Source organism: Vibrio sp. 10N.239.312.D08 (assembly GCF_041466145.1).
Classification (GTDB): domain Bacteria; phylum Pseudomonadota; class Gammaproteobacteria; order Enterobacterales; family Vibrionaceae; genus Vibrio; species Vibrio crassostreae_C.
The window spans coordinates 1-57,177 of sequence record NZ_JBFSSD010000027.1 but is presented as its reverse complement, the minus strand read 5'-3'; the positions used below and the strand labels follow the sequence as shown (position 1 = coordinate 57,177).

The window sequence follows — 57,177 nt, the reverse complement described above, 5'->3', positions numbered from 1 at the left end:
GTCTTGTGACAGAGCAAGGCTATGTTAACTGGAACACTCAGCGTGAAGATGCGATCGCTTATCTTAAGCAACCACAAAATGGTCCAACGTTAGCGTCACTTTCTTCGTTAGCGAATGGTGAAGTATCTAACGTGGTTGTCGATCCTTCTCGCGGGTTTATGCTAGAGCAATTAGCACTTACGCCAAGTTTAACTGACCGTCTACAAGCGGGTGGTGTGGTTGGTAAAGTGATTCTTGGCCTACTAGCTATTGGTCTAATCATCGCATTAGTTCGTGGTGTCTCTCTTGCTATCGCACGCCAGAAAATTCGCGCGCAACTTAAGAACCCTGAGCAAGCGGGTGATAACCCACTAGGTCGTGTTCTTGCGATGTACAACAAGGAACAAAACCAAACGGTTGAAGCGTTAGAGTTGCGACTTTTAGAAGCGGTAGTTGATGAGCAGACTCACCTAGAGAAAGGTCTATCGATGCTTAAGCTATTGGCGGCACTAGCACCAATGTTGGGCCTTTTAGGTACAGTAACCGGCATGATCGAAACATTCCAAGTGATCACTCAGTTTGGTAATGGCGACCCTAAAGTTATGGCGGGTGGTATCTCGATGGCGCTTGTAACTACGGTACTTGGTCTGGTTGCGGCAATGCCTCTTCTACTGGCACACAACATTCTTAGCACTCAAGCAGAAAACATTCGCAATATTCTTGAGAAGCAAGGTATTGGTCTTGTTGCTGAGCAGGCTGAAAAGACCGTTGAATCAAACGCTGTTGTTTCACCAGTTGGGACTGCTGCGTAATGGATATTTTGTCGGGTTCTCTATTACCAGCGAGTTGGTTAACGAGTGACTGGCTGCTGTCTTTATCAAGCTTTATGGAGCAGGGCGGTTTCGTCCTGTGGTGGCTAGCGGCTGTCGTCCTAGTGTATTGGGTGCTTGTGGTAGAACGTGTGCTTTATCTTGCGTTCTACTTTCCTAAGCAACGCCAAGCTTGGATAGCGAAATGGCATGAAAGAGAAGATCACTCTTCTTGGCATGCCAAAGCCATTCGTGAAGGTTGGTTAGGGCAAGCGAGTATCTTGCTTAACCAAAACTTGAATTTTATTAAGCTGTTAGTCGCTATTTGCCCGATGTTGGGCTTGCTAGGCACTGTAACCGGTATGATCTCTGTTTTTGATGTTATGGCGACACAAGGCAGCAGTGACCCTAAATTGATGGCTTCAGGTATCTCGTTAGCAACACTGCCAACCATGGCAGGCATGGTTGCAGCGTTAGCGGGCATGTTCGTTCACGCTCGCTTAGCGAAAGTATGTAACCGCTTAGAATTGAAATTAGAAAAATCTTTAAGGAGTCAACGATGAGACTCGGTCGACGTCATTCTAAAAACGAAGAGGCTCAAATAGACCTTACTTCGATGCTTGATATTGTCTTTATCATGCTTATTTTCTTTATTGTGACCAGTTCATTTGTTCGTGAGTCAGGGGTGGAAGTCAATCGCCCACAAGCTTCTAACGTAGTAAGCCAAAAGGATGCAGGCATCTTTGTTGCGATTACTTCTGCAAACGACATTTTCATCGACAAGCGTGTCGTAGATGTTGAACGTGTCCAAGCGACGTTAGAGCACTTGTTGCTAGAACAACCTGATGCTTCTTTGGTTATTCAAGCGGATGAACACGCTTACAACGGTACTGTTGTTAAAGTGATGGATGCCGCGAAAGGTGCAGGTGTTAAAAACATTGCGCTTGCTGCTGATAAGCGATGATCTTGGAGGATCTTCATAAATGATTCGCCTATTTCTTGCTTTACCGCTAGCGGGTGCATTGGGCTTAGCTCTGTTTTCTTTTATGGCTTGGATGGTCGATAATGGTCACCAACGTTCACCAGACAACAGTGAAACGTTAAGTTTCAACATGGTAATGGTGGAACAAGAACAAGAAATCCAAAGAAGACAACGTGCAGTTCCTGAAAAACCAGAAATGCCAGAGCCGCCACCGGAAGCGCAAACGTCTCAGTCACAAGCTGAAGTTACGCCTCTGAATTCGATGTCTTCATTACCTTCTTTGGATTTGAATACATCCATTGACGGCCTAGCGATTAACGCGCCGACATTTTCTGATTTTGGGTCAAACCAACAAGCAATGCCTCTGTATCGAGTAGAACCTCGTTACCCACCTAAAGCGCTGAAGCGTGGAGCTGAAGGCCATGTGATAATGTCTTTTACCATCGACGAAACGGGACGCCCAATTGACATTCAAGTCACTGACGCAAACCCACGTCGTATGTTTGAACGTGAAGCGATGAGAGCACTTAAAAAATGGAAATATCAACCGAAAGTCGTCGATGGAAAAGCGATAGCTCAGGTTGGTCAAACCGTGAAACTAGAGTTTAAGTTGGCAAAATGATGAAACATATATGGATATTAGTGGGCTTGTTGTTAATGCCCCTTACAACACAGGCACAAGAGCTAACCCAATATACTGCTATTCGTGTTCAAAAGGCGCATAAGCTTGCTCAAGATGAACAGGTTAAACAGGCCATTGACGTACTAGCAGGTTTAGAGCTTTCTAAGGGCTACGACAAAGCGTACGTAGCTCGTATGCTAGGTGTTTTTTACTGGCAAGATGGCAAAACCGATAAGGCGATTAAGCAGCTTACATACGCCGTCGATACCAATTTGCTGGTGGATGAACAAGCTTGGATAACGAAGCGTATGCTTGCGGATCTGTTATTAAACGATCAACAGTTCAAAAACGCGCTTCCACATTACTACGAGTTAGTAAAAACAGCGCCAGAGGCAGAAAAGAAAGACGTGCTTTGGATGCGAATTGCACAAGCGGAATACCAAATCGAAAACTGGTCGAAAGTCCTAGTGGCCATCGGTAATCACGACAAGTTCAATTCAAAACCAGAGTTATCACCTCTATCGCTAAAACTGGGCGCACAGCTTCAGTTAAAGCAGTGGAAACAGTCGATTCCTACACTGGAAAGCTTGATTGAACTTCAACCCGAGAAAGATAACTGGTGGCGTCAACTGGTTGGTATTCAACTTAGGTTAGATCGTAATCGTGATGCATTGAACACGTTAGCACTGGCTGATCTACAAGGTGTTGAGCTGAAGAACTCAGATCGCCGCTTGTTAGCGCAGCTTTACGCGAAACGTGGCATTCCAGAGCGCGCAGCACAAGAAATTAGTAAGTTAGATGATGCGAACAGCGATGTTCAACTTCTGGCTGAGCAAGCAACCTACTGGCAGTTAGCGAAAGAGTGGGACAGTGCTATTGAAGTGTGGACGTTAGCGTCTAGAAAAGACACGCAATATCATTGGAATGTGGCTCAGTTACTGGTTCAACAAGGTTACTACGATCGTGCTCTGGTTGTTTTGGATAAAGTGAAAGACAAGAACAAGCAAGCTGATGTTGCTTTAGCGAAAGTACGTTCATGGTACAAGCTAAAGAATCTTGATAATGCTCTTGCTCAAGCGAAACGTGCGAACAACATTGAGCCTTCTTCTGAGGCAAAAGGTTGGATTAAATATCTGACTCAGCTAAGAACAGTGAGTGATAACGGCAACGTCTAACTGCGAATAGCACAATAGAAGACAAGAGAAAGTAATATAGAGAAAAGGGTGTCATTTGATGGTTCAAATGACACCCTTTTTAATTTTGGCGGTTAAAGCTTTTTGAACTTTATCGTTCCAATGCGGCAGTTAAGGCTCGCACATCGTGCCGCTGGACGTAGCACTTTGAATCACGCCGCTGGTATCAGCAACCCAATTAATGGTGCAGTCACGATAAGGGTTTTTGAATGCGTGTACTGTATAACCATTGTCTAACGGTTTCTTGGTTTCAATCCAAGCATAGTTTCGAGACGCCCAAAAACTGATAGGGCGTGACCGTTCGGTGAGATAACGTTCTTGTACATCGGTTATGTCTGAACCGATGTATTCTTGAATATGTTCTTCCGTGCTGATTATTTGGCTGGTGCACGCCGTCACTAGCGCAGCAAAAGCCAAAACAAAAATACGCATTTCAAATCCTTTTAAGCTTCATTAGCTATCATCAAACCAGTGATCAAATAGTCCCAACTTTCTATCCTTAAAGCTACGACTGTTACCTTAAACCCATCTCAATCAAGCATGTTGAGATTGAGCTTTTTTGAGCTTTGACCCTGTTATCAATAACCTCTAATAAAACGAATCAAATCCCTTTAGTACACGTTAGCAAGAATATGCATACAGTTCGATTACTTCCCATGTAATGTTATGTAAATTTCCTTACGCCACTCGGCAAACGTAAACAATGTAAATTGAATGCCAATACGAATGATTATCAACTAAATTGTCGTCATAAAATTTATAGGTATTGGTTTGTATGTCGTTAAAAAGTAGGGCGGTTCAGTCATGGGCTCGTCGACTTCATGTTTATATTTCTATGGCGCTTCTGTTCGTGGTTCTTTTTTTCTCAGTAACCGGTATCACCCTGAACCGACCTGAGTTATTTGAATCAAGCCAACCCAATATCCAACGCTCTACGCTAACGCTTCCTACAAGTTTATTTACGGTTCAAGACGGACGTTTAAAAGCTGACGAGACAGCCTTTGAAACGTTTCTGTTCGAAGAAGCCAACCTCTCCGGCGTTCCTTCTGGTTTGGACATCTATGCAGAGATTGAAGATGGTGAGTTGCTCATCGGTGAGGTATCTATGGACTTCAAAGGACCCGGCTACAACGCTTCCGTTTTTGTTGACGTTACGTCTGAGTTTGTAGAAGTCGAAACCACTAATTACGGCGTTATCGCATTGTTGAACGATCTGCATAAAGGTCGTAACAGCGGTGAAGTATGGAAATGGTTTATCGATATCACTGCGCTATTGATGATCTTCTTTGTGCTTACTGGCGTGTGCTTACTGTTACCTAAGAAAAAGACGCTTAATACTTCCATCAAATGGACGGTGTTTGGGTCTGCAATCTCATTGGTTATCTATTTTGTCGCCGTGCCTTAACGCTTGATTCGATTGATGAATCGGATTGAAGAGCGAACTTAAGGTTAAACGGATTTAAAAGGTTGTTAAAAATGAAAAAAATGAACTGGAGCAAGGCGCTTCTTGCTTTATCTCTTTTGCCAAGCCTAGGTATGGCACAAGCGATTCCTGATACGGCAAAACTGGATGTCAGCTTTGAGCTTCCAAAGATTGATACCTCTATGTATGCACGTCCTTATGTGGCGGTGTGGGTAGAGAATAGCGAACGAAAGTCAGTGAAAACCATCGAGCTTTGGGTCGGTAAAGACGAATGGCTTAAGGATCTGCGCAGCTGGTGGAGAAAGGTTGGCCGTTACGATCGTGAACTGGTTGATGCTGTGACGTCTGCAACACGTCCTGCTGGCCAGTACCGTTTCGTGTGGGATGGTAAGAGCGACAGCGGTGAAACGTTAGAACAAGGCGAGTACACGGTTCATATCGAAGTGGTTCGTGAACACGGTGGCCGTAATTACCTTCGCCAAAAAGTATCACTCGCAGATTCAAACATATCTTACGAATTAAAAGCAACGGAAGAGACGGGTGAAATCACCCTGAACTACATCGCTAAATAGTAAGTGCGAACAGTAACTAGTAAGTGCGAACAGTAACTAGTAAGTACGAACTAAAACCAAGCTGAACAGAATAGACAGTGGTCATCGTAGGCTCAGATAGAGCGACACGGCTAACAATTATAAATAATGGAATTGAACATGATGAAACAGACAAAAATCAAAGCACTTGCTCTAGCGGGTGTGATGGCATTCGGCCTAGCAGCAACGACAACGGCACAAGCTCACCCACGTTGGATTTTGCCATCTCACTTTACTGTATCTAAAGAAGGTGGTGATTGGCTAACGTTCGATGTTACTGCGTCTCACGGTACGTTTGTTTTTGATAAGCCTGCTGGCAGCGAAAATGCTCATGTCATCATGCCAGATGGCCGCAGCGAGCGTCCTAACTTCGTTATTCGTGGCAAGCGTCGTTCAATCTTCGACTTCTATTTTGAAGAAGAAGGTACACACAAAGTGGCGATCAACAACCAGCCGTCTTACTACACGCAATACAAAGCGGGTCGCCGTGACACGGTGAAGTGGATTAAAGCAAACAAAGCTGAGCGTGACTCAGTTCTGCCTGAAAAATCACGTGACGTGGTAACGCAGATCAGCTTCACTCGTGCAGAAAGCTACATCACGGTAGGTAAGCCAACGGATTCAGTGTTCAAAATTGAAGGCAAGCTTCTAGAAATGAAGCCTGTGACACACCCTTCAGATATCGTTGAAGGCGAACCTGTGACATTCCAGTTCTTCTACAACGGTGAAATCCAGAAAGACGTGAAAGCGGAGATTACTCGTGAAGGTACGCTTTACCGCAACCACCAAGAGCAGATTGATGTGGTGAGTGATGAGAACGGTGAAATCACGTTTACTCCAGACGTAGCAGGTCGTTACGTAATGAAAGCGAACTACAAAGGTGAGTTGATTGACAACCCACTGGCAGACAAAGCAAGCGCGAACGTTCACCTAACGTTCGAAGCGCTGCTTCAATAGTCTGTGATATCGGGGCTAGATCCCTGATTAAGAATCAAAAAAACTTAAGGGCTCATTTGAGCCCTTTATCGCTCAGTTTACTTCTGAGAATTTGCACTGTGGCTAGGGTACGAACCATGACAATAAAAACAAAACTTAACGCTTTAATGACTCCTTGCTTAGCATTGGGACTTGGTTTCGCTGCATTACCTGCGCAAGCACACTTTCCACTGATGAGCTGCTGGTTTGAAGGTAAGACTGTTGCTTGTGAAGCGGGTTATTCGGATGGCAGCAAAGCGATTGATTACGCAGTTGAGATGTACGATTACGAAGACAACTTGATTGCAAAAGAGATGACAGATAAACGTTCTATCGTTGAATTCCCACATCCTGACACTGAGTTCTACCTTGTGTTCGATTCAGGTCATGAGTTTCCAGTTGAAGTTGATGTTGTAGAGATCAGTGAAGAATGATGATTCAAAGCGTACGTGCTGATACGGGCGGCAGAGAGGGCAAATGGGTAGGACTGATCATTGTGTTCATCCTTTGCTTTGCAACTGTCGCTATCCCATTTCATCAGGCTGAATCCCACGTTAAAGCAGTGCTTGATCATCAAATTCTAGTGACTGATGTTGAACAAGAAAACTTGGCGATGCTATCAGAGCTGCGTTTAGCGCATGAAGAAATCCGTGACCTGCGCATGGACTCAGATGGTGAATGGCCGAGTGTTGCATCACTTAAAGATGAATGGGTTGCCCCGTTTGTAGAAGATCAGAGTTGGAAGCGCAAAGGTTCTCATGCTTGGGTACTGGACGAGCGTGGTTACTATTTCTCTGCTCTAAGTGAATCTGCGACACCAAGTGAACAAGCTACGCCTACCGATCATGGTTTTGCGGATTCCTTTATTTTAAATGCGAACAGCGTTTCTCCTGAAATCTGGATCTTCTTGGGCGGTGTAGCGAAACAGCCCGCTACTTTTGACCAACACACGCTAGAGTCTACGGGTTGGAAAATGGTCGTGAACGAATCAGAAATTGAAAAGCATCATGAAAGCGATGCTCACTAATAATAAGAGAATTACTATGCGAATTATGACTCTGTTCATGTCGTTATTAGCGGTGTTCATGGCACCCAATGCATTGGCAAAAGAATATAAGATCGACAGCAACAAGCTGACGATTGGTATCACGCTTCAACCTTACTACAGCTACGTAAAAGCAGTAGTAGGCGACAAAGTGAACATCCTTCCTTTGGTTGATGCCGGCTTTAATCCGCATAACTACTTGCCACAACCGAACGACTTGAAGAGATTGAGCCAGATGGACGCCATCGTGGTAAACGGTATTGGTCACGATGACTTCGCGCTTAAAGTGATTTCAGCCGCGCAACGTGATGACCTAGTCGTGATCGAAGCAAACAAAGAAGTGCCTCTACTTCCTGCTCTTGGTCAGTCTGTTGGTCAAGGTGCCGTTAACCCACATACCTTTGTTGGGCTTTCGACAACAATTCAAAAGGTTTACACCATCGCGAGTGAGGTCTCTAAGCTCGACCCTGACAACGCGGCTTTTTATCGTAAGAATGCACGTAAATACGCAAAGCAATTTCGCTTTATGAAGCGCGATGCGATGTTGTCATTAGGTGAGTTAGATACTTCAGGTATGAAGGTCGCGACTACACATAATGCTTATGGCTACATCCTTCAAGAGTTTGGTGTGGATGTTGCGGCAGTAATCGAGCCTGCACACGGTGTTGAACCAAGTGCTAGTCAACTGCAAGAGACGATCGAGAAGATCCGCGCATCAGGCATTGATGTTCTGTTTTACGAGTTAAACATGCCAAACCGTTTTGTTGACACAATTGAAGCGGAAACAGGCGTTCAGCTTTATCGTTTTTCTCACATGACGCACGGTGAATATGAAGACGATAAAGTCGAAGTTGAGATGAAGAAGAACCTAGAGACGTTAATCGAAGCCATGAAATTTGCGGCGGCGAACCAAGCTAAAAGCGGGAACGCATAATGTTAGGTCCATCAATCTCAATTAATAAACTCGGTCTGCAATACGATAACAACGTAATTCTTGATGATATCTCGCTCGAACTTAAAGCGGGCGAGTGTCATGTGATCATGGGGCCAAACGGTGGCGGTAAAACTTCATTACTGCGCTCTGTGCTTGGCCTTACGCCTTTCTCTGGCCAAATCAATATCCACTGGCCAGAAAAGCAGAGTATTGGTTACGTACCTCAAAAAGCGACCTTCGAGTCTAGCTTGCCTTTGACTGTAATGGACTTCGTACTGCTTAACCAAACACGAATCCCATTGTTTTGGCGTCGTAAATCTAAGCAATTGGATCTTGCACTCGCACAATTAGATCGCGTTGGTATGGTTACTCGTAGCGACCGCCGCATGGGACAGTTATCGGGTGGTGAGCAGCAACGCGTGCTGTTTGCCCAAGCGCTATTAGATAACCCAAGTCTACTGGTGTTGGATGAACCAACCACGGGTATGGACGAGCAGGGCGTTCGTTATCTTGAATCGTTAATTCGTGAATGTGTTAGTGAAGGTCGTACGATCCTTGCGGTACACCACGATGTCACGGCAGTGCGTCGACTCGAAGCGAACGTACATGTTGTGAATCGATTCTTGGTTGATAGTGGCCCACACGAACAAGTCTTACACCCAAGTAAAATCGAGAGCCTGTTCCAGCACTACAGCAGTGGCTCTGCGATGACCAAATCGAAGGAGGTTGCGTAATGGATTGGTTACGACAACTAGCCATTAGTGGCGTGGAAGCGGGCTGGTTATCAGACAGTTTCATGTATGCCTTCATGGTCAATGCTTTGGTTGCAGCGTTACTACTTGGTCCTCTGTTAGGTGGTCTGGGTACTTTGGTGATTGCTAAGCGTTTGGCTTTCTTCTCTGAAGCGGTAGGCCACGCGGCATTAACCGGTATCGCTATAGGTGTGTTGCTTGGCGAGCCACCAGAAAACCCAATTATTGGTCTGTTTAGCTTCTGTATGATCTTCGCGCTGCTTCTTCACTTTGTAAGAAACAGAACCAATGTGCCATACGATACTTTAGTTGGCGTTTTCCTTGCTTTAGCACTGGCAGTGGGTGCGGCATTGCTGATGTACGTGGCGCGTAAGATCAACATCCACATGCTTGAGAACGTACTATTTGGTTCGATTTTGACGGTAACAGACCAAGACTTAGCGATTCTCGCAGGCAGCTGCGCGATCATTATTTTGCTCTTGATACCGACGTTCAACCGTATTCTTCTAACCTGTATCAGCCCTGATATTGCCAAGGTTCGTGGTTATAACACCAGTTTCTACGACTACTTGTTTGTCATGATGATCACCTTAGTGACGATTGCAGCGGTGAAGATCGTAGGTGCTGTTCTGGTTGGTGCATTATTGCTGATCCCAGGTGCGACAGCTCGCTTGTTAACTAAACGCATGGGCAGCTTTGTATTGCTGTCGGCATTACTGGCAACAGTCGCGTGTTTAGTTGGAACCGTCTTACCTATGGAATTGAAACTACCAGTACCTTCGGGCGCTTCGATCATCATCGTTTCAGCGACATTTTTCCTAGCGGCAACGCTATACCGGATTATAAGAAAGGCATAATCATGACCTCTTTAATTAATCGTATCTCAAGAACAGTGAAGGCTATTACTAAAGTTGGTGCCGTTAGCAGCCTATGGTTGGCCGGCTCAATGGTGTCTATCAGTGCTAATGCCGAGGATATCCTTACCAGTACGCCTGTGACTTATGCTTTGGCGACAGAGCTAACCAAAGGCACAGACATTACCACCGAATATCTGCCACCAAAGCGCTACGGCATTGATCGTCTGCCAAACTGGTTTGGTACTAAAGGCGCAAGCAAAGTCCTTCAATCCGGCGAAAAGGCGACCGTAGCATTAACGCTGTCATCTATTTGGCAAGCTGATCCTACATTTGTATACGCAAGACAGGGCAATATCCGTTTGGTTGAAGTGGATGCGGCTCAAGCGATTACACCGCGCGCGCAAGGTGTAGCTGCGCTGACGTTATCAAATGGTGAAGTGTCTAAATACGCGTGGTTAAACCCAACCAATCTAACGCGTATGGCGGCAATTGTGGCTGATGACTTTAAGTTGTTGTGGCCTGCGCAAGCTGAAACGATTGATAGCAACTTACAACGTGTGATGTTGGATGTTCGTGAACTGATCAACAAGCAGCAAGCAGTGTTATTGGATAACGACGTAGATTCAGTATTGTTGCTTTCAGAAAGTTTGGAAGATTTCGCTTCAGGTAGTCAACTGTTTGTTGAAGAGCGTATATTCAAAGCTGAACTGGAATGGACAGTTCAAGACAAAGCCAAACTCAAAGCGATGTTTTCGGAAGATGATGCTCTATGGTTAGTTACAGCGAAAAAGCCAAGCAACTTGATTAAATCATTGGTACCGAATGAGCGTATCTTGGTAGTGGATTCTGTTGATCGTTGGGGCAGAGCGGGAATCAACGCAAAAGCACCGTTTGCCCGTTGGGAAGTGCAGCCATTCAAAGGCTAACCAGCGCGATTAAAAATGGTAGGATCAAAAAAGCAGCCCAATTTGAGGCTGCTTTTTTGTTCTTGTCTGTTGGCTCTGAAAAGAGTGTCAGACAAGAGGACTGCGAGTATAAACTTACTCTGCAGCTTTTGTCTCTTCAGCTTCAACAGTTGCTTCTACTGAACCTTCAGCTTGCTCTTGAGCTGCTTTCGCTTGTTCTTCAGCTTCCATTTTTGCACGGTCAGCTTTAGAGATGTAGCGAGGCTTGTTGCTACTATGCAGTTTAGAATTCGCCTGTTTCTGCTTCTTTTTTAGAATTTGATTGATTTTTTTCTTACGGTTCATTGCTGCATAGCCTTGTATTTAGTTTAGGCGGTGGAGGATAATCATTTTAGCTCTAGAACTCAATATTTACATGGTATTCAGCAAGGAAAATATCACTATGCAGTCAGTCGAGACCGAACGTTTAAGATTAAGAATGATCACACCTCAAGATGCGGCGTTTATTCAACGACTATACAGCTCAGAAGATTTCCTGCGTTACATTGGTGATAAGGAAATCAACGACACTGAAAAGGCTGTCGAGTACATTGAAAACAACATTCTTAAGATGCATGAAGAGAAGGGTGTCTGTTTGTTGATGGTTGAAATCAAAGAAACTTCAACGCCAATTGGTATCTGCGGATTAATAAAAAGAGACACCTTAGCGTCGCATGATATTGGCTACGGGTTTGCTCCTGAGTTTTATGGTCAAGGCTTTGCCCAAGAAGCCGCGGAGGCGATAATTGAACAAGCTAAGCAGAATGCTGATATCGATCATTTAGTTGCCATCACTACCTCTGATAACATTCGAAGTATCACACTACTGACTAAGTTAGGCTTTGTGTTCGAGCGAGTTGAAGATGTGATAAGCGAAAGCGTTAATCTCAACCTGTACGGTTTCTCATTAGGTAATTAAAACATGTTCCAACATAACAATATTCTACAAGGTGAGCTCGCAACGGAGTACAAAACCGTTATTGCGATGGTGCACATCTATTGCAAAGATCACCACGGTGAAGTTCGTCAGAATAACGCGTTATGTGAGGAGTGTGAGCAACTGTTGCGTTACGCCGAAACACGATTGGATAGATGCCCTTATGGTGAAGCCAAACCGACCTGCAATAAGTGTCCGATCCATTGCTATAAGCCCGATCCGAAAGAGCAGATGCGTTTAGTCATGCGCTATGCTGGGCCAAGAATGTTACTCAAGCATCCGATTTTAGCGATCAGACATTTGATACATGAAAAGCGAAAAGTGTCTGAGAAGCCACTGTCGAATGTGTCGAACCGCCATATCCGAATGAATAAGAAGTAACTGGCGTTTAAAAGTGGTTGCTGAAGAAACGAAAAAGGTCTGATTGCGCAGACCTTTTTGATGTAGATACACTTCCATCTCAGCTTGAATCTAGCCAAGTAGCCTATGCCGCTTGAGGCTCGTCATAGGTCACTGTGAGGTTGTTGATCCAGCGTCGGCTTAGGTAACGATGAGAACAAATTGCCAGTTTCACCACTTCTTCCACCAACATCAAACCATAGATGTATTTGAAATCCCATCCAGCGACAAACGCGCCGTAAACACATACTGGAATGCCCACCATCCACATCGCGATGAAATCCATGCGAAGGCAGAACGCATTATCACCACCAGCGCGAATGATACCGTTGATGATCACCATGTTCAGCATACGAATCACCACAGCAAAACACATAATGGTCATTGCAGGTGAAGCGAGCGGGTAGAGAGCATCTGTAGAAAGGTTCAGCCATGTTAGAACATGCTCTTTGCCCATAAACAGTAGCAATCCAACAACCGCGCCAAATCCAACCACGGCTTTAATGAAGGTCAGTCCCATACTCATTGCGTCGTCAAACTCATCACGGCCTAATGAATGACCAAGTAACACTGAACACGCTACCGAAATACCAAAGAAAATCGAGTAACACAGCGACTCAAAAGGCGCGAGCATAGAGAACACAGCAAGTTCCGTTGTGCCCATGTGACCGAAGATCATTTGGTATGCCATAGTACCCATTGCCCATAACACGGCATTCATCGTTAGTGGCAAAGCAATACGACGGTAAGACAACCATAATGACGGACGATGTGGTGAGCTAGGCGTGGTTAACAACCAGTGTTTACGCATGCGCATATAGCCATACATCAAACCCACTTGAATCAAGCGCGCTAAAGTGGTTGCCAATGCCGCACCTGCAACGCCCATCGCTGGAATACCGAAGGCACCTTTAATGAGTACGAAGTTAAGTGCGATGTTGAGGGCAATCGTGACCGCACCAAGCAATAGTGGTGTTACGGTGTCACCTGATGAGCGCATGCTTGCTTCTACCACGACCACAATGTGAGTCAGCAGAAGGACAGGGAATCCATACCACAGGTAAGTCGCGCCAAGTTCAATCACGGTTTGATCGCTGGTCTGCAACATCATTAAAAACTGAGAACCAAGAGTGATGATTGCAGTAACAGGCAGCAGAACTTTTAAGCCAAACACCATTGCGATAGATGATACCGTTCGCGCGCTTTTTCGGTCGTTCTTTCCCCAGTATTGAGCAACTAATGTTCCGTTTGCTGAGGCCAACCCTGCCATAATCATAATAGCAACGAAGTGCCATTTTGATGCAATTCCCACAGCCGCAGCTGCTTCCATACCATAATCACTGACCATTAATACGTCAGCAAGGGCAAGAATAGCGACAAGCGCACTTTGTAAAGCAACAGGTAAACCCAGTTTAACGATACGAGGTAAGATGCTCTCTGGCTTGTTATTCATAGATGAGTTAGGGTTGATGTTAGTTGTCATAAGCTCTCCGATTTATGGCAGAACTATAGTGATTTGAGCGAAGTAACAACATGTTTAAAAAACAACAAAACCTGTGCGAATCCGTCATTGATTCAATGAGACCAAAATCAACTTGGCATGATGATGTTTTTCTCGCTGAACAGTGCAAAGAACGTTTTTTGACCGTTGAAGATATTCCAGAGATGAAAAGCTTTGGTGTCTATATGGGCGGCATGGCGAAGCTATATGATGGCTACTGGGTTGAGCGCGAATCCGTTAATGTTCATACGTTGATTTTCACTATGGAAGGTGGCGGGATTCTAACAACCGCAGCATCGGTCAAAGCGATTACGCCTTATACACTCGTGGTGCTTCCTGCTGAAACCCCATTTCGTTTTGAACTCGATCCTCAATATAATTATTGGAAAATGGCGTGGATGCTGACGCCTGACACCAAGCAATGGCAGCACATAGCAAGTTTAGGACAGGGGATTGTGCCTTTTGGAGAGTGTGAGCAGATCTGGTCATTAATGAACTTGGTTTACTTTGAGATAGGCGGTAGAGCCAGTTACCGTAAGTTACTCTTGAGTGAAATTATCCGAACATTGACGGGGTTTGAGCCTAAGTCGACCAGCACCACTGCACGTGTTCAAGCGCTCTATAACGAAATTGAAAGTAGTCTGCATCAGCCATGGACAGTGGCAGGGATGGCTGAAAGAGTGTTCATCAGTGAAGAGCAACTCAATAGAGTCACCAAGACGCTATTCAACCTCTCACCACGCAGTAAATTGATTCAATTACGCATGGACAAAGCCACCAGTCTACTGAAATATCAAGATTGGTCAGTTTCTATGATTGCTAATCGCTTAGGCTACAAAGATCCTTATAACTTTTCGCATCGTTTCAAAAAGCATTTCGGTTTGTCACCCAGTCAATATCGAAAGAGCCATCGACTTCTTGGTTAGCCTTGCACGATGAAATGAGAAGTGTGGGAGAAGAAGGTTACATATAGGCATGAGTTGAAAAGGGCCCTTCGCTTAGACATAAAGTCTGAACTCGGAGCCCTAATGACACGCATCTAGTGTCTGTCTATTTAAGCTTACTCGCCTGCAATCTGTAGGTGAGAGCGCTTTAGGCTAGCAATCAACATGTAGATCGTTGTAGCAAGTAGAGACGCGAATAGGTAAGTGAACAATCCTGCTTGTGAATCCATAAAGCTGTCTGCAACGATTGGTCCCGCAACAGAACCGATGCTGTAGCAAAGTAGCATGATTTGAGTCACTGACACCAAGTAGCTTGGGTCAAGGTTACGGCAACCTAAGTTAATCGCGATTGGGTATAGCGCAAATGTGGCCATGCCTAATACGAACAAGCTCATGCCTAGTACGTAGAAATCGTGATTGATAGTCAGCACACCAATGCTTGCAACCCCTAGCAGGCAGAACAAAGCCATTAATAACACTTGTCCTACGTGGTGAGATAACCAAGTCACCATCGGCTGTACAGCCATACCACCCATGATAACCAAAGCCATCAAACCACCAATGTCTTCGTGTGCAATGTTACGTTGAGCAAGTTCAACTGGCATCAAGCCGTAAATCGCACCTAGCGTTAATCCGGAAACAATGCAGCCAATTAGCGCGCTGTGGCTTAATTTGCTGATCTGCTTTAAAGACAAAGATTGCGCATCGTGGATCTGTGGTGGAGTTGCTTGTCCGTACATCAGCACAATGATCGCACCAAACAGAAGGGTGAACATTGCGATGAAAGGTACGCCACCAGTAATACCTAGGTAACCGATACCAAGCTGACCAACTGCAGAACCGCCGTACAGTGAACACATGTAGATAGCGAGACGTTTTGCGCGTTGTGACTCGTCGCCGCTCATTAGCCAAGACTCTACAATCACGAAGATACCTGCAACCACCACACCAGCCACAAAGCGAGCTAGTAGCCATACTGCTTGGTGTGGGATCAATGGCAATACAAGGATCGTTGCGATGAACACACTCAATGCGATGACGAACGCATCTTTGTGGCCAACACGCGCAATGGCACGTTCAATCAATAATGTACCAGCCAGTAGACCTGCATAGAATGCACTCGCCAACCAACTCGATAGATCTTTGTCTAAGCCATACTCAGACAGCATTAATGGTAATGAACTCATTAAGTAGCCTGAAGCGATCGCGTAAAAAGACAATGCAATAACAGGAACAGTTATGCGAGTTGTTGGTTGGATGTTGTCCAATGCAGGAGCCTCTGATAGTAAAAGAAACGATGAATTTTCCGCGACTATGGGGGAGAAACTGAATTGGGTAAAACAAATAAAAATGGTCGTTAAGATAAAAGAAATTTATCGACCAACTAAACTAAAATACGGTTGCGATATTTGGTGGTTTGGCGAGATTTTATGCGGGCAAAAAGTCGTTAAGCCGTTGTTCATTGGTGGTTTAATTTAGAAAAAGATTGCAGCGTGATTGTCTTTTTATGATTTGGATTGAGTGGGATTTTAAGTGTTAGACCGTTTCTTTACGGTATTGACGTGGCGAGCTTCCACTCCACTTACGAAAGGCATGTCGAAAGTTAGCGCTGTCTGAAAACCCAACGCGCTCAGATATCTCTTCAATGCTCATTTGAGTTGAAGAAAGGTAGTGTCGAGAAAGGTGAAAACGAACGTGGTCCAGTATCTTCTGGTAGCTGGTATCGGCTGCTTTCAGGTGACGACGCAGAGTTCGAGAAGACATGCCCAGTTCTGAAGAAATGGATTCTATAGAAGGGTAACATCCTGGCCTTTCAATCAGCATCTGAGAGACTTTCTCTTTGAGGCTACTGGGTGCACTGACTTTTGCCAACATGTCATCACACGATTTTAAGCACATCTGTAAAGTGATGGGGTTGGCGGTAGGAAGAGATGAATACAAGGTGGTTGCGTCGAACTCCCATTCAAGCCGGTCACTATTGAATTCAACCGGGCAGCGGAAAATCTCTGTGTATAGATCGCCGTATTCAGGTTTTGGATAGGGGAAGCGGATCACTTGAGAAGGAAAGGGCTGCTGTAAGACCTCTTCGCACAAACTGTGTATCGCCGAGAACCAGTATTCACAACAAAAGGGCAGTAAAGAATCGAGTTCGATAAGTTGCTCTGCGCGAAAGTAACCAATGTTGTCTTCTACAGACATGGTTTTCCTGAGGACAGGGCCAGCAAGTTGCAGATACTTAAACCCGATTAAAAAGGCATCGAGTAGTGTTTCGCTGCTAAACACCGCATAACCGAGCACGCCGAAATCGCTGAACCTCGCTTGTTGGCCAACTTTAAGCCCCAATCCGTCTTCGTTGGAATTCGCTAACGCATTACTGAACACAGCAAGCTTTTGCGCCAAAGTGATGTGTGTATCGGGTGTGTTGAGTTGGAGAGCATCGATGTTACTTCCTTCGAGCAACTCTTCGATACTGAGAACAGGCGACAGGTAACGATGCAGCAACTGAAGATCCAGAATGCCGAATGCTTGCATGTCGGGTTCGTAAACTGCGGTGTATTCCATAAGCTGCCTCTTGCTGAATATCGATATCTTAACCGAACTTTTAACATTTACGCCTGTTGCTTGTTCTCACTTTCGCAAGCTTGTTCCAAATTTTGGTTTATGTGTGCAAGGTTTTATTGGGCTAGCGCAGGCTGTGTCCGAATATCACCGGTTTTTGTCTTTTTGAAACCTGTTCGAAATGTTATCGAAATGTTGTAATTTATTGGGCTGCACATTGGAGCGTCTCAAACATTTTGCTCAATAACGACTCTTATCTACATGACACACCAATGTGCAGGCTCGTGATGACAAGAAAGAGACTTATTACAACGATTAGAACGTCTACGGTGACCGTCACAAACAGGTCTAAGCCGCACAAGGAGATCATGGATGCACAATCTTGCTGTTAATTTGGAGCGTAGCGCTTCGCTTTTTCCAACTAAAGCCGCTCTGCGTATGGGATCGGATGAAATCAGTTTTTCTCAGTTAGAACAACTTTCTGGAAACGTGGCTGCTAACTTGAAAAGACTTGGGTTGCAGAACGGAGATAAGGTAGCGTTGTCATGCCCGAACGTGACTTACTTTCCGATAGCCTATTACGGGATTCTAAAAGCGGGTTGTGTAGTCGTGCCTTTGAACGTGCTATTCAAGGCCAGAGAGATCGCTTATCACCTTAATGACTCTAACGCGAAGGCCTATTTATGTTTTGACGGCAGTGAAGAGCTTCCCATTGGTCGCTATGGTTTACAAGGTTTTGAGCAGGCAAACCACTGTGAACACTTTGTCGAGATGCCTATCCCAACAAACACAGACACTACTTTAGAAAGTAATGAGGAGCATGAATCAATCGCTGATTGGTTGGCACAACCTTTTACTCCTTTTGAGTCTGTGGCTTGTCATGGCGATGATACCGCTGTGATCCTTTATACCTCTGGCACGACGGGTCAACCAAAAGGGGCTGAGCTTTCCCACACCAACATGCAAACCAACGCGATGTCGTCACAGTATCTAATGCGATTGGAATACAGCGACACCACAATGGCCACACTGCCTTTATTCCATAGCTTCGGTCAGACGGTCATGATGAACGCGAGTGTGCTAACAGGGTCCACCATGGTGTTGATTCCTCGTTTTGAACCGTCATTGGTTATTGAACAGATCATTAGCCATAAAGTCAGCGTGTTTGCGGGTGTTCCTACTATGTATATCGCGCTATTAAAGGCGGGAGAAGAGTCTTCTGATAGTTTAGAAAACACAAGCAAACGCTCTGAACAGGTTAAACACAGCTTGAGGTTAGGTGTTTCTGGCGGTGCTTCTATGCCGCTTGAGGTTATACGACAGTTTGAATCTCGTTTTGAATTACCAGTCTTAGAAGGTTATGGGCTCTCGGAAACGGCGCCGGTTGCGACCTTTAATCATATTGATGGCGATCGTTTATCGGGTAGTGTCGGTCAGCCTTTATGTGGCCACCTCATCAAGATTACTGATATACAAGGCAACTCTGTCGCTATGGGTGAACTCGGCGAAGTCTGCATTAAAAGCCCAAGTGTGATGAAAGGCTATTATCAAAGGCCAGAGGCGACAGCTGAATCTATTCGTGATGGTTGGTTCTTAACGGGAGATATCGGTCGCGTCGATGAGCATGGCAATTTGTTCATTGTTGACCGTGTTAAAGACATGATTATTCGTGGTGGGTACAACGTTTATCCACGTGAAGTCGAAGAAGTGTTGATGTGTCACCCCGATGTCGAAATGGTCGCGGTGGTAGGCGAGCATCATGAACATTTAGGCGAGGAGATCCACGCGCATGTGGTTCTTCACGAACATACGCAATGTGATAGTGCCGCCTTGATAGCATGGTGTCGTGAGCAACTCGCCGACTACAAATACCCGCGTAAGGTATTCATTCGTAAAGCCTTACCCATGACAGCAACCGGAAAAATCTTGAAGCGTGAGTTACACCCACTAGAAATAGCGGAGGTGGCAAATGGATAGTTATGATTTTATTATTGTTGGCGGTGGTTCAGCTGGGTGTGTGATGGCTTCTCGGCTGTCGGAAGATCCTGATGTGACGGTTTGCTTGTTAGAAGCGGGTGGTAAAGACACCAGCCCATTCATTCACACACCCGTTGGCGTGGTGGCGATGATGCCAACCAAACTCAATAATTGGGCATTCGAAACGGTTGAACAGCCGGGTTTGAACGGTCGTAAAGGCTATCAGCCTAGAGGTAAGACACTTGGCGGTTCTAGCTCTATCAATGCCATGATGTACGCTCGTGGACATCGCTATGACTACGATAGATGGGAAAGCTTGGGCAATGCTGGCTGGAACTATGAATCCTGTTTGCCTTACTTTAAGAAAGCAGAAAACAACGAAGTCCACCAAGATGAGCTCCATGGCCAAGGTGGTCCTCTTAATGTGGCCAATCTTAGATCGCCAAGCCCTATGTTGGAACGTTATTTAACGGCGTGTGAATCGATAGGTGTACCTCGCAATGAGGATATTAACGGCGCTGCTCAGTTTGGGGCGATGCCGACGCAGGTAACACAGCTGAATGGTGAACGATGCAGTGCTGCCAAGGCTTACTTAACGCCAAACCTTTCACGATCGAATCTCACGGTCGTGACTAAAGCCACCACACATAAGGTTTTGTTTGAAGGCAAGAAGGCGATTGGTGTTGAATATGGTTCTAGCGGAAAGCGTTATCAGATACGATGCAACAAAGAAGTGATTCTTTCCGCTGGCGCGTTTGGTTCTCCCCAATTGCTGTTACTGTCTGGTGTCGGTGCTCAAACTGAACTAGAGACACATGGAATCGAACAGGTTCATGAATTACCTGGAGTGGGCAAGAACCTTCAAGATCATATCGACTTAGTACATTCGTATAAATGCAGTGAAAAGCGTGAAACTTTTGGTATCTCGCTGCAAATGGCCTCTGAAATGACCAAAGCCTTACCACTATGGCACAAAGAACGCCGCGGTAAAATGAGCAGTAATTTTGCAGAGGGAATAGGCTTTCTCTGTTCCGAAGATCATATCGCTGTACCGGATTTAGAGTTTGTATTTGTGGTCGCTGTTGTAGATGACCATGCTAGAAAAATTCATACCAGTCATGGCTTTACCTCTCATGTCACCTTATTGCGACCGAAGAGCTACGGCACCGTAATGCTCAATAGTAATGATCCCTATGATCCGCCTAAGATCGATCCTGCGTTTTTCAGTCATCCTGAAGACATGGAGATCATGATTAAGGGCTGGAAGAAGCAGTATCAAATGTTAGAGAGTTCCGCGTTTGATGATATCCGAGGCAATGCTTTCTACCCTGTGGACGCCAGTGATGACAAGGCTATCGAGCAAGATATTCGCAATCGTGCAGACACTCAGTATCACCCGATCGGGACCTGTAAAATGGGACCTAGTAGCGATTCTTTAGCTGTGGTAGATAAAGATCTCAAAGTTTATGGATTGGATAATTTGAGAGTCATTGATGCTTCTGTGATGCCGACACTGATTGGGGCAAACACCAATGCACCAACCATTATGATTGCTGAGAAAGTCGCAGATCAAATCAAACAGCAATACGGGTTTGGCAAGCAAGAATCTAATATTCAAGCGAAAGGCGAAGCTGTAGTTTTATTCAAGAAGTTAAGTGATAACCATAAATAAAACAGTAGGTTAGATAGTCTTGATTTGGTAAGACTCTCTAACCTATTTTTGTGTGCTTACTTAGAATTAAGTAATGCTAAATCAATAGCTTAACCAATAGTATTACTTAGTTAGTGCTTGATTAAGCCACTGATCAAATTGACCTTTTGGCAGTGCACCGTTAATCGTATCAACACGTTGACCGTTCTTGAACACCATCACCGTTGGGATGCTTCTGATTTGATACATAGCCGCCAGTTGCTGTTGAGCTTCGGTATCAATTTTAACAAATCGAACATCGCCAGCGCGCTCTTTAGCGACATCGCTGAACACAGGTGCGAAACCTACACATGGGTTGCACCATGTCGCCCAAAAATCGACAACGACAGGCTGTGAACTGTTCAAAATTGATTGGAAATTCAGTGACGTACCTTCGATTGGTGCACCGTCTAGAAGTGCGTTTTTGCACTTACCACAAGTAGGGCTTTCTGAAATTCTTTCTGAAGGAACTCGGTTTACGCCACCGCAAGAAGGGCAACGTGTGTTGAATGTAGACATAACTTTCTCTTTTTATTGCGTCTCCGTGCCTAACGCGATTTACGAATCATGTACGGAACGCTTATACTGTTTAAAACAAGAATAAGATACTCAAATAAAAACAAACAATAAACAGGTAAATGATGACAAAATTTTACGCTGAAATTACGGGCTGGGGAAAGTGTCTGCCACCAGCCGTGCTATCCAATGATGATTTAAGCACTTTCATTGATACGTCTGACGAGTGGATTCGTACTCGAACTGGTATCGAAAATCGTCGTATCAGTCATGTAAATACCTCTGAGCTAGCGACCGTTGCTGCTCAACATGCAATGGCGTGTGCTGGTTTAACAGCCGAAGATATCGATCTTGTGATCGTAGCGACGTGCAGTCCAGACTCTCTTATTCCAAATACCGCGTCTAAAGTTCAACAGAACTTAGGCATCAAGAGCGCAGCAGCTTTTGACCTTAATGCAGCGTGTACAGGCTTTATCTACGGTGTTGAAACAGCAACTCGATTGATTCAAGCGGGCAACTACCGCAATGCGATCGTTGTGGGTGCAGAGCGTCTTTCATTCTTCATCGACTGGACCAAGCGTGATACTGCGGTTCTATTCGGTGATGGCGCTGGCGCTGTGGTTTTATCGCGTACTGAAGAACAAGTGGGTTTACAAGAAGCTCAAATCGGTTGTGACGCAGAGGGCCGTGACATTCTAGCAGTACCAAAATTCGGTACGTCTATGGACCGCTTTGCTGCTGATAACGGTTACTGGGATTTTGATTTCGTTGGTAAAGAGATCTTCAAGCGTGCAGTGAAAGGAATGGGCGCTGCAGCACATACAGTATTGAGTCGCACTGGCATCTCAACTGAAAACATCGATGTTGTGATTCCGCACCAAGCGAACATCCGAATTATTCAAACTCTGTGTGATATGGCGGGCATTGAACGTGAGAAAGCGTTTGTGAACATTCAAAACTATGGCAACACGTCGGCTGCGACTGTGCCAATTGCATTGTGTGAATCGTTAGAGCAAGGCTTTGTTAAACCGAACTCAAACATCCTTGTGGCGGCATTCGGTGCCGGTTTAACTTGGGGGGCAGGCCATATTAAGTGGGGTAGCCGTGTTGATCCGTTAGGTCAATCGGACGCTAAGCTTCCAGAAGCAGATAGCTCGGCATTAGAACTTCTAGAGAGAGCCATTTTACAGTGTAAAACGCGTCCTAATTCTGAGAATGAGTAGCAGCATGGCGCAAGTTCGTTTTATGACAGAAGCCGACCTCGATGGAGCGGCTTTAGTTCACCAAGCTACTTTTGTTCGACAGCAAAACTCAAAAAATTGGTTACAATGTAACTTAAATGCTGCGCCACGCTTTCTTAACTTTGTTGCTGAAAGCGATGGCGAGATTGTCGGCTACATTATTTGGGTTCAAAAGAGTGGGTTTAGGCCTGAAGCTGTTTTGGAGCTAGAACAACTTGCTGTGTTACCGAGTGCTCAGGGGCAAGGATTGGGCAAAAAGCTGATTCTAGACTCTTTGCCTCAAGTGAAGCAGAAGCTATCAGAGCAGGGCTCGACACTAAAACATGTATTAGTGACCACCAGAGCAGATAACTTTGCACAAAAGCTCTATCAGTCGACATTGGGCGCTCAAGTCGAAACCACGATTTCAAACTTTTACTCAGCCGATGAAGTGCTTATGATAGCTCGCAATGTAGGTGAACGAATCTGATCGCTGAGTTCTTAGAACCATTATTATCAGCGGCATAACTCGATTAACGTTTTATTAGGGGCTTCTGTGGCCCTTTTGTTATTTCTTAGGAAGTATTTTGAAGAAAGTTTTAGCAATTGGCTACGTTTGGCCAGAACCGAATTCATCGGCGGCTGGCAGCCATATGATGTCTCTTTTACGTCTATTTAAGAGACAAGGTTGGTCAGTTGAATTTGCAACACCCGCTCAAGAAACCGAGCACATGATTGATCTCTCTGAAGAGGGCATCACAAGCCAATCTATACAGTTAAATTGCGATAGCTTTGACGATTACATTGAAGAGCTGCAGCCCGATGTTGTGATGTTTGACCGTTTTATGATGGAAGAGCAATTCGGCTGGCGCGTCGAGAAGGTATGTCCCAATGCCTTTAAGCTACTGGATACTGAAGATTTACAATTCCTACGCAATGCTCGACATGAAGCTGTTAAGAAAGAGACAGAGTTAACGAAAGAGCACCTGTACAGTGACTTGGCTAAACGTGAAATTGCCGCGATTTTGCGCTGTGATCTTTCGTTGATCATTTCAAGTTACGAGATGGAACTGCTTCAATCTGAGTTCAATATCGATCCCAAACTGCTTCATCATCTGCCGTTCATGGTTGATCTTAATACGCTTCCTGAAAGCACGAAAAGCTTTGAAGAACGTAAGCATTTCATGACGATAGGCAACTTTAGACACGCACCGAACTGGGATGCCGTACTTCAGCTACAGAAGATTTGGCCGAAGATTCGTAAACAGTTACCTGACACTGAACTTCATATTTATGGATCGTATCCGCCGCCAAAAGCAACCGCTTTGCATAACCCTAAAACTGGCTTCCATATCAAAGGTTGGGCGAAAGACGCTCAAGAAGTGATGGAAGATGCACGTGTTTGTGTTGCGCCATTACGTTTTGGCGCTGGCATTAAAGGCAAGTTACTTGATGCGATGAAGCTGCAAACTCCGAATGTAACCAGCGAGATCGGCAGTGAAGGCATGCTACCGCAAGGTGAACTGCAATGGCCGGGCGCAGTGTCAGATGATATTGATGAGTTTGTTGAACAAGCTGTCGCTCTTTATAAAGATGAAAAGAAATGGCTTAAAGCTCAAAGCCAATGTCATTCAATTCTTGAAGCGCACTATGAACAGAATCAACTGGGCGACAAATTGATCGAGCGACTGACTGCGCTAGGTTCTGAGCTTGATGCGCATCGACTGAATAATTTCTTTGGTTCAATGCTTAAGCACCATAGTATGGCGAGCACTAAGTACATGTCGCAATGGATTGCTGAGAAGAACAAGGTCAAATAGCTGTTCTTTACCAAAGACAGAATAAATCTTAAGCCCTTAGGTTAACACCTAGGGGCTTTTTTCATGCAGGGCGCTTGTTAATTCCAGACTTACAAAACGACACATACTCGCAGTACATTAGCATTGACTAATTTATATTTATTAGTAAAATCTAATTTATAGGTTGTTATGAGTTTATGATGTTTGTGGATAGGAGAGGTTTGTGCTTAGTTTGATTCCTTGGGATGCTTTTTTCGGCGGCATGTTGTTAGGCGTGTCGGCCATTGTTTTAATGTTGGGGATTGGTCGAGTTGCTGGCGTTAGTGGCATTGTCAGCCGATTATTGCCAACTGGCACCAGCAACAAAGAACGTAAAGATGCGGATACAGCAAACACCGAAAAACACTGGCGTATCGCCTTTGTTGTGGGAATGGTCGCAAGTGGTTGGCTATTAATTCCGACGGGCTACCAACTTCCGCAGTTAGAAGAGATGAATCTCGCTTTAGTGATTATTGCTGGCCTTCTGGTGGGCTTTGGTACTAAAACAGCGAACGGTTGTACTAGCGGGCATGGCATTGTCGGAATGGCGCGTTTATCTAAACGTTCTATTGTTGCGACCTGTGTATTTATGGGTGTGGCAATCGTAACCGTGTTTATCAAGAATCTGACTGGCTTGGGGGCATAATGAAAAACGCTTCATTTACTATCGTTATCGGTTTGGTCGCAGGTATTCTTTTTGGCTCTGGCATGATCATCTCAGGGATGGTTGATCCTGAGAAGGTACTCGGCTTCTTAGACATTACCGGTAACTGGGACATTAGTTTGGCATTCGTCATGGGTGGCGCGCTATTGGTCTTTGCACCGTTTTATCATCTGGTCATTAAAAAGCGCGCTAAAGCCATCAATGGCGAGCCGTTAGATAGCCGTAACAATCCGTTGATAGACAGAAAGCTGATTCTTGGATCTACAGCGTTTGGCTTAGGCTGGGGGATTGCAGGCTTTTGCCCAGGCCCTGCGGTAACCAGCCTAAGTGGCGGCAACCCGACGGTGTGGGTGTTTATGATAAGCATGCTGGTGGGAATGTGGCTGGCGGATCGTATGAACAAAACGTGTTAGTAGCAAGCTTATAGCTGATTACATTGGCTTTGACGTTATCCGTTCTGAGCTGACCAAGCATAGAGGTTGACTCGCTTTCAGCACGAAAGTCAGTCAGCCTCTTTCTATATTTATTGTTTCTATTATTTTCAGTTATCTACAATCTGCTGTTATCTAAAATCTACTATTTAATAGTCGTTGAAACTGGACAGTGGTCGCTGAGTTTGTAGTCCAGAACATCTTGTGTTTCAAATACCTTCTGCTTTGCAGGAGAAGCATTTAGCGACTCACTCACCACAATATGATCAATAACAGAGCGGAACTGATGTGTGCGATAATTGTTGCGGTTAGAGCGTACCTTACAATCTGCACGGGTCTTTCGTGTCGCTAACTGCGCATCAGTATATTGTGATAACTCTTTCCACATCCAATCTCGTGAGTAAGCGAGGTTATGGTTAAAGTCGCCAAGAATGGCGTAGTCTTCGTTATTGCGCTCTCTTTGCTTTATCCACTTGTTCAGTTGCTGAGCTTGCTCTTTTAAACGAGAGCAATCGCGGTTGGACTTATACGCTCCGCTACAACCTGCCTTTAAATGCACAGACAACATGTGAATGGGTTTAAAGTTTGTTTCTACAACGATATAGCTGGCAAACCTAAGTTTACTGTTGGATGTGGTTTCAAGCGGAAAGTCAGCGTAGTCGGTGAGGGCTACTCCTTTACGAACTGCAAATCCCGTGTATTGGTTCACTTCTTTAAATTGGCGGTTGCTGTTCTTAGATAGCGCCCGGTCAGACATCAATATCTTGTATTGATCACCAGCCACACGCTGAATGGCATTTACGTTATCGACTTCTTGAAACGCAACCACGTCTGCGTCTAAGGATTGAAAATAAGTTGCGAGTTTGTCGAAATCAGCTTGATCACGTTTGTCAGAAAACTTATTCACAGCCTCGTTGGTTGATAACCATTCGATATTCCAACTGGATATGGTCAAAGGTTCAGCAAATGTCTGGCTACTGAGTAAGCAGCCTAACATTATCCAGTTTTGAAGTCGTTTCATGCCAAATATCCCTAATTTTGTCTGCCAATATTGATGAGCCGTTATCCTACAACACTTACCAAAAATTCAACTCTTTTTAGGAGTTTTTTTATTGTTACATTGTTTCTTTTCGTCTTGAGAACTAGCGTAATAATATTGAATTGATCTTAGTCAGCGTTCTCTTTTTATTGATCCAAATCAATACTCAAAGTTGGTGGTTCTCGTTAAATACGCCACAATATCTAGTGTTAGTTAAACGATAAATCGCTCTATATAGTGTGTTTGTGGATAAGTCTGTGAATACCTCAAGAGTAAGGAGAAGTGGTGAAATCAATCGTAATCAAGCGTGATGGCTCAAGAGCTCCATTCAGTAGAGATCGCATCCAAGCTGCAGTGGAAGCAGCATCAGACAAAGCCGATAAGGAAATTGCTATTTATGCACTGAATGTGGCATTAGCAGTTGAGTTGAAGCTCGAAGACTACGATGAAGTTCATATCTCTGAAATTCAAACCATGGTCGAGAACGAGCTAATGCAGGGACCATACAAGTCTCTGGCTCGTGCCTACATTGAATATCGTCATGACCGCGACATCGCCCGTGAGAAGCAAAGCGCTTTAACTCGTGAGATCGAAGGTTTGATCGAAGAAAGCAACGTTGATCTAATCAATGAAAACGCGAACAAAGATGGCAAAGTAATCCCAACTCAGCGTGACCTGCTGGCGGGTATCGTGGCTAAACACTATGCGAAAACTCACATTTTGCCACGTGATATCGTACATGCTCACGAATGTGGTGATATTCACTACCACGATCTAGACTACGCACCGTTCTTCCCAATGTTTAACTGCATGCTTATCGATCTGAAAGGCATGTTAACGCATGGCTTCAAGATGGGTAACGCGGAAATCGACACACCTAAGTCTATTTCTACGGCGACAGCGGTAACCGCGCAGATCATCGCGCAAGTGGCGAGTCACATCTACGGCGGCACAACGATTAACCGCATCGATGAGGTTCTTGAACCTTACGTTATGGCGAGCTACGAGAAGCACTTATCGCTAGCGAAAGAGTGGGACATTCATAGCCCAGAAGCTTTTGCTATCTCTCGCACAGAGAAAGAGTGTTACGACGCGTTCCAATCTCTGGAGTACGAAGTAAACACGCTGCACACCGCTAATGGTCAAACACCATTCGTGACGTTTGGTTTTGGTTTAGGTGAAAGCTGGGGCTCGAAATTGATTCAGCAATCAATCTTGAAAAATCGCATTGCAGGTTTGGGTAAGAACCGTAAAACAGCCGTGTTCCCTAAACTGGTATTTGCGATCAAAGATGGTTTGAACCACCAGAAGCAAGATCCAAACTACGACATCAAGCAATTAGCGCTAGAGTGTGCGTCTAAGCGTATGTACCCAGACATTCTTAACTACGACAAAGTAGTAGAAGTGACAGGGTCATTTAAAACTCCTATGGGTTGTCGTAGCTTCTTGAATACTTACGAAGAAAATGGTGAGTTGATTCACGAAGGCCGTAACAACTTAGGTGTTGTTAGCTTGAACTTGCCACGTATTGCGATTAACGCAAAACAAGATATGGCTAAGTTCTACGAACTGCTTGATGATAAACTCAAGCTGGCTCGTCGTGCATTAGAAACTCGTATTTCTCGTCTAGAAAACGTGAAAGCGCGTGTTGCTCCAATCCTATACATGGAAGGTGCGTGTGGCGTTCGCTTGAAAGCAGACGACTCTATTGCAGACATCTTCAAGAACGGCCGTGCGTCTGTTTCTCTTGGTTACATCGGTATCCACGAAGCAATGACTGCGCTTTACGGCACAGACGTTCACTTGTACGACGACGGCGAAATGCGTGCTAAAGCGCTTGAGCTAGTGGAGTACATGAAGCGTGAAGTAGAATCTTGGACGAAAGAGACAGGTTATGCATTCAGCCTATACGGCACACCAAGTGAAAACCTATGTAGTCGTTTCTGCAGCATCGACACCAAAGAGTTTGGTGTGATTGATGGCGTAACAGACCGTGGTTATTACACCAACAGCTTTCACTTAGACGTGCAGAAGAAAGTGAACCCATACGACAAGATCGATTTTGAGATGCCTTATCCTGAAATCTCTAGTGGTGGTTTCATCTGTTACGGTGAGTTCCCGAACATGCAGAAGAACATCGAAGCACTAGAAAACGTATGGGACTACAGCTACACACGTGTTCCTTACTACGGTACAAATACGCCGATTGATGAGTGCTACGAATGTGGTTACAACGGTGAATTTGACTGTACTAGTAAGGGCTTTACGTGTCCTAAGTGTGGCAACCACGACTCAACCAAAGTATCGGTAACACGCCGTGTTTGTGGTTACCTTGGTAGCCCAGATGCACGACCATTTAACTTCGGTAAGCAAGAAGAAGTTAAACGCCGAGTGAAGCATCTTTAGTAAGCTCTAAGATTATTAGCTAGCTTATTTAGAAGAGCTACGTTTCAAGAAATATGATTGGTATCGGCGTTATGTCGATACCAATTCTTTCGTTTCAGCTTTTACAACACATCTTCTCAAACTATTACGTAATCACGAGTTTTCAATACTGCCTTATGAATTATCACCAATATCACCCAATCGACGTTGTAAATGGCCCTGGAACACGCTGCACTTTGTTTGTGTCGGGTTGTGTACACCAGTGTCGCGGGTGTTATAACCAATCGACGCAAAGGTTGGACTCTGGGCATTTGTTTACTCAAGAACTGCAAGACCACATTATCGCTGATCTCAATGATCCGCGAATTAAGCGTCGTGGCTTGTCGCTTTCTGGTGGTGATCCTTTGCATCCTGCAAACGTGTCTGAAGTGCTTAAGCTTGTTCAGCGTGTAAAAGCAGAATGTGAAGGCAAAGACATCTGGATGTGGACGGGCTACGAGCTCGACGAACTCGACGAAAAGCAGAGGCAAGTACTTGAATATGTTGATACTTTGATTGATGGTCGTTTTGAGCAAGATAAAGCGGATCCAATGTTGGATTGGCGTGGTAGTACAAACCAAATCATCCATCGATTTACTGATATATAACTGCTGTCGTGACTTTGCACACTCGTAAACGAAAAAGGGCTTCATCGTTAGCGCAATGCTACAAATCAGCCCTTGGGTGTGAGTTCTTTGAATCTATCGCCTGTTTATATAGGAATGTGCTCAGGCTCGTCGATTAGATTGTTGATCCATTTCTTAGAGTGAATTCGCTGGCTAGTTAAAGCGATCTTCGCTAACTCCTCCAGTAACACAATCATCAAAACCCATTCTAGCGGCCAACCCAACACCAGCGCAGTAAAGTAAGCAAGGGGAATGCCGATTGCCCATTGGCCAAACAGGTCGATGAAGATACTGTAGTTGATGTCTCCACCACTTTTCAGCACGCCACCAATACCAACCATATTGAAGACTCTTAGTATCATGCCGAGTGCCATGACTAAGGTGACGTTAACGGCTGTCTCTTTGAGCTCTAAGTGAGTAAGGCCGATCATGTATACGATCGCGGGTTTAGCAAACCAACACACCAAGGCTAATATAGCCGCAAGCCCACAGCTGACCAATACATAACCCCATGCGGTGTTCTCAACACGTTGATAGTTCTTCGCGCCGATCTCGTTGCCTAGAATGATCGAAGCGGCGACCGCAAACCCCATGAACGCCGAGATCAAGATACTTTCTACTGGCGATAACAGCGAAATGATCGCAAGCTCTCCAACACCCATTTGCCCAACTATCACGTTATAAATAAGAATCCCGCCCGCCCATGCTGTGTCATGAACCAACATAGGTATTGCTATCGTGAAGTACTTCTTTCTATGCTTCGGTAATATCGCTTCTCGCCAATTACTTAATGTCGGGAATAGATGCGCGTAGTGTTTCTTCGCCATGATAAGCAGCGCTATCGTCTGAAAGAATCGAGACACCGTGGTGCCAATAGCCGCACCAACTACGCCCAGTTCTGGAAATTCAAACAAACCAAAGATCAACAATGCATTGAGAATCGCATTAACGATGATTGCCCAAATACTGATCTTGGTGGGTAGCTTGGCTTCGCCGACCGATCGCAGTGCGCTTTCTAAGGGCACTACGATCGCGGTACCAAAAAGGCTGGCTCCTGTTATCCAAAGGTAATCCGTTGCCAAGCGGACGTAATCAGGGTCTGAGGCCACCACAGACACGACTGATTCAGGAGCCAATGTATAAATCAACACAAAGGGGATGATGGTAAAGACAGACAATGCCCATGACTGTGCTAATGTGCGTCTAATTCCGTTGAAATCTCCCGCACCGAAATATTGCGAAGCTAGCACACTGACAGCGCCGCTAATCCCGGATACCATGATCAAGTTGAAGAAAAATATGCGGTTACCCACACCAACCGCCGCAGTTGCAGAGTCACCCAGTTGGTTAACCATAAAAATATCGACCACGCCGAGTAATGAAAACAACATGGTTTGTAGCGATACAGGCAAACCGATGTGTAAAAGCTTTTGCCAAAAATCTTTGTCTAGATGAAGATATGTCGAGCGCATCGCATTTCCCCTGTGGTTAATATGCGAGAAGTTTATCGGCATTTGTTTAGGCTGTATTGTTCAGGTTCATCACAAACTTTTGCCAAACTATCTATTTTCAAAAGCTGTCTATTTGTCAAAACGATCTGTTTTCAAAATCATCTATTCCAAAACTATCGAATGACTAAAGTGGCGATTTAATTGCAGGCAAACCTAATGAGCGACCAGTGAAATGAGTGAGAAACACGAACGGTACGAGATCTCTGATCAGACACACCAAGAGTTTGTCGATCAAAGCCATGTATTGGCATTCGAAGAATTGGGTATCGTTCAGTGTGGGACGGCGTCGTGCCGAGATTTCTTTTCTGTCCATCGGAAGAATCCACAGAAACACATGCTGCTTTACACGGTTAGGGGCAAAGGGTGGTTAGAAAGTGGGGCGTGTCGCTATATTCTAGAGCCGGGGTCGTGCATTACTGTGCCTGCAGGCGTTGAGAATGGCTTTGGGATTGAAGAAGAAACATGGCAGATAGCGTGGATCTTTCTATCGCCTGATAAGCATTGGGATAATGTCGTCAATGATGAAGTGAGTTATACGCTCTCTCCTGCAGCCGAAGTCGTCTCGTCTTGTATTCATACCTTGCTGAGAAGTATTGCCTTGCCCATTGATTTAGGCGGAGCGATTGCCATTCACAGCGTAGCCCAAATAGAGTTCATGATTAATGCACCAGTCCCGCAGCAACAGTCTCGAAATTTGATTCGCTTGAGACGTGTGTTCGACAGTGTTCAAAAGCAGCTTCATAAAGAGTGGAATGTGCATGAGCTAGCAAACCTATTTCCTTGTTCAGAGCCGCACTTCCATCGTTTGTGCCAACGTTATTACTCTCATAGCCCGATGACTCATATTATGCGTATGAGAATGGAATACGCTGCTCGTTTGTTGAAATCGAGTGATTGGTCGATTCAACATATTGGCGAGATCGTGGGGTACCCGAATGCAGCGAACTTTAGTACTCGATTTAAAGCTTGGTCGGGCATGACACCAAGGCAATTCAAACAAGGCATTTAGCTGAGAATCAACAAGGTACTTCTTAAACAAGCTACTGCTCTTTTGATAAAGCACTAAAAGTGTTCGAAATTTACGCTGTTTTGTGACGTAAAATGACCAATCTCTGTTTACTTATTCTAACTAAGCGCTTCTATTAAAAAATGTTTCTGATTTGTCTACGATAATGTTAACGTGAAACTCATTACTTGAATTTCAAAGGGTTGTGACTTTCATGTTTTCACATCTACCAAAACCAACTTTAGATCCAATTCTATCTCTTTCTGTTGCTTACCGCGGCGATACTCGTACTGATAAAGTCGACTTAGGCATTGGCGTTTACAAAAACGATCAAGGCGAAACTCCGATCATGAAAGCCGTTTCTATGGCTCAAGATATCGTTGTTGAAACGCAGAAAACCAAAGCTTACGTTGGCCTAGCAGGCTGTGAAGAGTTCAACCAGAGCATGGTTGATCTGCTGCTTAAAGGGACTTCTGCAATGGATCGCGTTGCTGCGATTCAAACACCGGGTGCAAGTGGTGCACTTCGCATGTTGGGTGACTTAATGAAAGTTTCTCAACCAGACACCACGGTTTGGATTTCAAACCCAAGCTACGTTAACCACAAACCGGTGATGGAAGCGGCAGGCTTAAAAGTTCGATATTACAATTACTTCAGTCCTGAAACGAAGCAAGTTGATACTGCAAGAATGTTGGATGACCTTTCAAAAGCGGGTCCATCAGATGTGGTACTACTGCACGGTTGCTGTCATAACCCAACGGGTGCGGATATCGACTTTGAGGCGTGGCAGGAAATTACCAAACTATCGCAGAAAAATGGCTTCTTGCCGTTCGTTGATATTGCTTACCAAGGCTTTGGTGATGGCTTAGAAGAAGACGCAAAAGGTCTTCAACACATGGCTAACAACGTCGAAGAGATGTTGATTACGACATCTTGCTCGAAGAACTTCGGTTTATACCGTGAAAGAACGGGTGCCGCTATCGTGATTGGCAAAAACAGCGAACACGTTGGCAATGCTAAAGGTAAGCTTCTAACGCTTGCTCGTTCAACTTACACAATGCCGCCAGATCATGGTGCAGCTTTGGTTAAAACAATTCTTCAGAATCAAGAGCTAACCTCGATTTGGAAGCAAGAATTGAGTGAAATGCAGCAACGTTTGTTAAATCTGCGCCAAAGTTTATGTGATGAATTGCGAAATACTTATAACACGTCACAATTTGACTTCATTGAAAGCCATAAAGGCATGTTTAGTGTACTAGGCTTTAAAGAAACTCAAATGAATCAATTACGTGAAGAATATGGAGTCTATGGTGTTGGTGATGGACGCATCAATATCGCAGGCCTTTCCGAATCTCATATTCCTTATGTAGCAAAAGCGATAGCAAACGTTTCAAAATAGAAGGTGACTGAATGTATAATTGGAAAGCGATTGTAGTTTTAATGCTAAGTGGTGGCCTGTTTGCTTGTTCGGCTACAACTCAAGCTCCTGTTGAGCCAGAGCAAAAGCCTCAAATCGAACAACCTGTTGTGGATGACTCTTCAAAAACTGACGCAACAGAAGGCGAGAAAGTAACGGAACCTACTGAGAAGCCTGAAGAAGTAAAACCAACTGAGCCGGAAGTAAAACCTGCACCTGTTGAAAAACCAGTAGAGAAGGTTAGAAAAACAAGTGACGGCAAACTGATTCTTGGTGAAGAAGAGTGGGTGTTTGTTCCTGGTTTAAAAGAAGCGTTTAAAGCACGTGTCGATACCGGTGCAACAACCTCTTCAATCAGTGCAGTTGATATTGTTGATTTTGAACGTGACGGCAAAGACTGGGTTAAGTTCAAGATTGAACACGACGGAATTACAACTGAAGAGATCAGCTTACCAGTAGAACGCTGGGTTAAGATCAAGCAATCAAGCGCAGAAGGCACACAACGACGCGCTGTGGTTGTAGCTTCGATTCAAATTGGCGATCTAAAAGACAAAACTGAATTTACGCTAGCCGACCGAACGCATCTTTCTTTCCCACTTCTGTTGGGTAGAAGCTTCTTTAGAGATGTTGCGGTTGTCGACGTGAGCAAAAAATACGTTCAGAAGAAAATTACTAAATAACAAGTTCTGCTCGTCATCAAAGCTTTTCGTTTGAAGAGCTATAGTTTCAAAGGTGACGAGCTTAAAAGACTTTTAGTGTTGATAAATGAAATCCCTACCAGTTCTGCTGGTGGGGATTTTTTTATTTACACCCCATAACGTATGAAAAGCATCTAAATGGTCTATGTTTACTATTCGTTTACTGTTTAGCCTCGACAACGTGATCGAGATCTCTATATAATCCGCGCTTCGATTTTTGTTTAATCCATACTTTCGTACTTCTTATTTAGGTTCTTGAAATAGCCTAATAATTATCTGTCAGTACACGCTTAGGAATTAGTTCTTTGATATCTACCGCGAACATCACAATGCAATTTGGCGCAGAGCCGCTGTTTGAAAACATCTCTGCTAAATTTGGTAACGGCAACCGTTATGGTTTGATCGGCGCTAATGGTTGCGGCAAATCAACGTTCATGAAAATCCTAAGTGGCGCATTAACGCCAAGCTCGGGCAACGTTTCTATCACTCCAGGAGAAAAACTGGGTGTGCTAAGCCAAGATCAGTTCGCTTTCGAACAGTACAGCGTTATCGACGTTGTGATCATGGGCGACAGAAAACTTTGGGAAGTAAAACAAGAACGTGACCGCATTTACTCTTTGCCAGAAATGAGCGAAGACGACGGCATGAAAGTCGCAGAACTTGAAAGTGAATTCGCGGAAATGGATGGCTACACAGCAGAAAGCCGTGCTGGCGACATCCTAATTCAAGCGGGTATTGAAGAAGAGTTCCATTTCGGCTTGATGCAGCAAGTAGCTCCAGGTTGGAAACTGCGTGTGCTATTGGCACAAGCTCTGTTTGCAAACCCAGATATCCTGCTTCTTGATGAACCAACCAACAACTTGGACATTCACACGATCAACTGGCTTGCTGAAGAGCTAAACCAGCGTAAATGTACAATGATCATCATTTCGCACGATAGACACTTCCTGAACTCTGTGTGTACACACATGGCAGACATCGACTACGGTGAGCTACGTGTCTACCCTGGTAACTACGAGTACTTCCTAGAAGCATCTGGCTTGATTCGTGAACAGCTTTTAGCAAGCAACGCTAAGAAAGCGGCTGAAATCAGCGAGCTTCAAGATTTCGTAAACCGTTTTGGTGCTAACGCATCTAAAGCAAAACAAGCAAGCTCTCGTGCCAAGAAAATGGATAAGATCACGCTTGATGAAGTGAAATCATCGAGCCGTATGAGCCCATCTATTGATTTTGGCGAAGGTAAGAAACTACACCGTCAAGCGCTTGAACTTCAAGACCTTGGTCACGGCTTCGATGGCGAAACATTGTTTGCCGGTGGTAACTTGCTGCTTGAAGCGGGTACTCGTCTTGCGGTTATCGGTGAGAACGGTGTAGGTAAAACCACGCTGCTACGTTGCCTAGTTCAAGAGCTAGAGCAAAACGAAGGTATCGTAAAATGGTCTGAAAACGCATCTGTAGGCTACTGCCCACAAGATAGTACGTCTGACTTTGATAACGACCTGAGCATCTTCGATTGGATCTCACAATGGCGCACAGTGAAGCACGATGACCTTATGGTACGTGGCATTCTAGGTCGCCTATTGTTTACTGCTGACGATGCGAACAAAAAAGCGCGTAACTGTTCTGGTGGTGAGAAGAACCGTCTGTTATTCGGCAAGCTAATGATGCAAGACATCAACGTGCTTGTAATGGACGAACCAACCAACCACATGGACATGGAAGCAATCCAAGCCCTGAACGACGCGTTGAAGGTTTACACTGGCACGCTTATCTTCGTAAGCCATGACCGAGAGTTCGTTTCTTCATTAGCAACACACATCATCGATGTAAAAGATCAACAGCTAGTGAGCTTCCAAGGTACTTATGAAGAGTACTTAGATCACCAGAAAAAGATGCTGATGGTTAGCTTATAAAGCAAGTCGCTGGCTCAGGTCGTGAACGACTAAAAGCCAGCGAAACTAACAAACAAAAAAGCCCCGAACATTAATATGTTCGGGGCTTTTCTATGTAATACGTTTAGCTATTTATTACTCAGTAATTGAAATCTAGATTAGAATCCGAATCGAGCCGACATTAAGATTTGGTGGCCATATGTGCCGTTATTGCGCATATCAAGACCAACAGACAGTTGATCAGTTGAATGGAAACGAGCACCGATACCCAAAATTGAACGAGTGTCATCGTTGTCGATCAGTTGACCAAGGCGTGCGTTAACTTCAACGTTTGCCATTAACCAAGCTCTCAAGCCAAGGTTAATTTCTGTTTTGATGTGGTTATCGTCATTCCGTTCAATGTTGTGCAGTAACATTTGGCCAGTAACGTCAGCAAATTGACTGATTGGGCCGTTGAATCCCATACCTACCGCTGCATCCCAATCACTTTCAAATTCTGAATCGATACGAGCAACAAAATGAGAGTTCTGAGTGAACATTGTTGTGACTTCACCACCGAAAGTACTTGGGCTAGTACCCATGCGCAGCTCGAATGTGTTGTAGTTAAAGTTGTTTGCAGACGCAGAGAATGAACACAGTGCAGCGAGTCCTAAAAGGACAGTCTTATTCGTGCAACCTAGCATGGTGACTCCATATAAATTGTATTTTGCGGCAGTATAATACAAAAAAGCCTGCAATATGCAGGCCAATTATTTGAAGTCGGTATTTTTATATTAATCGCTTATAGAACCTGGATGTGGTCCACTTCGATTTCAGGTGTCTTACCACCTTCATATTCACCGAAGATACGAACTTTTGTATCAGCGGTCAGTGGTTGTGCTAGGCGGATATCATCATCAAGTTCGATTTGAATTTCACTCTGGCCATCAGAGAAGACAAACGTGTCATTCTTAAGTTGACGAACGATCTTGCCATCCACAATTGCTTCTTGCTCTGCGAACATGCTTGTGTCGGCAAGTAGTGTCGCAACAGAAACGGTTTCAATTGGGCCAGTATAAGCAATAGCGCTTTCGTGCTTGCTGTTGACATTATTATTGCTGTTGTGGTCACTAGCCATTGCGAAAGTAGGAGCAAGGATAATAGTAGATGCGATAGCTAATACAGTTTTTTTCATGGTGAATCCCTTAATGTTGTTTTTAGTAGAAACGTTTTTCTGAATTTGAAACGTTTCTTTTCGTTAGTACGTTTTTTGTTGAAGCGCCTGTTATCGTTCACAAGCTTCGTTTCGATGGAGCTATTAAACAACACTGGGGTTGAATCCAGAGTGAGTAACACATTCATTTTCCATTCATTTTATTGAGCATCTACTCGGCAATGACGTTAAGATGGTCGCAGAGAAATATTGCCCACAGCTATAAATTGAAAATTAAGAAATTAAGAAATTAAGGATTTAAGTACAAATGCGAGCACCATTAAGTGCCCTTATGGTTCAAGGGACAACGTCAGATGCCGGAAAAAGTGTTTTGGTGGCAGGTTTATGCCGTGTTTTGGCAAGGAAAGGAATCAAAGTGGCACCTTTTAAGCCACAAAACATGGCGTTGAACAGTGCTGTGACAAAAGATGGTGGCGAAATTGGCCGTGCTCAAGCGGTTCAGGCGCAAGCTTGTAATATAGAGCCAACCGTTCACATGAACCCTGTATTGCTAAAGCCCAACTCAGATACCGGCGCGCAAGTGATTTTGCAAGGCCGAGCGCTGAGCAACATGGAAGCGACGGGTTATCATGATTACAAGAAAGTGGCGATGGATACAGTTATCGATTCGTTTGACCGACTTTCTGAAGAATATGAGAGCGTGATGATTGAAGGTGCGGGGAGCCCAGCCGAAATCAATCTTCGTGAAAATGATATCGCTAACATGGGATTTGCTGAGAAAGCGGACATCCCTGTGATCATCGTTGCTGATATTGACCGTGGTGGCGTTTTTGCGCATCTCTACGGGACATTAGCTCTATTGTCTGAATCTGAACAAGCTCGTGTAAAAGGCTTTGTGATAAATCGTTTTAGAGGCGATATCGCACTGCTTCAATCTGGCCTAGATTGGCTAGAGGAAAAAACCGGCAAGCCAGTCATTGGTGTTTTGCCATATCTGCATGGTTTTAACTTAGAAGCGGAAGATGCCATTACCTCTGCTCAAGAGTCTGACGGAGAAGCTAAGCTTAAGGTGGCGGTGCCAGTGCTAACCCGAATCAGCAACCATACAGACTTTGACGCGTTAAGATTGAATCCTTCGATTGATTTACGTTATGTCGGTAAAGGCGAACGTGTAAACAATGCTGATTTAATTATCTTGCCGGGTACAAAGTCGGTAAGAGCAGATTTGGATTACCTAAAAGAACAAGGCTGGGATAAAGATATTCAACGCCACCTGCGCTTAGGCGGCAAAGTGATGGGTATCTGCGGTGGCTACCAAATGTTAGGTAACATCATCCACGATCCTGATGGCGTTGAAGGGGAACCCGGCAGCAGCGAAGGGTTAGGGTATCTCGATACTGAAACGACCCTTACACAGCAGAAAACCTTAACCAACGTACGCGGCACCATGACGCTGGATGGCAAAACAGCACAAGTAAAAGGGTATGAAATCCACGTAGGTAGGACTGATGTCAAAGAAACAGCCTTACCGGTTCAGTTAGAATCTGGCAGCCTAGATGGCGCTGTGAATCAAGATAACTCGATTTTTGGTACTTACTTGCATGGCGTATTCGACAACAGTGATGCGTTGTCGCTTATTTGCGAATGGGCAGGAGCCAACGATGTGACCGCGATTGACCACGAACAGCTTAAAGAGCTGGGTATTAATCGAATCGCTGATGCCATCGAAGAGTACTTAAATCTTGATCTGCTTTGGCCAGAGTTAACAGCTTAAGCCGCCATTTAGAAGTTAGCTAAAGAACTTAAACGAACAATAGATAAGTGATAACAATGAAAAAGCGAGTCTTCCTTTTAACCATGGCTTTAACTTCGGCATTGAGTTCTAGTCATCTTTTTGCTGCGGAAAAGCTACGAGTTTACGCTGCATCGTCGATGACCAATGCGGTTAATCTGTTGGTTGAAGAGTTTGAGAAAGACCATTCTGTCGATGTGATTCCTGTGTACGCGAGTACGTCGTCTTTGGTGCGACAAATCGAAAGAGGAGCACCAGCAGACATTTTTATCTCGGCAAATGAGAAATGGATGACGCATTTAGTCGATCGTAAATTGGTTTATAGTGACAATGTCACAAACCTATGTGAAAACGAACTGGTGCTGATTGCTCCTAAAGAGACATCGGTAACGTTAGACCTATCAAAAGGTGAACAATGGGCTAAACTGCTTACTAATGAAAGGCTTGCAGTGGGTAACACCATGTCGGTTCCTGCTGGTATCTATGCAAAAGAAGCGTTAGAAACGTTAGGTGTATGGGACGATGTGAAAACTCGATTGGCACCAAGTAACAATGTTCGTATGGCCTTAGCCTTAGTCGAGCGCAGTGAAGCTAAGCTTGGCATTGTCTACAAAACGGATGCGTTGCTTTCTAAAGAAGTAAACCTAGTGTCGACCTTCCCATCAGATCTGCACACACCAATACGTTACCCTGTAGCGAAGTTGAGTGATAAAGTTGTGGCAGAAGAGTTCTATACTTTCCTAAAGAGCGAAAAAGCGAAAGACACCTTGAACAGTTTTGGATTTGAAGTGCGTTAAATGATGTATTTATCGGAATACGAATACCAAGCCTTAATGCTGAGCTTAAAAGTCGCTGGGTTTGCAATCTTATGGCTTATCCCTATCGGTATTGGCTTAGCATGGCTACTTGCTAAGAAACAATTTGTAGGTAAGAGCATTGTTGAGAGTATTGTCCATTTACCTTTGGTACTTCCACCTGTGGTTATTGGCTATTTACTGCTAGTGATGATGGGCAGGCAAGGTATCATAGGTTCGTGGCTCAATGACGTGTTTGGTATTGTATTCAGCTTTAGCTGGAAGGGCGCGGCACTCGCTTGTGTGGTTGTGGCGTTGCCGCTGATGGTTCGCTCTATTAGATTGAGCCTAGAAACCGTAGACAGTAAGCTTGAAGAGGCGGCTGCTACATTAGGCGCTTCACCTCTTCGTGTGTTTTTCACGATCACTTTACCCTTGATGATCCCAGGGGTCATTACCGGCACCATGCTTTCATTCGCAAGAAGCCTAGGGGAGTTTGGCGCGACCATCAGCTTCGTTTCAAATATTCCCGGTGAAACTCAAACCATTCCTTTGGCTATGTATACCTTTATTGAAACCCCTGGCGCTGAAATGGAAGCCGCGCGTTTGTGTGTCATTTCTATTGTGATAGCGCTGGGTTCATTGATGCTATCTGAGTGGCTCAACAAAAAGTCAGCACAACGCTTGGGAGGCAATGCATGAGTGCTTTGATCCTCCAATATCAACAACAACTTGGTGAAACGTTCTTTGATATCGACTTGGAATTACCAAGTAGCGGCATTACGGCAATTTTTGGTCGTTCTGGCGCGGGTAAAACCTCACTTATCAATGCAATCAGTGGCCTTAAACAGCCCGATAAAGGTCTGATCAGCGTATCTGGAACCACACTGTTCGATAGTGAAAATGGCATTAATTTGCCGACTCACAAACGCAACGTCGGTTATGTGTTCCAAGAGTCGCGATTGTTTCCACATATGAAGGTGGCAGCGAACCTTAAATACGGTATGAAAAGCGTCGATCAAGCGCACTTTGAGCAAATAGTCTCGCTGTTGTCTTTGGGTTCATTGCTTGACCGATACCCAGCTCGTTTGTCTGGCGGTGAGAAGCAACGTGTGGCGATTGGCCGCGCTTTGTTATCAAAGCCGAGCATTTTGTTGATGGATGAGCCTTTAGCGTCTCTCGACTTGCCTCGTAAGCGCGAAGTGATGCCATTTCTGGAAAACTTATCCGAAACCGTCCAAATACCGATCATCTATGTCACTCATAGCCTCAATGAAATTTTACGCTTGGCAAATCACCTTGTGATTATTGACCAAGGCAAAGTGATTTCGTCGGGTGTGACGGAAGAGGTTTGGGCATCGAGAGCCATGCAACCTTGGCAATCTTTCTCAGAGCAAAGCTCGTTGTTTGAAGCGACATTAGCGGAACACAATGATGATTATGCGCTGTCTCGCCTGATGCTAGGAAAGTCGACGTCGTTATGGGTTCAGAAAGTATCGAGTGAGCTTGGTACGACAGTGAGGCTGCAAGTTAGGGCAAATGATGTCTCTATCACGCTAGAACGGCCGAAAGGGACTTCTATACGTAACATCCTTCCAGTGACCATTAAAAGTGTAGAGACGCACCAGCAAGGCACAAATAAGCAGAGTGTCGCTGTCGAGCTAGAGTTAGAGTCTGGGTGCTATCTATGGGCAACCATTACTTTGTGGGCGCTGGATGAGTTGAATCTAGAAATCGGGCAGCGTGTTTACGCTCAAATTAAAGGTGTGAGTGTCGCTCAAAGAGATATCGCGGTAACGCATTAAACCTGAGAAGGTTTGCTTTTCGATATTGTCGCGATACTGCCTGTTATAGGTTCTGAAAATTCGATCTTGATTCCATGAATGGATACATGCGTCATTTTTATACGGTATAACTGCCAGTTTTGCGCCACACTATATGAGTGTTAAAGCATATGATTTGTCGAATCATATGAACATTAGCAACAAGAACATACAGACGTAACGATCGACGAACAGAAAATAGCGGATATAAAAAAGCCGCGTGTTTAAAGAAACATGCAGCTTAATTCTAAGTAGTACTGTTAGCGCTTAGCCTAGTTTAGGCGACTAGCGACTTACTTAGTAAAAACTTCTTTGAAATCACGCTTCAAGATTGCATCACGACGAGCTTTCTTGATTTGTTTAACCATGTCTTTTACACAGTTGTGTAGAACTTGGTCTAGCAGTTGAGCACGGTACTCTTCTTTTTCTTCGTCAGACATGTCTTCTGGAAGTTTAAGAGTAGGGAACTCTTCCATCACGTTAACACCAGCGAAAGCTTGGCTAACTGAGATTAGAGCGTGGAACTGCTCGAAGTTGTCTAAAACATTTTGTGCGCTTGCTGGAAGACTATCCCAAGCTTCGCGTACTGCTTCTTCAGACACTTCGTGAATAGAAGTAACCATAAAGTGCATCTCTTTTGGTACGCCATCAAATTCGATAACTTGACGAAGTTCTGGTGAGATGGTGGTTAAATCGATTTCTTGTTGTTCGTTGTTTGTAGCGTCTGACATAGTATTTCTCTTTAAAAAGAAACAATGCTAAAAAGATCTGTAAAAAAGTCAATATAATATAGAGATTAGGGCATGATTTAAGCCCAAATTTGAGCTACTTTGAATATTCAACACTAGATAAAGGTGATGTGATGATAGAAAAGGGATCTTCAATGCGCATATTGCTGGTTGATGACGTTCAACTAGACAGGATGCAACTTGCTATCCGACTCAAGCAACTGGGTCATATTGTAGAAGCTGTCGGTAGCGGAAAAGAAGCCCTGAGTGTTTATTCTGATTTTGATCCTGAACTCGTGTTACTTGATATCAGCATGCCTGATATGGATGGTTTTGAAGTGGCGAATGAGGTTCGAAGCCGATTCCCAGAATGGGTTCCCATCATCTTTCTTAGTGGTCACGAAGAACCTGAGATGATCGCAAAAGCGATTGACGCTGGTGGCGATGATTACCTGATCAAGCCAGTAAACAAGGTTGTTTTGAATTCTAAGCTGATTGCGATGCAACGTATCGCGCACATGAGACGAGAGCTAAAACAAAGCACAGCCAAACTCGAAGAACTGAACATCCTTCTGCAGCAACAAGCCAACGAAGATGGCCTGACCAAATTGTATAACCGTCGATATATGGATACTAAGCTTGAAGAGAGCATAGCGTGGCACGGAAGACGTAATATATCCATGACAGTCATACTTCTAGATGTAGACTTCTTTAAGCCTTACAACGATAATTATGGTCATATTCAAGGGGATAAGTGCTTACAAGGGCTTGCTAATACCTTGAAACAGCTGTTTGTTCGTGCGGGAGAATTTGTAGGTCGTTATGGCGGTGAAGAGTTTGTTCTGATTCTTAGCGATACAGACAGTGAAGGCGCTAAGGTACACGCGACTCGAGTTAAAGAGGCATTGCATGAGATGAACTACGCTCATGAACACTCAACGGTATCGGATAGAGTGACAGCGTCACAAGGTGTGTTGTCATTTGTGCCAGAAGGTGGCGAATCTATTGCGTCTATTTACGAAAAGGTCGATCAAGCGCTTTATCAAGCGAAGCAAAGTGGTAGAAATACCTTTGTACAACGTAACATTTTGGAGCTTGCGCGTTAGTTGGCGAGCTCTTTTAGATATTTGAATTTATACTTCTAATAGCGTTTGAGCTAGGAAGTGCTTTAAGTGATAAAAGAAATGCCACATTCGAAGTCATTTTCTATGACTAACACATCTTGGACGCTTGCGGTTCCTCTATTTTTTACCGCTTTGGCGACCACTGTTAATGCCAATACGCTATCTGATCTTTTTCGAAAGGATCTAGAGCAGAGCTTTGCCACCAGTGTATTGCTCAACGACACCGATGTTTTCACTTTTGGTATCAATAACTTTGACCCCAATAAAGTGTTTAGTTTGGACAATGAAGACATCGGTTCGAATGATTCGGTAAGTCGTCGCCAAAACATCACCTCCCTGAGTTTGCCTTACACATTTGAATTACCAAGTTACATCGAAGACAACCATCAAGAGGTGACGCTACGCTTGTCTGCATTGCGAATCGAGAACGATGTCGAGTACGCGGCAGCAAACAGAAACGATTTTCAAAAAGAGTCGGTAGTGTCTGGCTACGTCGAATTCGCGAATGTGTCCCAGCTAGACGAATATTGGAGCTTCAGCTCTGCAATCGGTAACCACATCTCTTACTACCGCAATGATTTTGAATATCGCGCTTCGTTGCTAAAGCCTATTCAAGACCAACTGGATGGCGTATATCTCAATACTGATGCTTGGGCTTACATCATCGAGCCTAAAATCAAGCTGATGTACGAAGATAAGAATGACTGGGGAAAGTATAAATTGAGCACCAGTTGGCATTACTTTAATGGCATCGGCTGGGGCGAGGCGAATAATGGCAATGTCGGTCATCCTGAAGGGTGGTATATAGCCAATGAAGCCAAGGTTTTCTATGATCTCGTGCGTTGGGATAAGAACATCACTTCGATGTACTCGAGTATAAGACGAATTGATATTGGTGGTGACACCGTGGCATCTATGGGCACCACATCTTACTACGAGGGCAGTGTTGGTTGGTTGCTTAACCCAAACCTGTTTAATGAGTGGGTCGATAACGTGGGAATAGGTTTTACGATTAACTACGGAAGTAGCTTAAAAGGTGGCAGCTTGGTTATATTCTTCAACCAAGATTAAGCTCTTTTTTCCAGTTAAGCCCATACGGCCTCAAATCAATGAGGCTCGTTGAACTTGGAAGTGATAGTTATTGAAGCAGATCGCTATTAATGGCTTAAGCTATTTAGATCTCTAGCACTCAATATCTTTCGCTATCAACTATTGTTAACGGTCAATACACAGTTTGTTTCGACCGGTTTCTTTCGCTTTATACAGCGCTTGGTCAGCAAGCTTCAACACCTCTTCAGGATGTCTGGTGGTTGTACTATCAGACAATCCAATACTCACCGTCACATTCACCACTTCCGATGGTTTGCCTTTCTTGCCACGCTTTTTCATACCCACTTCATGATCGTCGGGGCGTTCATGACTATTACGAATCGTCATGTCGTAGTTTTGAACCTCGGAAATCAGAGCTTGAAGGTGCTCTTTAACTTGTTCCGAATGTTTTCCTTTGAAGATAATCGTGAACTCTTCTCCACCATAGCGATAAGCTTTAGCGCCGCCTGTGGTTTCCCTCAGAATGCGTGCCACCAGTTTTAACACATCGTCGCCAATGTCATGTCCGTAGGTATCGTTGAATTGTTTAAAGTGATCAATATCGACCATCGCCATCGAATACTTACGCCCCAAGTGCTTCATATCGACTTCTAAGGCGTGTCGACCGGGAATGTTAGTCAGTTGGTCGTTAAAGGCCATATCATGACTAGCAGACATCACATAGACGATGATCAGTGTGCCTGACAGCGAGAACATGGTGCTCGAGATGTACTGAATATCGAAGAAGATGAACGTACAAGAAGAAAGCAGGATAGCGCTATAAACCACAACATCGATAGAGCGGTTATACACCAACACGAGAATGGCAGTAAGGCCAAGCAAGCAAAGGCTATACAGCACTAAAACAAAAGGCAGTTTGGAGAAGTCTCTGACAATAAATAGAAGACCATCACTCCATGATTCAAAACCGCCGGCATGGAAGTGAGAGACGATCAATTGTGCCCACACCATAAACAGAACAAGAACGATGGCGTAGAGCAGCATCGACTTTGAGTTTACGCCGTTATCAGGGAAGGCATAAACAAGTAAGCAAGTGACAGGTACTAAGGCCGCAAGTAACGAGAGCTCTAATAGCGTTGTGCCAGTATTGAGAGGCGTTTGTAAGCGAACTTGGATGATCAGATAAGCGACAAGCATGGTCACCGATACCATCGCCATTCGACCTTGTCTGAACGTATGGCATAGCAGAACCGCAACGCTCAATAAAATGTAAGGGAGGTTGCTAGCAAACCCTAAATTTGAGTCCGTCACGAGAATGACGTTGTCCATACCAACGAGCAAAATTGTTAACAGGACTAAAGGGAAGCAAAATCGAAACATGCTCGACGTTACAAAAGATGATGCCATTTATGTGGTGAGCCTAACTATATTGATGATCTTATTATTTAATACTATGCGTAGGATACGGTTAAACAAGCGATTGCCAAGCTTTTTGCCTAAATTAGAGCAAAAACATAGTCATAGGTCGCTATTGGTGCAATCATTTTTATATGTATTTTGAGTTGCTATTAACCTTAGAACGAACTACACAGTATATATGAGAAATTAATTAGTCGTTATAGATACTTAACAAAATCTGCTCTGCTGCTCTTACGTTGGCGCTGTCACTTAAAGGGCTTGATGATCAGTTATCATTGAGTGACCTTTTCATTAAGCGACGAAGATCTGTAATGAAGTCAGAGTAAGATTAAATAATGCCTAAGTTTCAACTATGGACAGTAAAACCTATAACTGAGTTATAGAAAGCTATTAGGAATTGCATGGTTTCAAGTGACTATTGCATGGTTTCAAGTGACTTTAGAAACGACTGCGACTAGAAAAACCGCTACAAATGGAGGTGTGGTATGCAAATTAGTGTTGATGTACATAACTATATGGAAACTCTGGTCGGTCATGTATTGGCTACCGAGGAATATGTGTCTAGTTATACCAACGAACAGTTGGCCGATCTCGCGTGCTTGGCTTTGGGCCAGCTAAAACCTATCTATATTCGTTTTGATATCGATTTTCTGTCAGCATTGCCAGAAGACAAATTGGTGCTCTATAAACGCAATAGTGAGATCGCGGTCAAAAATGCAGAAAGTATGATTATTGACGATCGAAGACGTGAACGTGATGACAATGTGCCTGTTATATTTAGTCAACACAATTTTGACGATGACGTAGAATTGCAATGGTATGAAAAGCCGTTGTTGAACCGTAAACAGTCATGATAGTTTAGGGTGAATACGGTCATTTAAGGAGTAAAAACGTGGGATTCTTTTCTAGATTATTTGGTGGCAAAGAAAAAACCGAACAAAAAGTAGAGATTGAGCCAGTCGAATATAAGGGTTTCAATATCTATCAAGATGCCATTGCAGAATCTGGTCAATACCGTGTTGCTGGGCGAATCGAGAAAGAATTCGATGGTGAAATCAAAACTCACCGTTTTATTCGTTCAGATGTTGTTTCAAACAAACAAGATGCCGACGAATTGATGCTCAAAAAATCGCAGATGTTCATCGACCAAATGGGCGACAATATATTTAGCTAGCCAATTAGGGTTAGAATTGATGTTGGTCATAATTTAGAGAGCTTTCAGTGTATATGCTGAAAGCTCTTTTTAGTTTTAGGGACAAAGAACAGCTAGTAGGTTGTTATTAAAAGGATTATTTGCAAGTGGTTTGACCTCTTCGTTCGAGACGGTCGTCATTTATCCAAATGAAGCGCTCAAACTCCATCCAAATCGTTATAAGTAATAACTTTTCCTGTTCTTTGAACAAAACGCTTGAAGTATTAGTTGTCGTTAGATACAAACGAATAAGTCATTCGTGCCAATAGTCAAGGAATAGCTATGCAAATTGGTGTACCAAGAGAAACGCTCGCTGGTGAAACGCGAGTCGCTGCTTCGCCGAAATCGGTAGAACAGCTTCTAAAATTAGGATTTGAAGTTTGTGTTGAATCACAAGCAGGTGCGTTAGCAAGTTTTGAAGATGCAGCTTATGAACAAGCTGGAGCAAAAGTTGTCACCGCAGATGAAGCTTGGAAATCCGATATTATCTTTAAAGTTAACTCTCCGATCGTTGACGAGTCTAAAAATGAAATCGATCTTCTTAAAGATGGCGCAACATTGGTCAGCTTTATTTGGCCTGCCCAAAATCCAGAATTAATGGAACAATTGTCCAGTCGTAACATCAACGTGATGGCGATGGATTCTGTACCACGAATTTCAAGAGCTCAGGCGTTAGATGCATTGAGTTCTATGGCAAACATCGCGGGTTATCGTGCTGTTGTTGAAGCGGCGCATGAATTTGGTCGATTCTTCACGGGTCAGATTACGGCTGCGGGTAAAGTTCCACCAGCAAAAGTACTGGTTGCAGGTGCTGGTGTTGCTGGCCTAGCGGCAATTGGCGCTGCGGGTAGCTTGGGTGCGATCGTTCGTTCATTCGATGTTCGTCCTGAAGTTAAAGAACAAGTTGAGTCGATGGGTGCTGAATTCTTGGAAGTGGATTTCAAGGAAGATACCAGTGCTGGTGACGGCTACGCAAAAGAGATGTCTGAAGCATTCAATAAGAAAGCCGAAGAACTTTATGCAGCTCAAGCGAAAGACGTTGATATCATCATTACAACAGCGCTGATTCCAGGTCGCCCGGCTCCGAAGCTGATTACCAAAGAGATGGTAGACAGCATGAGTGCAGGTAGTGTGATTGTAGACCTTGCGGCAGCCAATGGCGGTAACTGTGAATACACGGTTGCGGATCAAGTCATTACAACCGCTAACGGCGTTAAGGTGGTTGGTTACACTGATATGGTTGGTCGACTGCCGACTCAATCATCTCAGCTGTATGCAACGAACCTAGTTAACCTTTTGAAACTGCTTTGCAAAGAGAAAGATGGCAACATCAATATCGACTTTGAAGATGTTGTTCTGCGTGGTGTTACTGTCGTTAAAGAGGGCGAGGTCACTTGGCCAGCTCCACCAATTCAAGTTTCAGCTCAACCACAACAAGTTAAGCCAAAAGCGGCCAAACCAGAGCCTAAAGTTGAAGAACCTGTTTCTCCAATTAAGAAAGTGGCGGGTATGGCGGTAGCTGTTGGTGCATTCGCTTGGGTAGCTTCGGTTGCTCCAGCTGCGTTCTTATCTCACTTTACCGTTTTTGTTCTCGCTTGTGTGGTGGGTTATTACGTAGTTTGGAATGTAAGCCATTCTCTGCATACGCCTTTGATGTCCGTGACTAACGCGATTTCAGGCATCATTGTAGTAGGTGCACTGTTACAGATCGGACAAGGAAGTGGCGTCGTCACGTTCTTATCATTTATTGCCGTATTAATTGCAAGTATCAATATCTTTGGTGGCTTTACCGTGACCAAACGTATGCTTGAAATGTTCCGTAAAGACTAAGGAGTAACAGATGTCTGAAGGATTAGTACAAGCAGCTTATATTGTTGCTGCTGTATTTTTTATTATGAGCTTGGCTGGGTTATCGAAACAGGAATCTGCGCGTGCAGGTAACTATTACGGTATCACGGGTATGGCAATTGCGTTGATCGCGACGATCTTTGGCCCTCACTCTGCTGGTATTGTGTGGATCATCATTGCTATGGTGATCGGTGGTGGTATTGGTATCCACTACGCAAGAAAAGTAGAAATGACTGAAATGCCAGAGCTGGTTGCAATTCTGCACAGCTTCGTAGGTATGGCTGCAGTACTTGTAGGTTACAACAGCTACATCGATCCACCTGCTGCTGTTTCTATCAACCCTGCAGATATTCATGCAGAGCACGTTATCCATCTAGTGGAAGTGTTCCTTGGCGTGTTTATCGGTGCGGTGACGTTCACGGGTTCTATTGTTGCGTTTGGTAAGCTTCGTGGCGTTATCTCTTCGTCTGCATTGAACATCCCTCATAAGCACAAGTGGAATCTAGCGGCTATCGTAGTTTCTACACTGCTGATGATCATGTTCGTTAAAGCAGACGGCAGCATGTTCGCACTAATGGTGATGACACTTATCGCATTCGCATTCGGTTACCACCTAGTGGCATCGATTGGCGGTGCAGATATGCCAGTAGTTGTCTCTATGCTGAACTCGTACTCTGGTTGGGCAGCAGCAGCGGCAGGTTTCATGCTTGCAAACGATCTGCTTATCGTAACTGGTGCATTGGTTGGTTCGTCGGGTGCGATTCTGTCTTACATTATGTGTAAGGCGATGAACCGCTCTTTCATCAGCGTTATTGCTGGTGGATTCGGCCAAGAAGTGGTTGTGTCTGATGGCGATGAAGAGCAAGGTGAACACCGCGAAACATCAGCTGAAGATGTGGCTGATATGCTGAAAAACTCTAAGTCAGTAATCATCACTCCTGGATACGGCATGGCAGTAGCTCAAGCACAATACCCAGTGCATGAAATCACTGAGAAGCTACGAGCGCAGGGCATTAATGTTCGATTTGGTATCCACCCAGTTGCTGGTAGGTTACCGGGTCACATGAACGTACTGCTTGCTGAAGCGAAAGTGCCTTACGATATCGTTCTAGAAATGGACGAAATCAACGATGACTTCGATGAGACAGATACTGTATTGGTAATTGGTGCGAATGACACCGTAAACCCTGCAGCACTTGAAGATCCAAACAGCCCAATTGCTGGTATGCCAGTACTTGAAGTTTGGAACGCTCAGAATGTTATCGTATTCAAGCGTTCGATGAACACAGGTTACGCCGGTGTGCAAAACCCACTGTTCTTCAAAGAGAACACGCAGATGCTGTTTGGCGATGCTAAAAAGAGTTGTCTAAGTATCTTAGAACATCTATAGAGATCACCTCTAAACAATCTGTAACAACTCGATAAGGAGCTCATTTGAGCTCCTTTTTTTATCTTACGAAAGCGACTCTATGTGTGATCTCAGTTGATACGAAGTTGACGAAGCCTGATGCAAAACTTGTCGCAATTGAGGTTTGGCTTGCCAATCAGCCTACTAGTACGTATGTACAATGTGGCCGTAATATATTGGCCTTTATCTCTGTAGCTCGCCATTCTCAAAGTTTTTCATGCGGTTAAAAATTTATCTTTGATAGCGAATGGTATATATTTGGTTGATCTATATGAATTTGCGTTGGTTTGTGATCATCAAAAGAACATTTACTCTTCTTATCGCTACGTTGTCTGTGTCTGCAAACGCATTTGCTGACTCTTTACCTGAGCGTATCGATAATTTCACCAAGCTCTTTGATCATGAAACGGCAATCGAATCTTACGATATTCGAGTGCTACAGGCTGATTATCCAACACGTTTGATCATGCCGTCTTCTATGCTGCCACAAACAGCAGAGTACCCGTTAAAAGACATTCAGCGCTTGTACCAGTTATCAAAAACCTGTAGTGGTAAACTGCCGTTAAGCCCTTTGATTACTGAGCCTTTAGTTTTTACTCGTGCAATGTGTAAAGGCACCAAGCTTTCTGACCGTTGGTTTAGCCGTAGTGGTTTGATTCACCCTGGCGGCGGTTCTTATGCGGCACGATACGTTGAGAAGTACCCAGAAAAATTCGACTCTCTGAAGCGCTTTATGCATATTCAAGAGCGACCAAACACCGAACACGATGAACTACTGTCTCGCTTGCAACAAATGGATAGCGAAGCAATCACCGCGCTGTTAGCGGGTGCCAGTATGTTTGTTGAGCTTGATGAGATGTGGGTAAAACGCGGCGACAGATATTACCTGTATAAAAAATCAGTCTGGAACGAAAATGCCACGCTTGCTGGGTTATCGTTTAGCTTGTCTTCAGAAGGTAAAAGCTGTTTTGTCCAGCGTGGTAATGTGTGTTGGGAAATAGAAGATCATTCAGAGCTTCTGCAAGTCGCCATGTTTATCTTGGTTATTGCCAACATCATGCTTGTCTTAGGTTGGGCGATTTACCGCTGGAACAGCAAGAAACAAGAGATGAAGAGTCGCATGCTGGTTCTTCAAATCCTAACGCACGAATTAAGAACGCCGATTGCGAGTTTGTCATTGACGGTGGAAGGGTTCAGGCGTGAGTTCGAACACTTACCAGAATCGGTATATGATGAGTTCCGTAGGCTGTGTGAAGATACACGCCGTTTAAGACAGTTGGCGGAAGCAAGTAAAGATTACCTGCAATCAGATAATCAACCGCTCGCAACAGAGTGGGTGCCAAGTGTTGAAGAGTGGCTCCAATACAAAGTTGAAGAAGACTTTGCGCCGGGGATTGAACTCCGTGTAAACAAAGATATAGCTGCAAAAGTGAACGTATATTGGTTGGGAACGTGCATCGATAACCTAATCAGAAATGCCGTGAAATACGGTGTGGCTCCAGTAATTCTAGAACTGAATACTTCTGACAAGAAGCTGACATTCAAAGTTATAGATAATGGAGACTTGTCTCGCAAAGATTGGGGGCAACTAAGAAAGCCATTCGTAAGTAAGAGTGGACTCGGTTTAGGTCTGACGATAGTGGAATCTATGGTTGGAAAAATGGGCGGTCACATGACGCTTATCGGCCCCCCAACAACATTTATTTTGGAGATACCTTGTGAAACAGACATTGCTTCTCGTTGAAGATGATAAAAATTTAGCTGACGGTTTATTAGTTAGCCTTGAGCAAGCTGGATATGAATGTTTGCATGCAGAACTGATCTCTGAAGTTGAAGGCTACTGGGAACAAGCGGATCTAGTGATTCTAGACCGTCAACTTCCTGATGGCGACTCAGTAGATTCACTTCCAGGTTGGAAGAAAAAGAAAGATATCCCAGTTATTTTGCTGACGGCTCTCGTGACAGTAAAAGACAAAGTAGCGGGCCTAGATTCAGGTGCAAACGACTACTTAACAAAGCCATTCGCAGAGGCTGAGCTATTTGCTCGAATTCGTGCTCAACTTCGCCTGCCAGATTCTGAAGAACAAGATGCATCAAAAGTTATCGCTCAGAATCTTGTTATCGATAAAGCGACACGTGAAGTGTTTTTCAATGAACAGGAAGTAACGTTAACGCGCACTGAATTTGACCTTCTACTGTTCTTGGCAAGTAACCTTGGACGTGTGTTTACACGTGATGAACTGCTTGACCATGTATGGGGTTACAACCATTTCCCAACAACACGTACGGTAGACACGCACGTTCTGCAACTAAGACAGAAACTGCCGGGTCTAGAAATTGAAACGCTGCGTGGCGTTGGTTACAAGATGAAAGCGTAATGAGAATAGCCTTACTTCCACTATTAATGTTTTCTTGCGTAGCGAATACCGCGCAAGCAACGGATTGGTTTAAGAGCAGCGATGCTCTGACTCAAGTTCATAAACATCTGCTAGATAATGATTTACCTCAGATGTTTGACTCATTAGTGGAAGTTTGGCAAATCAACTCGTCTCAATCACGAGAAGATCACCTCAATGAACTATTCGATCAAGCATTGAACAAAGATTGTGGTAAAACTCTCACCAGAAAAACACTCCCAGATTGGATTAGTTCAGTCGTCGTTAAAAGACACATCATTCAAAGCCCTGGCCGAGATACCTTTCGTGTATCGATTAATGTTGAATCCGAAAACAACATTCAAGACATTACCTTCGAGAAGTGGGTCGATAAGATCGTTTCTTCGGACAGTGAGTTAACCAAAGACAGTGAAGTGGTTAACAACGCATCGGTGAGTCTATACCGCAAGCGTTACAATTTAGTCTCTCAACTTGAATCCGGTTTATACCGTTTAAGCGTTAAAGGTGATGGCGGAAAGTCTTGGAGCACTTGGGTTGTTTTGGGTGAAGTTGCCATGCGTCAACAAGTTCGCTGGGCATCAAAAGACACGTGGCGAATCGATAAAAAAGAACTACTCAATCCTTATTGTCCGCTCCCTAAGCTCGAAATCGGTTTGTACGATTACGTTGATGAACACTATGAACAGGTCTGGGGCAAGAGCTACGAATCTGATTATCCAATGAACCTTACTGGTGAAGAACTTCCTAATGATCGCTATGTTTTAGCGGTTTCAATGGTGCATTCACGCTGGCAAGGCGACATAGCGATAGAACAAGCACAAACTATCAGTAAAACTTATGATATTTCTAGCGAAGAAGAGTTAAAGTAATTTAAAATTGTGCCGTTAACTATGTAAGGGATCTAACAAAGATAAACGGCATGAAAAAAACTACAAAACTACTCGCAGCGTCAATTGCATTCGCCAGTCTTCCTCTTTCAGCAGCAAACTACGCCATTGAAGCGCGTGGTGATGCGATGGGTGGTGTTGGTGTTGTTTCAGCAAACTTCCTAACTGCTCCATTCTATAACCCAGCACTTGTTGCCATTTATCGTCGTAATGATGACATGGGAATGATCACGCCAAGTTTCGGCGGTAATTATAATGACCCTAATAACTTAGTTGATGATATCGATAATTTAGTTGACAGCATTGAGTCAGGTACTGTGACTGGTTCTGATCTAGATGCTCTTAATGGTGATAGCCTGAATGTTGATTTAGGTGGTGTTGTAGCATTCGCTCTACCAAATCAGTATATTGCAGCAAACGTATTTGCAAAAGCATACACTGAATCATTTGTAACCCCTGATACATCTAGTGACGCTGCTAATAGTGACTTGGTTAATGCTGAGTTAACTGCTGTTAAAGCTGTTTCTATTGGCATTATGGAAGCTGGTATATCATTAGCAAAATATCAAACGTTCATGGGACAACATTTGTCGTTTGGTATTTCTCCAAAACTCCAAAGAATCTATACGTATAACTACATTGCCTCGGCACAAAACTACGATCTAAGTGATGTTCGAGAAAACGACACCGCGGAAACTACATTTAATATTGATGCAGGTGCGCTTTGGTTTTACGGCCCATTTAGAGTGGGTTTTTCTGCAACGAATATTATAGACCGTGAGATTGAAACTAAATCCGTTAGCCAACAGCTAACAAGCAGCACAGGGACTACAAGAACAGTAACATCGAGTCATTCTTATAACCTGGGGCCTGTCTACACTGTTGGTGCGGGGATCGTTTCTGATTACTTTACGTTGAGTGTTGATTATGATTTGAATGAAGCAGAGAAGTTTACTTCGTTCGAAGACAACGAACAGATGATTCGTGTTGGTACTGAAGTCGACCTGTTACGTCAGCTTAAGCTAAGGGGAGGGTACTACAAGAACCTGGCTTACTCTGATTCAGAAGGAACAGTGACAGCTGGTGTTGGTATCTCGCCATTGAACTTGTTTCAGCTAGATCTAAGTGCTAACTACACGAATGAAAATGCAATGGGTGCATCCATCAATTTCCTTGCTAGTTACTAACAGTCCTTATATAGTTCTGCTCCTAAATAAAGGAGCAGAGCATGCTAAACGACTTACCAACCCTTTCTCACGAAGAACAACAGAAAGCTGTTGAACGAATTCAAGAAATGATGACCCAAGGCATCAGCACAGCACAAGCTATCAAAATCGTTGCTGAGCAAATCCGTGAAGAAATGAGTAATAAAGAAGAGTAGGGCATCAGCCCTTCTTTTTTAATACGATAGTGCACTATAACTAAATATATTACCCTCTAGTATATTATCTCGTACATACCTGCTCTTTAGTTTCTCTAAATCCCGACCTGTCCAAAACTCTTAAATACTTTTTATTCAAAAAGTTACATCAGAGTAATTAACTTCTCAGGCTTTACTTGGCTTTGGGTTGTAATTAAATTACAGCAAGACCTGAAAGTAAAACAATCACCACTTTTGGTGTCAGTATTTGTGTCACCGCACCTAAGTGGCTAAATATATGGTGTTTTTACGGCTAGTGACGTCGTGACTTGTATTTTGAACGGATGAGAATCCATGAATGTTCAGAAGCAGACAAATGATGATTTCATCGAAGAACAGAGTGAGACAATCCACAGCGGTAATGTTCAAAACCGATATCGCGAATGGCTTACCACCGCTTAGAGCAAGCTTCGTTGCCACATATGTGCTTTACAGAATAAGTATTTAAAAAGCTTACGAGGCGTAAGGTGTTGTGTAGAAGTCGATTAAGGAATGCGGCGCGTATCAATTTGAGAATGCTAAATTGATGTGTTTTCTATTGGGGAATGATAAGTCTAAGCGATAGAACTTGTTAGAAATAGGGTCGCTTTGAGCGCTGTAGTTGTCGTCGTGGTTACGTATGTAGAATCGAAACCTTGGCTCCTCTTGACCTTCATATTCTATATTGATGGTGACCGAATCGAACGTTGAGAGATCGAGCCCTTTATTTTGGGTCGATATAACGAACTCAATTTCACAGAAGGGTAAGCTATAGGTTTGTTCAAAGTCACACTGTAACTCAATTCCATCTTCTGACTTATGTAATGAGCCTACGGTGCCACCATCGTAGTCTCTGTCCGTATTTACGCGCGTAGGTTATCTGTCAGGTGTGATGATGTAGTTCTTATCCATGAGCGTATTAAAAGAGATCAACGACACTAGCGTGATTGCTAGGCAAAAATACGCGCCCAGCGACAGATATATGCCTAAATAGCGTTGTTTTTGTTCGGTATTTATACGAAAGGTAACGTTTTTAAGGGGATAATAATTTAACTGTGTAAATATACAGTTGTTATTTGGGTTCTTTATTTTGTGTTCCATAGGACCAAGCTTTACCTGTACAGCTAGCTACAGTGTCACTTTACTTATTGATTACATGTGTCGATAAACATTATAAGCTTTCTAATCTCAGGCGGTAACACCATTGCGACTTCAAAGCAGGCATATCAGTTAGAGAAAACAAGTAAAGAAAAACTAAGCGCAATGGGTTTAAAGTAACTCTTAGGTTTATTACCAAAGCTACCTAAGTCCAATTGAACGTAATTTCAGGGCAAACCGTGATTATGGATCTCCCAAGTATCGGTGTTGTGTACCAGCAATAAGTGTAATGAATCTATGCAAACTGAACACAAAGTACTAACTCTAGAGAGAATCGTTAAGAAGGTTTGAAAAATGTGTGTGCGAATCTACGTAAGACAGACGAACTTTATTAGCTGATGGATTTGAACGAAAGCTAAGCATGTGCAGTTGATAAGAAACATTGGTCGCGTGTGTGAAATCTGGAATAGAAACAACAGCAATGCTTACAAGAATTGCACACAGCGCAGCGAACCGTTAGTGCAAACAGAGAAGTGGCATATAAGTTAAACCAGACGGACAAAGTTTCGCGTCAATTAGATTTTCTGAATGAAGATTGAATTGTGTAGACGCTGGCCTGATCCGCACCATAAGTTTTGGACACTGAGTTAAGTGAGTACAATCACTAACGAG

The 57,177-nt window shown here is 44.1% G+C and carries 58 protein-coding genes and 1 pseudogene (1 of these 59 only partly in view); 46 read left to right on the top strand and 13 right to left on the bottom strand.

The annotated features are described in order from the left end of the window. The 5 genes in view from AB6D58_RS15150 to AB6D58_RS15130 are tightly spaced (at most 19 nt apart) and all read left to right on the top strand, a layout consistent with a single transcriptional unit that may run on beyond the window. A protein-coding gene (locus AB6D58_RS15150; RefSeq protein WP_102394360.1) for a MotA/TolQ/ExbB proton channel family protein crosses the window boundary here: on the top strand, positions 1–791 show its 3' portion. It extends 586 nt beyond the left edge of the window; 791 of the gene's 1,377 nt are visible here — the last part of the coding sequence; its start codon lies off the left edge, out of view; its stop codon occupies positions 789–791. Next, entirely contained in the window at positions 791–1,351 is a 561-nt protein-coding gene (locus tag AB6D58_RS15145; RefSeq protein WP_010429842.1) for a MotA/TolQ/ExbB proton channel family protein, read from the top strand. Before AB6D58_RS15150 ends, AB6D58_RS15145 begins: the two co-directional genes overlap by 1 nt. Next, positions 1,348–1,752: a biopolymer transporter ExbD gene (locus AB6D58_RS15140; protein ID WP_004739212.1), complete on the top strand. Its 405-nt coding sequence runs from the start codon at positions 1,348–1,350 to the stop codon at positions 1,750–1,752. The genes AB6D58_RS15145 and AB6D58_RS15140 overlap by 4 nt, the downstream gene beginning before the upstream one ends. Before the next feature lie 19 nt (positions 1,753–1,771). Further along, positions 1,772–2,392: an energy transducer TonB gene (locus tag AB6D58_RS15135; protein ID WP_102394361.1), complete on the top strand. Its 621-nt coding sequence runs from the start codon at positions 1,772–1,774 to the stop codon at positions 2,390–2,392. After that, complete coding sequence (locus AB6D58_RS15130) at positions 2,389–3,567, top strand: lipopolysaccharide assembly protein LapB (RefSeq protein ID WP_102320786.1); 1,179 nt, start codon at positions 2,389–2,391, stop codon at positions 3,565–3,567. The genes AB6D58_RS15135 and AB6D58_RS15130 overlap by 4 nt, the downstream gene beginning before the upstream one ends. Positions 3,568–3,696: 129 nt before the next feature. Here AB6D58_RS15130 and AB6D58_RS15125 read toward each other — a convergent pair whose 3' ends face one another. Continuing rightward, the gene (locus AB6D58_RS15125; protein WP_017067850.1) at positions 3,697–4,017 is read right to left on the bottom strand and encodes a hypothetical protein; all 321 of its coding nucleotides are present in this window, start codon (positions 4,015–4,017) and stop codon (positions 3,697–3,699) included. 343 nt (positions 4,018–4,360) lie between these two features. Between AB6D58_RS15125 and AB6D58_RS15120 the strand changes: the two genes are divergently transcribed. The 9 genes from AB6D58_RS15120 to AB6D58_RS15080 all read left to right on the top strand — a co-directional run bounded on the left by AB6D58_RS15120 (position 4,361) and on the right by AB6D58_RS15080 (position 11,087). Next, positions 4,361–4,990, top strand: a complete 630-nt coding sequence (locus AB6D58_RS15120) for a PepSY-associated TM helix domain-containing protein (RefSeq protein WP_017062546.1) — start codon at positions 4,361–4,363, stop codon at positions 4,988–4,990. Between the two features lie 71 nt (positions 4,991–5,061). After that, complete coding sequence (locus AB6D58_RS15115) at positions 5,062–5,580, top strand: DUF2271 domain-containing protein (RefSeq protein ID WP_017062545.1); 519 nt, start codon at positions 5,062–5,064, stop codon at positions 5,578–5,580. 138 nt (positions 5,581–5,718) lie between these two features. Then, positions 5,719–6,555: a DUF4198 domain-containing protein gene (locus AB6D58_RS15110; protein WP_017062544.1), complete on the top strand. Its 837-nt coding sequence runs from the start codon at positions 5,719–5,721 to the stop codon at positions 6,553–6,555. Between the two features lie 116 nt (positions 6,556–6,671). Then, on the top strand, positions 6,672–7,007 hold the full coding sequence (locus AB6D58_RS15105; RefSeq protein ID WP_102320787.1) for a hypothetical protein: 336 nt from the start codon (positions 6,672–6,674) through the stop codon (positions 7,005–7,007). Beyond that, a complete protein-coding gene (locus tag AB6D58_RS15100; protein WP_102320788.1) occupies positions 7,004–7,600 on the top strand; it encodes a DUF6162 family protein in 597 nt (198 codons plus the stop codon). Before AB6D58_RS15105 ends, AB6D58_RS15100 begins: the two co-directional genes overlap by 4 nt. Before the next feature lie 16 nt (positions 7,601–7,616). Further along, positions 7,617–8,552 (top strand): metal ABC transporter solute-binding protein, Zn/Mn family, encoded by a 936-nt coding sequence (locus AB6D58_RS15095; RefSeq protein WP_017062541.1) that lies wholly within the window; start codon positions 7,617–7,619, stop codon positions 8,550–8,552. Continuing rightward, complete coding sequence (locus AB6D58_RS15090) at positions 8,552–9,286, top strand: metal ABC transporter ATP-binding protein (RefSeq protein WP_017064556.1); 735 nt, start codon at positions 8,552–8,554, stop codon at positions 9,284–9,286. The genes AB6D58_RS15095 and AB6D58_RS15090 overlap by 1 nt, the downstream gene beginning before the upstream one ends. Continuing rightward, positions 9,286–10,161: a metal ABC transporter permease gene (locus tag AB6D58_RS15085; RefSeq protein ID WP_017070974.1), complete on the top strand. Its 876-nt coding sequence runs from the start codon at positions 9,286–9,288 to the stop codon at positions 10,159–10,161. The genes AB6D58_RS15090 and AB6D58_RS15085 overlap by 1 nt, the downstream gene beginning before the upstream one ends. 2 nt (positions 10,162–10,163) lie before the next feature. Then, a complete protein-coding gene (locus AB6D58_RS15080) occupies positions 10,164–11,087 on the top strand; it encodes an ABC transporter substrate-binding protein (protein ID WP_372157674.1) in 924 nt (307 codons plus the stop codon). 114 nt (positions 11,088–11,201) lie between these two features. Here AB6D58_RS15080 and AB6D58_RS15075 read toward each other — a convergent pair whose 3' ends face one another. After that, positions 11,202–11,411 (bottom strand): DUF2986 domain-containing protein, encoded by a 210-nt coding sequence (locus tag AB6D58_RS15075; protein WP_017060973.1) that lies wholly within the window; start codon positions 11,409–11,411, stop codon positions 11,202–11,204. Between the two features lie 97 nt (positions 11,412–11,508). Here AB6D58_RS15075 and AB6D58_RS15070 point away from each other — a divergent pair, with 97 nt between their 5' ends. Next, complete coding sequence (locus tag AB6D58_RS15070; protein WP_017067858.1) at positions 11,509–12,024, top strand: GNAT family N-acetyltransferase; 516 nt, start codon at positions 11,509–11,511, stop codon at positions 12,022–12,024. Between the two features lie 3 nt (positions 12,025–12,027). Beyond that, the gene (locus AB6D58_RS15065; protein WP_017064560.1) at positions 12,028–12,423 is read left to right on the top strand and encodes a nitrous oxide-stimulated promoter family protein; all 396 of its coding nucleotides are present in this window, start codon (positions 12,028–12,030) and stop codon (positions 12,421–12,423) included. A gap of 103 nt (positions 12,424–12,526) precedes the next feature. Here the strand turns inward: AB6D58_RS15065 and AB6D58_RS15060 are convergent, their stop codons facing one another. Continuing rightward, complete coding sequence (locus AB6D58_RS15060; protein ID WP_102394368.1) at positions 12,527–13,924, bottom strand: MATE family efflux transporter; 1,398 nt, start codon at positions 13,922–13,924, stop codon at positions 12,527–12,529. 50 nt (positions 13,925–13,974) lie between these two features. On the opposite strand from AB6D58_RS15060, the gene AB6D58_RS15055 reads away from it, so the two are divergent. After that, complete coding sequence (locus AB6D58_RS15055; protein WP_372157671.1) at positions 13,975–14,868, top strand: helix-turn-helix transcriptional regulator; 894 nt, start codon at positions 13,975–13,977, stop codon at positions 14,866–14,868. Positions 14,869–15,002: 134 nt separating this feature from the next. Here AB6D58_RS15055 and AB6D58_RS15050 read toward each other — a convergent pair whose 3' ends face one another. After that, entirely contained in the window at positions 15,003–16,154 is a 1,152-nt protein-coding gene (locus AB6D58_RS15050) for an MFS transporter (RefSeq protein ID WP_372058712.1), read from the bottom strand. Here AB6D58_RS15050 and AB6D58_RS15045 point away from each other — a divergent pair. Then, a complete protein-coding gene (locus AB6D58_RS15045; RefSeq protein ID WP_017060129.1) occupies positions 16,126–16,365 on the top strand; it encodes a hypothetical protein in 240 nt (79 codons plus the stop codon). The two genes, AB6D58_RS15050 and AB6D58_RS15045, sit on opposite strands and share 29 nt — an antisense overlap. Positions 16,366–16,422: 57 nt before the next feature. Here AB6D58_RS15045 and AB6D58_RS15040 read toward each other — a convergent pair whose 3' ends face one another. Continuing rightward, a complete protein-coding gene (locus AB6D58_RS15040; RefSeq protein ID WP_372058714.1) occupies positions 16,423–17,448 on the bottom strand; it encodes an AraC family transcriptional regulator in 1,026 nt (341 codons plus the stop codon). 369 nt (positions 17,449–17,817) lie between these two features. On the opposite strand from AB6D58_RS15040, the gene AB6D58_RS15035 reads away from it, so the two are divergent. Continuing rightward, positions 17,818–19,422, top strand: coding sequence for a long-chain fatty acid--CoA ligase (locus tag AB6D58_RS15035; protein ID WP_372157669.1), 1,605 nt, complete (start codon positions 17,818–17,820; stop codon positions 19,420–19,422). Then, entirely contained in the window at positions 19,415–21,094 is a 1,680-nt protein-coding gene (locus tag AB6D58_RS15030; RefSeq protein ID WP_372157667.1) for a GMC family oxidoreductase, read from the top strand. Before AB6D58_RS15035 ends, AB6D58_RS15030 begins: the two co-directional genes overlap by 8 nt. Before the next feature lie 102 nt (positions 21,095–21,196). Here AB6D58_RS15030 and trxC read toward each other — a convergent pair whose 3' ends face one another. Next, positions 21,197–21,631 carry a thioredoxin TrxC gene (gene trxC / locus AB6D58_RS15025; RefSeq protein WP_017060125.1) on the bottom strand — a complete coding sequence of 145 codons (435 nt, stop codon included), beginning with the start codon at positions 21,629–21,631 and terminating at the stop codon, positions 21,197–21,199. A 122-nt stretch (positions 21,632–21,753) separates the two neighbouring features. Here trxC and AB6D58_RS15020 point away from each other — a divergent pair, with 122 nt between their 5' ends. The 5 genes from AB6D58_RS15020 to AB6D58_RS15000 all read left to right on the top strand — a co-directional run bounded on the left by AB6D58_RS15020 (position 21,754) and on the right by AB6D58_RS15000 (position 25,763). Further along, positions 21,754–22,851: a ketoacyl-ACP synthase III gene (locus tag AB6D58_RS15020; protein ID WP_372157686.1), complete on the top strand. Its 1,098-nt coding sequence runs from the start codon at positions 21,754–21,756 to the stop codon at positions 22,849–22,851. 22 nt (positions 22,852–22,873) lie between these two features. Beyond that, positions 22,874–23,338 (top strand): GNAT family N-acetyltransferase, encoded by a 465-nt coding sequence (locus AB6D58_RS15015; protein ID WP_029235379.1) that lies wholly within the window; start codon positions 22,874–22,876, stop codon positions 23,336–23,338. A gap of 97 nt (positions 23,339–23,435) precedes the next feature. Further along, complete coding sequence (locus AB6D58_RS15010; protein ID WP_372152705.1) at positions 23,436–24,668, top strand: glycosyltransferase; 1,233 nt, start codon at positions 23,436–23,438, stop codon at positions 24,666–24,668. A 202-nt stretch (positions 24,669–24,870) separates the two neighbouring features. Further along, on the top strand, positions 24,871–25,332 hold the full coding sequence (locus AB6D58_RS15005) for a YeeE/YedE family protein (protein WP_372157664.1): 462 nt from the start codon (positions 24,871–24,873) through the stop codon (positions 25,330–25,332). Then, positions 25,332–25,763 (top strand): YeeE/YedE family protein, encoded by a 432-nt coding sequence (locus AB6D58_RS15000; RefSeq protein WP_016787649.1) that lies wholly within the window; start codon positions 25,332–25,334, stop codon positions 25,761–25,763. Before AB6D58_RS15005 ends, AB6D58_RS15000 begins: the two co-directional genes overlap by 1 nt. A 163-nt stretch (positions 25,764–25,926) precedes the next feature. Here AB6D58_RS15000 and AB6D58_RS14995 read toward each other — a convergent pair whose 3' ends face one another. Further along, the gene (locus tag AB6D58_RS14995) at positions 25,927–26,802 is read right to left on the bottom strand and encodes an endonuclease/exonuclease/phosphatase family protein (RefSeq protein ID WP_017064569.1); all 876 of its coding nucleotides are present in this window, start codon (positions 26,800–26,802) and stop codon (positions 25,927–25,929) included. A gap of 303 nt (positions 26,803–27,105) precedes the next feature. On the opposite strand from AB6D58_RS14995, the gene nrdD reads away from it, so the two are divergent. Next, the gene (gene nrdD / locus AB6D58_RS14990; RefSeq protein ID WP_017064570.1) at positions 27,106–29,226 is read left to right on the top strand and encodes an anaerobic ribonucleoside-triphosphate reductase; all 2,121 of its coding nucleotides are present in this window, start codon (positions 27,106–27,108) and stop codon (positions 29,224–29,226) included. Between the two features lie 155 nt (positions 29,227–29,381). Beyond that, positions 29,382–29,852, top strand: coding sequence for an anaerobic ribonucleoside-triphosphate reductase-activating protein (gene nrdG, locus AB6D58_RS14985; RefSeq protein WP_372157663.1), 471 nt, complete (start codon positions 29,382–29,384; stop codon positions 29,850–29,852). A gap of 104 nt (positions 29,853–29,956) precedes the next feature. On the opposite strand, the gene AB6D58_RS14980 is transcribed toward nrdG, so the two are convergent. After that, positions 29,957–31,384 carry an MATE family efflux transporter gene (locus AB6D58_RS14980; RefSeq protein ID WP_372157662.1) on the bottom strand — a complete coding sequence of 476 codons (1,428 nt, stop codon included), beginning with the start codon at positions 31,382–31,384 and terminating at the stop codon, positions 29,957–29,959. Between the two features lie 169 nt (positions 31,385–31,553). On the opposite strand from AB6D58_RS14980, the gene AB6D58_RS14975 reads away from it, so the two are divergent. The 4 genes from AB6D58_RS14975 (at position 31,554) to AB6D58_RS14960 (ending at position 36,415) form a co-directional block, all read left to right on the top strand. Beyond that, a complete protein-coding gene (locus AB6D58_RS14975; protein WP_017070518.1) occupies positions 31,554–32,390 on the top strand; it encodes an AraC family transcriptional regulator in 837 nt (278 codons plus the stop codon). A 211-nt stretch (positions 32,391–32,601) separates the two neighbouring features. Next, a complete protein-coding gene (locus AB6D58_RS14970) occupies positions 32,602–33,786 on the top strand; it encodes an amino acid aminotransferase (RefSeq protein WP_017060118.1) in 1,185 nt (394 codons plus the stop codon). An 11-nt stretch (positions 33,787–33,797) separates the two neighbouring features. Beyond that, positions 33,798–34,484, top strand: a complete 687-nt coding sequence (locus AB6D58_RS14965; protein ID WP_017069095.1) for an ATP-dependent zinc protease — start codon at positions 33,798–33,800, stop codon at positions 34,482–34,484. Positions 34,485–34,807: 323 nt separating this feature from the next. Then, complete coding sequence (locus tag AB6D58_RS14960) at positions 34,808–36,415, top strand: ABC-F family ATPase (protein WP_080582218.1); 1,608 nt, start codon at positions 34,808–34,810, stop codon at positions 36,413–36,415. Positions 36,416–36,552: 137 nt separating this feature from the next. Here AB6D58_RS14960 and AB6D58_RS14955 read toward each other — a convergent pair whose 3' ends face one another. Further along, the gene (locus tag AB6D58_RS14955; protein ID WP_017060115.1) at positions 36,553–37,077 is read right to left on the bottom strand and encodes a hypothetical protein; all 525 of its coding nucleotides are present in this window, start codon (positions 37,075–37,077) and stop codon (positions 36,553–36,555) included. A 98-nt stretch (positions 37,078–37,175) separates the two neighbouring features. Continuing rightward, the gene (locus AB6D58_RS14950; RefSeq protein ID WP_017064574.1) at positions 37,176–37,568 is read right to left on the bottom strand and encodes a YgiW/YdeI family stress tolerance OB fold protein; all 393 of its coding nucleotides are present in this window, start codon (positions 37,566–37,568) and stop codon (positions 37,176–37,178) included. A 286-nt stretch (positions 37,569–37,854) separates the two neighbouring features. On the opposite strand from AB6D58_RS14950, the gene AB6D58_RS14945 reads away from it, so the two are divergent. The 4 genes from AB6D58_RS14945 to modC are packed head-to-tail and all read left to right on the top strand — an operon-like array spanning position 37,855 to position 41,938. Further along, on the top strand, positions 37,855–39,321 hold the full coding sequence (locus AB6D58_RS14945) for a cobyric acid synthase (RefSeq protein WP_372052282.1): 1,467 nt from the start codon (positions 37,855–37,857) through the stop codon (positions 39,319–39,321). 56 nt (positions 39,322–39,377) lie between these two features. Further along, positions 39,378–40,136, top strand: coding sequence for a molybdate ABC transporter substrate-binding protein (gene modA / locus AB6D58_RS14940; RefSeq protein WP_017060111.1), 759 nt, complete (start codon positions 39,378–39,380; stop codon positions 40,134–40,136). Beyond that, the gene (gene modB, locus AB6D58_RS14935; RefSeq protein ID WP_017060110.1) at positions 40,137–40,835 is read left to right on the top strand and encodes a molybdate ABC transporter permease subunit; all 699 of its coding nucleotides are present in this window, start codon (positions 40,137–40,139) and stop codon (positions 40,833–40,835) included. Further along, positions 40,832–41,938 carry a molybdenum ABC transporter ATP-binding protein ModC gene (modC, locus tag AB6D58_RS14930; protein ID WP_017067812.1) on the top strand — a complete coding sequence of 369 codons (1,107 nt, stop codon included), beginning with the start codon at positions 40,832–40,834 and terminating at the stop codon, positions 41,936–41,938. Before modB ends, modC begins: the two co-directional genes overlap by 4 nt. Positions 41,939–42,249: 311 nt before the next feature. Here modC and AB6D58_RS14925 read toward each other — a convergent pair whose 3' ends face one another. Beyond that, positions 42,250–42,687, bottom strand: a complete 438-nt coding sequence (locus AB6D58_RS14925; protein ID WP_017060108.1) for a DUF3069 domain-containing protein — start codon at positions 42,685–42,687, stop codon at positions 42,250–42,252. A gap of 131 nt (positions 42,688–42,818) precedes the next feature. On the opposite strand from AB6D58_RS14925, the gene AB6D58_RS14920 reads away from it, so the two are divergent. Both AB6D58_RS14920 and AB6D58_RS14915 read left to right on the top strand, forming a co-directional pair. After that, on the top strand, positions 42,819–43,790 hold the full coding sequence (locus AB6D58_RS14920; protein WP_170791831.1) for a diguanylate cyclase: 972 nt from the start codon (positions 42,819–42,821) through the stop codon (positions 43,788–43,790). Positions 43,791–43,868: 78 nt separating this feature from the next. Then, positions 43,869–44,879, top strand: a complete 1,011-nt coding sequence (locus tag AB6D58_RS14915; protein ID WP_372157660.1) for a Solitary outer membrane autotransporter beta-barrel domain — start codon at positions 43,869–43,871, stop codon at positions 44,877–44,879. 144 nt (positions 44,880–45,023) lie between these two features. Here AB6D58_RS14915 and AB6D58_RS14910 read toward each other — a convergent pair whose 3' ends face one another. Next, the gene (locus AB6D58_RS14910) at positions 45,024–46,265 is read right to left on the bottom strand and encodes a GGDEF domain-containing protein (protein ID WP_032546996.1); all 1,242 of its coding nucleotides are present in this window, start codon (positions 46,263–46,265) and stop codon (positions 45,024–45,026) included. A 497-nt stretch (positions 46,266–46,762) separates the two neighbouring features. Between AB6D58_RS14910 and AB6D58_RS14905 the strand changes: the two genes are divergently transcribed. The 9 genes from AB6D58_RS14905 (at position 46,763) to AB6D58_RS14865 (ending at position 55,389) form a co-directional block, all read left to right on the top strand. Continuing rightward, complete coding sequence (locus AB6D58_RS14905) at positions 46,763–47,131, top strand: late competence development ComFB family protein (protein ID WP_017060104.1); 369 nt, start codon at positions 46,763–46,765, stop codon at positions 47,129–47,131. A gap of 38 nt (positions 47,132–47,169) precedes the next feature. Continuing rightward, the gene (locus tag AB6D58_RS14900; RefSeq protein ID WP_004731023.1) at positions 47,170–47,451 is read left to right on the top strand and encodes an HlyU family transcriptional regulator; all 282 of its coding nucleotides are present in this window, start codon (positions 47,170–47,172) and stop codon (positions 47,449–47,451) included. Between the two features lie 300 nt (positions 47,452–47,751). Beyond that, complete coding sequence (pntA, locus tag AB6D58_RS14895) at positions 47,752–49,299, top strand: Re/Si-specific NAD(P)(+) transhydrogenase subunit alpha (RefSeq protein ID WP_372157659.1); 1,548 nt, start codon at positions 47,752–47,754, stop codon at positions 49,297–49,299. Between the two features lie 10 nt (positions 49,300–49,309). After that, the gene (gene pntB, locus AB6D58_RS14890; RefSeq protein WP_017064580.1) at positions 49,310–50,707 is read left to right on the top strand and encodes a Re/Si-specific NAD(P)(+) transhydrogenase subunit beta; all 1,398 of its coding nucleotides are present in this window, start codon (positions 49,310–49,312) and stop codon (positions 50,705–50,707) included. Between the two features lie 289 nt (positions 50,708–50,996). Beyond that, complete coding sequence (gene vxrA / locus AB6D58_RS14885) at positions 50,997–52,469, top strand: sensor histidine kinase VxrA (RefSeq protein ID WP_017065947.1); 1,473 nt, start codon at positions 50,997–50,999, stop codon at positions 52,467–52,469. Next, on the top strand, positions 52,444–53,103 hold the full coding sequence (gene vxrB / locus AB6D58_RS14880; RefSeq protein WP_017060099.1) for a response regulator transcription factor VxrB: 660 nt from the start codon (positions 52,444–52,446) through the stop codon (positions 53,101–53,103). The genes vxrA and vxrB overlap by 26 nt, the downstream gene beginning before the upstream one ends. Then, positions 53,103–53,990: a DUF2861 family protein gene (locus tag AB6D58_RS14875; RefSeq protein ID WP_372084215.1), complete on the top strand. Its 888-nt coding sequence runs from the start codon at positions 53,103–53,105 to the stop codon at positions 53,988–53,990. Before vxrB ends, AB6D58_RS14875 begins: the two co-directional genes overlap by 1 nt. Positions 53,991–54,040: 50 nt before the next feature. Continuing rightward, a complete protein-coding gene (locus AB6D58_RS14870) occupies positions 54,041–55,195 on the top strand; it encodes a conjugal transfer protein TraF (RefSeq protein ID WP_372157656.1) in 1,155 nt (384 codons plus the stop codon). Between the two features lie 41 nt (positions 55,196–55,236). After that, the gene (locus AB6D58_RS14865; protein ID WP_004731009.1) at positions 55,237–55,389 is read left to right on the top strand and encodes a YoaH family protein; all 153 of its coding nucleotides are present in this window, start codon (positions 55,237–55,239) and stop codon (positions 55,387–55,389) included. Between the two features lie 546 nt (positions 55,390–55,935). On the opposite strand, the pseudogene AB6D58_RS14860 reads toward AB6D58_RS14865, so the two are convergent. Then, positions 55,936–56,424: pseudogene (locus tag AB6D58_RS14860) on the bottom strand (GGDEF domain-containing protein); the annotation flags it as partial. Positions 56,425–57,177: the final 753 nt, after the last annotated feature.

Coding starts and splice junctions, on each gene's coding strand:
- AB6D58_RS15110 (WP_017062544.1), top strand. CDS start 5,719: ATGATGAAACAGACAAAAATCAAAGCACTTGCTCTAGCGGGTGTGATG.
- AB6D58_RS14945 (WP_372052282.1), top strand. CDS start 37,855: ATGCGAGCACCATTAAGTGCCCTTATGGTTCAAGGGACAACGTCAGAT.
- AB6D58_RS15105 (WP_102320787.1), top strand. CDS start 6,672: ATGACAATAAAAACAAAACTTAACGCTTTAATGACTCCTTGCTTAGCA.
- AB6D58_RS15125 (WP_017067850.1), bottom strand. CDS start 4,017: ATGCGTATTTTTGTTTTGGCTTTTGCTGCGCTAGTGACGGCGTGCACC.
- AB6D58_RS15100 (WP_102320788.1), top strand. CDS start 7,004: ATGATGATTCAAAGCGTACGTGCTGATACGGGCGGCAGAGAGGGCAAA.
- AB6D58_RS15055 (WP_372157671.1), top strand. CDS start 13,975: ATGTTTAAAAAACAACAAAACCTGTGCGAATCCGTCATTGATTCAATG.
- trxC (WP_017060125.1), bottom strand. CDS start 21,631: ATGTCTACATTCAACACACGTTGCCCTTCTTGCGGTGGCGTAAACCGA.
- AB6D58_RS14925 (WP_017060108.1), bottom strand. CDS start 42,687: ATGTCAGACGCTACAAACAACGAACAACAAGAAATCGATTTAACCACC.
- AB6D58_RS14970 (WP_017060118.1), top strand. CDS start 32,602: ATGTTTTCACATCTACCAAAACCAACTTTAGATCCAATTCTATCTCTT.
- AB6D58_RS14910 (WP_032546996.1), bottom strand. CDS start 46,265: ATGGCATCATCTTTTGTAACGTCGAGCATGTTTCGATTTTGCTTCCCT.
- modC (WP_017067812.1), top strand. CDS start 40,832: ATGAGTGCTTTGATCCTCCAATATCAACAACAACTTGGTGAAACGTTC.
- AB6D58_RS15070 (WP_017067858.1), top strand. CDS start 11,509: ATGCAGTCAGTCGAGACCGAACGTTTAAGATTAAGAATGATCACACCT.
- AB6D58_RS15085 (WP_017070974.1), top strand. CDS start 9,286: ATGGATTGGTTACGACAACTAGCCATTAGTGGCGTGGAAGCGGGCTGG.
- AB6D58_RS15045 (WP_017060129.1), top strand. CDS start 16,126: ATGCGAGTTGTTGGTTGGATGTTGTCCAATGCAGGAGCCTCTGATAGT.
- modA (WP_017060111.1), top strand. CDS start 39,378: ATGAAAAAGCGAGTCTTCCTTTTAACCATGGCTTTAACTTCGGCATTG.
- AB6D58_RS15140 (WP_004739212.1), top strand. CDS start 1,348: ATGAGACTCGGTCGACGTCATTCTAAAAACGAAGAGGCTCAAATAGAC.
- AB6D58_RS14975 (WP_017070518.1), top strand. CDS start 31,554: ATGAGTGAGAAACACGAACGGTACGAGATCTCTGATCAGACACACCAA.
- modB (WP_017060110.1), top strand. CDS start 40,137: ATGATGTATTTATCGGAATACGAATACCAAGCCTTAATGCTGAGCTTA.
- AB6D58_RS15060 (WP_102394368.1), bottom strand. CDS start 13,924: ATGACAACTAACATCAACCCTAACTCATCTATGAATAACAAGCCAGAG.
- nrdG (WP_372157663.1), top strand. CDS start 29,382: ATGAATTATCACCAATATCACCCAATCGACGTTGTAAATGGCCCTGGA.
- pntB (WP_017064580.1), top strand. CDS start 49,310: ATGTCTGAAGGATTAGTACAAGCAGCTTATATTGTTGCTGCTGTATTT.
- AB6D58_RS15040 (WP_372058714.1), bottom strand. CDS start 17,448: ATGGAATACACCGCAGTTTACGAACCCGACATGCAAGCATTCGGCATT.
- AB6D58_RS14875 (WP_372084215.1), top strand. CDS start 53,103: ATGAGAATAGCCTTACTTCCACTATTAATGTTTTCTTGCGTAGCGAAT.
- AB6D58_RS15030 (WP_372157667.1), top strand. CDS start 19,415: ATGGATAGTTATGATTTTATTATTGTTGGCGGTGGTTCAGCTGGGTGT.
- pntA (WP_372157659.1), top strand. CDS start 47,752: ATGCAAATTGGTGTACCAAGAGAAACGCTCGCTGGTGAAACGCGAGTC.
- AB6D58_RS14995 (WP_017064569.1), bottom strand. CDS start 26,802: ATGAAACGACTTCAAAACTGGATAATGTTAGGCTGCTTACTCAGTAGC.
- AB6D58_RS14965 (WP_017069095.1), top strand. CDS start 33,798: ATGTATAATTGGAAAGCGATTGTAGTTTTAATGCTAAGTGGTGGCCTG.
- AB6D58_RS15090 (WP_017064556.1), top strand. CDS start 8,552: ATGTTAGGTCCATCAATCTCAATTAATAAACTCGGTCTGCAATACGAT.
- AB6D58_RS15020 (WP_372157686.1), top strand. CDS start 21,754: ATGACAAAATTTTACGCTGAAATTACGGGCTGGGGAAAGTGTCTGCCA.
- AB6D58_RS15115 (WP_017062545.1), top strand. CDS start 5,062: ATGAAAAAAATGAACTGGAGCAAGGCGCTTCTTGCTTTATCTCTTTTG.
- AB6D58_RS15015 (WP_029235379.1), top strand. CDS start 22,874: ATGACAGAAGCCGACCTCGATGGAGCGGCTTTAGTTCACCAAGCTACT.
- AB6D58_RS15135 (WP_102394361.1), top strand. CDS start 1,772: ATGATTCGCCTATTTCTTGCTTTACCGCTAGCGGGTGCATTGGGCTTA.
- AB6D58_RS15120 (WP_017062546.1), top strand. CDS start 4,361: ATGTCGTTAAAAAGTAGGGCGGTTCAGTCATGGGCTCGTCGACTTCAT.
- AB6D58_RS15095 (WP_017062541.1), top strand. CDS start 7,617: ATGCGAATTATGACTCTGTTCATGTCGTTATTAGCGGTGTTCATGGCA.
- AB6D58_RS14950 (WP_017064574.1), bottom strand. CDS start 37,568: ATGAAAAAAACTGTATTAGCTATCGCATCTACTATTATCCTTGCTCCT.
- AB6D58_RS14920 (WP_170791831.1), top strand. CDS start 42,819: ATGATAGAAAAGGGATCTTCAATGCGCATATTGCTGGTTGATGACGTT.
- AB6D58_RS15145 (WP_010429842.1), top strand. CDS start 791: ATGGATATTTTGTCGGGTTCTCTATTACCAGCGAGTTGGTTAACGAGT.
- AB6D58_RS14955 (WP_017060115.1), bottom strand. CDS start 37,077: ATGCTAGGTTGCACGAATAAGACTGTCCTTTTAGGACTCGCTGCACTG.
- AB6D58_RS15000 (WP_016787649.1), top strand. CDS start 25,332: ATGAAAAACGCTTCATTTACTATCGTTATCGGTTTGGTCGCAGGTATT.
- AB6D58_RS15075 (WP_017060973.1), bottom strand. CDS start 11,411: ATGAACCGTAAGAAAAAAATCAATCAAATTCTAAAAAAGAAGCAGAAA.
- vxrA (WP_017065947.1), top strand. CDS start 50,997: ATGAATTTGCGTTGGTTTGTGATCATCAAAAGAACATTTACTCTTCTT.
- AB6D58_RS14980 (WP_372157662.1), bottom strand. CDS start 31,384: ATGCCGATAAACTTCTCGCATATTAACCACAGGGGAAATGCGATGCGC.
- AB6D58_RS14870 (WP_372157656.1), top strand. CDS start 54,041: ATGAAAAAAACTACAAAACTACTCGCAGCGTCAATTGCATTCGCCAGT.
- AB6D58_RS15035 (WP_372157669.1), top strand. CDS start 17,818: ATGCACAATCTTGCTGTTAATTTGGAGCGTAGCGCTTCGCTTTTTCCA.
- AB6D58_RS14915 (WP_372157660.1), top strand. CDS start 43,869: ATGCCACATTCGAAGTCATTTTCTATGACTAACACATCTTGGACGCTT.
- AB6D58_RS15065 (WP_017064560.1), top strand. CDS start 12,028: ATGTTCCAACATAACAATATTCTACAAGGTGAGCTCGCAACGGAGTAC.
- AB6D58_RS14905 (WP_017060104.1), top strand. CDS start 46,763: ATGCAAATTAGTGTTGATGTACATAACTATATGGAAACTCTGGTCGGT.
- AB6D58_RS15130 (WP_102320786.1), top strand. CDS start 2,389: ATGATGAAACATATATGGATATTAGTGGGCTTGTTGTTAATGCCCCTT.
- AB6D58_RS15080 (WP_372157674.1), top strand. CDS start 10,164: ATGACCTCTTTAATTAATCGTATCTCAAGAACAGTGAAGGCTATTACT.
- AB6D58_RS14865 (WP_004731009.1), top strand. CDS start 55,237: ATGCTAAACGACTTACCAACCCTTTCTCACGAAGAACAACAGAAAGCT.